This window comes from Streptomyces sp. NPDC037271 (genome assembly GCF_055603605.1).
In genome coordinates, this window is record NZ_JBVJVN010000014.1 from 93892 (window position 1) to 150796 (window position 56905).

Annotated in this window: 48 protein-coding genes, 3 tRNA genes and 2 pseudogenes (1 of these 53 cut by a window edge); 26 read left to right on the forward strand and 27 right to left on the reverse strand. The window is 72.2% G+C overall.

Going from position 1 to position 56905, the window contains the following annotated elements:
* Positions 1-352: 352 nt before the first annotated feature.
* Complete coding sequence (locus ACZ7G3_RS23330) at positions 353-550, reverse strand: hypothetical protein (protein ID WP_470928057.1); 198 nt, start codon at positions 548-550, stop codon at positions 353-355.
* A gap of 272 nt (positions 551-822) precedes the next feature.
* Here ACZ7G3_RS23330 and ACZ7G3_RS23335 point away from each other — a divergent pair, with 272 nt between their 5' ends.
* From ACZ7G3_RS23335 to ACZ7G3_RS23345, 3 genes are all read left to right on the forward strand, one after another.
* Positions 823-1323 carry a MarR family winged helix-turn-helix transcriptional regulator gene (locus tag ACZ7G3_RS23335; protein WP_426602198.1) on the forward strand — a complete coding sequence of 167 codons (501 nt, stop codon included), beginning with the start codon at positions 823-825 and terminating at the stop codon, positions 1321-1323.
* A gap of 85 nt (positions 1324-1408) precedes the next feature.
* The gene (locus ACZ7G3_RS23340; protein WP_470928059.1) at positions 1409-3883 is read left to right on the forward strand and encodes an MFS transporter; all 2475 of its coding nucleotides are present in this window, start codon (positions 1409-1411) and stop codon (positions 3881-3883) included.
* 108 nt (positions 3884-3991) lie between these two features.
* Positions 3992-4813, forward strand: a complete 822-nt coding sequence (locus ACZ7G3_RS23345) for a YceI family protein (RefSeq protein ID WP_470928061.1) — start codon at positions 3992-3994, stop codon at positions 4811-4813.
* A gap of 1 nt (position 4814) precedes the next feature.
* Here ACZ7G3_RS23345 and ACZ7G3_RS23350 read toward each other — a convergent pair whose 3' ends face one another.
* A complete protein-coding gene (locus tag ACZ7G3_RS23350; RefSeq protein WP_470928063.1) occupies positions 4815-5516 on the reverse strand; it encodes a GAF and ANTAR domain-containing protein in 702 nt (233 codons plus the stop codon).
* Between the two features lie 18 nt (positions 5517-5534).
* Positions 5535-6281, reverse strand: coding sequence for an ANTAR domain-containing protein (locus ACZ7G3_RS23355; RefSeq protein ID WP_470928065.1), 747 nt, complete (start codon positions 6279-6281; stop codon positions 5535-5537).
* A gap of 209 nt (positions 6282-6490) precedes the next feature.
* Between ACZ7G3_RS23355 and ACZ7G3_RS23360 the strand changes: the two genes are divergently transcribed.
* Together ACZ7G3_RS23360 and ACZ7G3_RS23365 are read left to right on the forward strand one after the other, a co-directional pair.
* Complete coding sequence (locus ACZ7G3_RS23360) at positions 6491-6907, forward strand: STAS domain-containing protein (RefSeq protein WP_470928067.1); 417 nt, start codon at positions 6491-6493, stop codon at positions 6905-6907.
* Between the two features lie 9 nt (positions 6908-6916).
* On the forward strand, positions 6917-7387 hold the full coding sequence (locus tag ACZ7G3_RS23365) for a PPOX class F420-dependent oxidoreductase (RefSeq protein WP_426602192.1): 471 nt from the start codon (positions 6917-6919) through the stop codon (positions 7385-7387).
* A 255-nt stretch (positions 7388-7642) separates the two neighbouring features.
* Here ACZ7G3_RS23365 and ACZ7G3_RS23370 read toward each other — a convergent pair whose 3' ends face one another.
* The 5 genes from ACZ7G3_RS23370 to ACZ7G3_RS23390 all read right to left on the reverse strand — a co-directional run bounded on the left by ACZ7G3_RS23370 (position 7643) and on the right by ACZ7G3_RS23390 (position 13294).
* Complete coding sequence (locus ACZ7G3_RS23370; protein WP_470928069.1) at positions 7643-8203, reverse strand: TetR/AcrR family transcriptional regulator C-terminal domain-containing protein; 561 nt, start codon at positions 8201-8203, stop codon at positions 7643-7645.
* A 132-nt stretch (positions 8204-8335) separates the two neighbouring features.
* Positions 8336-9730, reverse strand: a complete 1395-nt coding sequence (locus tag ACZ7G3_RS23375; protein ID WP_470928071.1) for a bifunctional glycosyltransferase family 2/GtrA family protein — start codon at positions 9728-9730, stop codon at positions 8336-8338.
* 14 nt (positions 9731-9744) lie between these two features.
* Positions 9745-11292, reverse strand: a complete 1548-nt coding sequence (locus ACZ7G3_RS23380) for a sensor histidine kinase (RefSeq protein ID WP_470928073.1) — start codon at positions 11290-11292, stop codon at positions 9745-9747.
* Complete coding sequence (locus ACZ7G3_RS23385) at positions 11289-12026, reverse strand: response regulator transcription factor (protein WP_030403173.1); 738 nt, start codon at positions 12024-12026, stop codon at positions 11289-11291. Before ACZ7G3_RS23385 ends, ACZ7G3_RS23380 begins: the two co-directional genes overlap by 4 nt.
* A gap of 365 nt (positions 12027-12391) precedes the next feature.
* The gene (locus tag ACZ7G3_RS23390; RefSeq protein WP_470928076.1) at positions 12392-13294 is read right to left on the reverse strand and encodes a DUF2797 domain-containing protein; all 903 of its coding nucleotides are present in this window, start codon (positions 13292-13294) and stop codon (positions 12392-12394) included.
* 214 nt (positions 13295-13508) lie between these two features.
* Between ACZ7G3_RS23390 and ACZ7G3_RS23395 the strand changes: the two genes are divergently transcribed.
* The gene (locus ACZ7G3_RS23395) at positions 13509-13862 is read left to right on the forward strand and encodes a winged helix-turn-helix transcriptional regulator (protein ID WP_426602186.1); all 354 of its coding nucleotides are present in this window, start codon (positions 13509-13511) and stop codon (positions 13860-13862) included.
* A 70-nt stretch (positions 13863-13932) separates the two neighbouring features.
* Here ACZ7G3_RS23395 and ACZ7G3_RS23400 read toward each other — a convergent pair whose 3' ends face one another.
* The gene (locus ACZ7G3_RS23400) at positions 13933-15420 is read right to left on the reverse strand and encodes a peptidoglycan D,D-transpeptidase FtsI family protein (RefSeq protein ID WP_426602185.1); all 1488 of its coding nucleotides are present in this window, start codon (positions 15418-15420) and stop codon (positions 13933-13935) included.
* 358 nt (positions 15421-15778) lie between these two features.
* Here ACZ7G3_RS23400 and ACZ7G3_RS23405 point away from each other — a divergent pair, with 358 nt between their 5' ends.
* A complete protein-coding gene (locus ACZ7G3_RS23405) occupies positions 15779-17095 on the forward strand; it encodes a hypothetical protein (RefSeq protein ID WP_470928079.1) in 1317 nt (438 codons plus the stop codon).
* A gap of 196 nt (positions 17096-17291) precedes the next feature.
* Here the strand turns inward: ACZ7G3_RS23405 and ACZ7G3_RS23410 are convergent.
* Together ACZ7G3_RS23410 and ACZ7G3_RS23415 are read right to left on the reverse strand one after the other, a co-directional pair.
* A tRNA-Arg gene (locus ACZ7G3_RS23410) sits at positions 17292-17364 on the reverse strand.
* A gap of 206 nt (positions 17365-17570) precedes the next feature.
* Positions 17571-17661, reverse strand: a tRNA-Ser gene (locus tag ACZ7G3_RS23415).
* Between the two features lie 168 nt (positions 17662-17829).
* Between ACZ7G3_RS23415 and ACZ7G3_RS23420 the strand changes: the two genes are divergently transcribed.
* A complete protein-coding gene (locus tag ACZ7G3_RS23420) occupies positions 17830-18291 on the forward strand; it encodes an SSI family serine proteinase inhibitor (RefSeq protein ID WP_470928081.1) in 462 nt (153 codons plus the stop codon).
* 202 nt (positions 18292-18493) lie between these two features.
* Positions 18494-22933, forward strand: a complete 4440-nt coding sequence (locus tag ACZ7G3_RS23425) for a hybrid sensor histidine kinase/response regulator (protein ID WP_470928084.1) — start codon at positions 18494-18496, stop codon at positions 22931-22933.
* 325 nt (positions 22934-23258) lie between these two features.
* Here the strand turns inward: ACZ7G3_RS23425 and ACZ7G3_RS23430 are convergent, their stop codons facing one another.
* From ACZ7G3_RS23430 to ACZ7G3_RS23440, 3 genes are all read right to left on the reverse strand, one after another.
* Positions 23259-24935, reverse strand: coding sequence for a long-chain fatty acid--CoA ligase (locus tag ACZ7G3_RS23430; protein ID WP_426599692.1), 1677 nt, complete (start codon positions 24933-24935; stop codon positions 23259-23261).
* Between the two features lie 139 nt (positions 24936-25074).
* On the reverse strand, positions 25075-25704 hold the full coding sequence (locus ACZ7G3_RS23435) for a SigE family RNA polymerase sigma factor (protein WP_470928086.1): 630 nt from the start codon (positions 25702-25704) through the stop codon (positions 25075-25077).
* A 354-nt stretch (positions 25705-26058) separates the two neighbouring features.
* Entirely contained in the window at positions 26059-26385 is a 327-nt protein-coding gene (locus tag ACZ7G3_RS23440) for a hypothetical protein (protein WP_426599690.1), read from the reverse strand.
* A gap of 419 nt (positions 26386-26804) precedes the next feature.
* Here ACZ7G3_RS23440 and ACZ7G3_RS23445 point away from each other — a divergent pair, with 419 nt between their 5' ends.
* Positions 26805-27671 carry a bifunctional DNA primase/polymerase gene (locus ACZ7G3_RS23445; protein ID WP_470928089.1) on the forward strand — a complete coding sequence of 289 codons (867 nt, stop codon included), beginning with the start codon at positions 26805-26807 and terminating at the stop codon, positions 27669-27671.
* Positions 27672-27876: 205 nt separating this feature from the next.
* Here ACZ7G3_RS23445 and ACZ7G3_RS23450 read toward each other — a convergent pair whose 3' ends face one another.
* The 5 genes from ACZ7G3_RS23450 to ACZ7G3_RS23470 all read right to left on the reverse strand — a co-directional run bounded on the left by ACZ7G3_RS23450 (position 27877) and on the right by ACZ7G3_RS23470 (position 32912).
* The gene (locus ACZ7G3_RS23450) at positions 27877-28692 is read right to left on the reverse strand and encodes a DUF4232 domain-containing protein (RefSeq protein WP_470928091.1); all 816 of its coding nucleotides are present in this window, start codon (positions 28690-28692) and stop codon (positions 27877-27879) included.
* A gap of 363 nt (positions 28693-29055) precedes the next feature.
* The gene (locus ACZ7G3_RS23455; protein ID WP_426599687.1) at positions 29056-29463 is read right to left on the reverse strand and encodes a hypothetical protein; all 408 of its coding nucleotides are present in this window, start codon (positions 29461-29463) and stop codon (positions 29056-29058) included.
* Positions 29464-30078: 615 nt separating this feature from the next.
* A tRNA-Ser gene (locus tag ACZ7G3_RS23460) sits at positions 30079-30163 on the reverse strand.
* A 168-nt stretch (positions 30164-30331) separates the two neighbouring features.
* Positions 30332-31213 carry a GNAT family N-acetyltransferase gene (locus ACZ7G3_RS23465; RefSeq protein WP_470928093.1) on the reverse strand — a complete coding sequence of 294 codons (882 nt, stop codon included), beginning with the start codon at positions 31211-31213 and terminating at the stop codon, positions 30332-30334.
* A gap of 145 nt (positions 31214-31358) precedes the next feature.
* Complete coding sequence (locus ACZ7G3_RS23470) at positions 31359-32912, reverse strand: S1C family serine protease (protein WP_470928095.1); 1554 nt, start codon at positions 32910-32912, stop codon at positions 31359-31361.
* 261 nt (positions 32913-33173) lie between these two features.
* Between ACZ7G3_RS23470 and ACZ7G3_RS23475 the strand changes: the two genes are divergently transcribed.
* The 4 genes from ACZ7G3_RS23475 (at position 33174) to ACZ7G3_RS23490 (ending at position 36020) form a co-directional block, all read left to right on the forward strand.
* On the forward strand, positions 33174-34001 hold the full coding sequence (locus tag ACZ7G3_RS23475; protein ID WP_470928097.1) for a glycerophosphodiester phosphodiesterase: 828 nt from the start codon (positions 33174-33176) through the stop codon (positions 33999-34001).
* 127 nt (positions 34002-34128) lie between these two features.
* Positions 34129-34767 carry an ATP-binding protein gene (locus ACZ7G3_RS23480; RefSeq protein WP_470928099.1) on the forward strand — a complete coding sequence of 213 codons (639 nt, stop codon included), beginning with the start codon at positions 34129-34131 and terminating at the stop codon, positions 34765-34767.
* 56 nt (positions 34768-34823) lie between these two features.
* Positions 34824-34979 (forward strand): hypothetical protein, encoded by a 156-nt coding sequence (locus tag ACZ7G3_RS23485; protein ID WP_470928101.1) that lies wholly within the window; start codon positions 34824-34826, stop codon positions 34977-34979.
* A gap of 51 nt (positions 34980-35030) precedes the next feature.
* On the forward strand, positions 35031-36020 hold the full coding sequence (locus tag ACZ7G3_RS23490) for a DUF5926 family protein (RefSeq protein ID WP_470928149.1): 990 nt from the start codon (positions 35031-35033) through the stop codon (positions 36018-36020).
* Positions 36021-36263: 243 nt separating this feature from the next.
* On the opposite strand, the gene ACZ7G3_RS23495 is transcribed toward ACZ7G3_RS23490, so the two are convergent.
* Positions 36264-37040 (reverse strand): hypothetical protein, encoded by a 777-nt coding sequence (locus tag ACZ7G3_RS23495; RefSeq protein ID WP_470928103.1) that lies wholly within the window; start codon positions 37038-37040, stop codon positions 36264-36266.
* 56 nt (positions 37041-37096) lie between these two features.
* Complete coding sequence (locus tag ACZ7G3_RS23500) at positions 37097-37762, reverse strand: bifunctional DNA primase/polymerase (RefSeq protein ID WP_470928105.1); 666 nt, start codon at positions 37760-37762, stop codon at positions 37097-37099.
* Between the two features lie 666 nt (positions 37763-38428).
* Here ACZ7G3_RS23500 and ACZ7G3_RS23505 point away from each other — a divergent pair.
* The 3 genes and pseudogenes from ACZ7G3_RS23505 to ACZ7G3_RS23515 all read left to right on the forward strand — a co-directional run.
* A complete protein-coding gene (locus tag ACZ7G3_RS23505; RefSeq protein WP_470928107.1) occupies positions 38429-39871 on the forward strand; it encodes a PP2C family protein-serine/threonine phosphatase in 1443 nt (480 codons plus the stop codon).
* Between the two features lie 317 nt (positions 39872-40188).
* Entirely contained in the window at positions 40189-41691 is a 1503-nt protein-coding gene (locus ACZ7G3_RS23510) for an aminopeptidase P family protein (protein WP_426599679.1), read from the forward strand.
* A 43-nt stretch (positions 41692-41734) separates the two neighbouring features.
* A pseudogene (locus ACZ7G3_RS23515) lies at positions 41735-42323 on the forward strand (aminotransferase-like domain-containing protein); the annotation flags it as partial.
* An 11-nt stretch (positions 42324-42334) separates the two neighbouring features.
* On the opposite strand, the gene ACZ7G3_RS23520 reads toward ACZ7G3_RS23515, so the two are convergent.
* Positions 42335-42799, reverse strand: a complete 465-nt coding sequence (locus tag ACZ7G3_RS23520; RefSeq protein ID WP_470928109.1) for an ATP-binding protein — start codon at positions 42797-42799, stop codon at positions 42335-42337.
* Between the two features lie 233 nt (positions 42800-43032).
* Here ACZ7G3_RS23520 and ACZ7G3_RS23525 point away from each other — a divergent pair, with 233 nt between their 5' ends.
* From ACZ7G3_RS23525 to ACZ7G3_RS23565, 9 genes are all read left to right on the forward strand, one after another.
* Positions 43033-43881 (forward strand): hypothetical protein, encoded by an 849-nt coding sequence (locus ACZ7G3_RS23525; RefSeq protein ID WP_470928111.1) that lies wholly within the window; start codon positions 43033-43035, stop codon positions 43879-43881.
* A 145-nt stretch (positions 43882-44026) separates the two neighbouring features.
* A complete protein-coding gene (locus ACZ7G3_RS23530; protein WP_426599676.1) occupies positions 44027-44779 on the forward strand; it encodes a YcnI family copper-binding membrane protein in 753 nt (250 codons plus the stop codon).
* Between the two features lie 135 nt (positions 44780-44914).
* Positions 44915-45565, forward strand: a complete 651-nt coding sequence (locus ACZ7G3_RS23535; RefSeq protein WP_426599675.1) for an SCO family protein — start codon at positions 44915-44917, stop codon at positions 45563-45565.
* Entirely contained in the window at positions 45562-46083 is a 522-nt protein-coding gene (locus ACZ7G3_RS23540) for a copper chaperone PCu(A)C (RefSeq protein WP_470928114.1), read from the forward strand. The genes ACZ7G3_RS23535 and ACZ7G3_RS23540 overlap by 4 nt, the downstream gene beginning before the upstream one ends.
* 13 nt (positions 46084-46096) lie before the next feature.
* Positions 46097-48115: a copper resistance protein CopC gene (locus ACZ7G3_RS23545; RefSeq protein WP_470928116.1), complete on the forward strand. Its 2019-nt coding sequence runs from the start codon at positions 46097-46099 to the stop codon at positions 48113-48115.
* An 8-nt stretch (positions 48116-48123) separates the two neighbouring features.
* Positions 48124-49467: an iron uptake transporter deferrochelatase/peroxidase subunit gene (gene efeB, locus ACZ7G3_RS23550; RefSeq protein ID WP_470928118.1), complete on the forward strand. Its 1344-nt coding sequence runs from the start codon at positions 48124-48126 to the stop codon at positions 49465-49467.
* An 81-nt stretch (positions 49468-49548) separates the two neighbouring features.
* Positions 49549-50481 (forward strand): prephenate dehydratase, encoded by a 933-nt coding sequence (gene pheA, locus ACZ7G3_RS23555; protein ID WP_426599671.1) that lies wholly within the window; start codon positions 49549-49551, stop codon positions 50479-50481.
* A gap of 600 nt (positions 50482-51081) precedes the next feature.
* Positions 51082-52359, forward strand: coding sequence for a serine--tRNA ligase (serS, locus tag ACZ7G3_RS23560; protein ID WP_426599670.1), 1278 nt, complete (start codon positions 51082-51084; stop codon positions 52357-52359).
* Positions 52356-53198, forward strand: coding sequence for an HAD family hydrolase (locus ACZ7G3_RS23565; RefSeq protein ID WP_470928120.1), 843 nt, complete (start codon positions 52356-52358; stop codon positions 53196-53198). Before serS ends, ACZ7G3_RS23565 begins: the two co-directional genes overlap by 4 nt.
* A gap of 226 nt (positions 53199-53424) precedes the next feature.
* On the opposite strand, the pseudogene ACZ7G3_RS23570 reads toward ACZ7G3_RS23565, so the two are convergent.
* From ACZ7G3_RS23570 to ACZ7G3_RS23590, 5 genes and pseudogenes are all read right to left on the reverse strand, one after another.
* Positions 53425-53673 (reverse strand): annotated as a pseudogene (locus ACZ7G3_RS23570) (SGM_3592 family protein); the annotation flags it as partial.
* 151 nt (positions 53674-53824) lie between these two features.
* Positions 53825-54544 carry an ABC transporter permease gene (locus ACZ7G3_RS23575; protein WP_426599668.1) on the reverse strand — a complete coding sequence of 240 codons (720 nt, stop codon included), beginning with the start codon at positions 54542-54544 and terminating at the stop codon, positions 53825-53827.
* 11 nt (positions 54545-54555) lie between these two features.
* Positions 54556-55467: an ABC transporter ATP-binding protein gene (locus tag ACZ7G3_RS23580; RefSeq protein WP_426599667.1), complete on the reverse strand. Its 912-nt coding sequence runs from the start codon at positions 55465-55467 to the stop codon at positions 54556-54558.
* Entirely contained in the window at positions 55464-56372 is a 909-nt protein-coding gene (locus tag ACZ7G3_RS23585) for an ABC transporter permease (RefSeq protein ID WP_426599666.1), read from the reverse strand. Before ACZ7G3_RS23585 ends, ACZ7G3_RS23580 begins: the two co-directional genes overlap by 4 nt.
* A protein-coding gene (locus tag ACZ7G3_RS23590; RefSeq protein ID WP_426521580.1) for an ABC transporter ATP-binding protein crosses the window boundary here: on the reverse strand, positions 56362-56905 show its 3' portion. It continues 419 nt past the right edge of the window; only the last 544 of its 963 coding nucleotides appear in the window; its start codon lies off the right edge, out of view — the gene reads right to left on this strand; it ends in the stop codon at positions 56362-56364. The genes ACZ7G3_RS23585 and ACZ7G3_RS23590 overlap by 11 nt, the downstream gene beginning before the upstream one ends.

Below are 56905 nucleotides of genomic sequence, written 5' to 3' on the forward strand. Positions count from 1 at the left end.
CCCGCCCTACCGCACACGACCTACACGCCCGCCCAACCAACGCCCGACCACCCGCCCCAACAGCCCCACCCCCACCCCCTCCGCCCTCCCCTCCCCCCCCCCCCGCCCCATGCCGTATCCGTACGCGTCCGTGCGGGGCGGTGCCGGGCGGGTGCGGGTGCCGCTCTCCGGCGCCGGCTCCCTCCGGGCCCGTCCGCCCCGGTGCCGACCCCTCCGAGCCGGTCCGCTCCGCACCGAGGCCTTCCGGACCGGCCCAGCCCGGCCCGGTCCGTCCGCTCCTGCCCGTAACCCTCGGGGGACCGGTCCGCTCCGCGCCGGTCTGCTTCACCGCCGGCCCACTCCGGCGCCGGTTCTACTTCAGCGCCAGCCAGGCCACGGCCGCGACGATCACCACGACGGCCACGATGCCGACGATCAGGCCGACGCGGGGCCCGGAGGAGGCGGCGGGGGCCGCCTGGCGGGACTGGGGGGCGTCGTCGACGAACGCGCGGAACATCTGGGTGCTGCCTGCGGGGTCGTTATTGCCCTGGGGGCCCTGGTTGTTAGCCATGGGCCGAGACACTAGCGAATCCGCCGATGCGGCCCAAGTGCGGGGCTCCCGAGTCCCCTTGGCCCTGCCCGTCGCGCGCCCACCGCCCGCCCGCCGGACGCCGGACACCCGCCCACCGTCCGCCCGGCCGCCCGCCCACCGCCCGCCACCTGCGCGTTTACTATCGCAATACTTGCCTTTGCCAACTTTTTATGCCGGGATGACCGTTTTTATTTGCCTGTAGCAACCAACCGATCCTATGGTTGCCCTAAGCAACAAAACGGGAGGTGCGCATGGCCGAGAAGGCTCAGTACGAGGAGCTGATCCGCCAGTTCAGCGCCTTCGGCGCCGTGAAACGGGAGATGGGGCGGCTGCTGCCGCCCGACTGCCCGAGCGGGTCCGTCGCCGTGCTGACACTGCTCGGCCGCCACGGGGACATGCGCATGAGCAAGCTCGCGGAGCTGCTCGCCGTGGACATGTCGGTGACCAGCCGCCACGTCGCCCACGTCGCCGACCGGGGCTGGATCGCACGGTCGCCCGACCCCGCGGACAAGCGCTCGCGCATCCTGCGCCTGACGCCCGAGGGCCAGGGACGGCTCGACGACATCGCCGAGCGGACCAGCCAGATGCTCGCCCACCGGCTGAGCGACTGGTCCGACGACGAGGTCGGCCAGCTCTCCCGGCTCATGGCCCGTCTCAGGGCCAGCTTCGACGACTGCCGGGGACCCGCTCCCCGGCCACCCGCACCGTCCGGGGACGAACAGTCCACCCGTACACCCGCGACCACCACGTAAGCAAAGGAAGTCCATGGCAACGACCACACCAGCCGGTGTGCGGGCTCATGCCAAGCACGGGGGAGGCTCCACCGGAGACGCTCCGATGACGCACCGGCAGATCATGGAGGCGCTGTCCGGGCTGCTGCTCGGCATGTTCTGCGCCATCCTGTCCTCGACCATCGTCACCAACGCCCTGCCCGAGATCATCGGCGACCTCGGCGGCGGCCAGAGCGCCTACACCTGGGTCGTCACGGCCTCGCTGCTGACGATGACCGCCTCCACCCCCCTGTGGGGCAAGCTCGCGGACCTGGTCAGCAAGAAGGCCCTGGTCCAGATAGCCCTGATCGTCTTCGTCATCGGCTCCGTCGTGGCCGGCCTGGCGCAGAACCCCGGGATGCTGATCGCCGCGCGCGGCATCCAGGGTCTGGGCGCCGGCGGTCTGGCCGCACTGGCGCAGATCATCATGGCCGCGATGATCTCCCCGCGTGAGCGCGGGCGCTACTCCGGCTACCTGGGCGCGACCTTCGCCGTCGCGACCGTCGGCGGTCCGCTGCTCGGCGGCGTCATCACCGACACCAGCTGGCTCGGCTGGCGCTGGTGCCTCTACGTCGGCGTGCCCTTCGCGATCCTCGCGCTGGTCGTGCTGCAGAAGACGCTGCACCTGCCCGTGGTCAAGCGGAAGGTCAAGGTCGACTGGGCCGGCGCCTTCTTCGTCACCGCGGCCGTGAGCCTGCTGCTCGTCTGGGTCACCTTCGCCGACGACAAGTACTCCTGGATGTCCTGGCAGACCGGCGCGATGGTCGGCGGCGCGATCGTGCTGACGCTGATCTTCCTCTTCGTCGAGTCGAAGGCCAGCGAGCCGATCATCCCGCTGCGCCTGTTCAAGAACCGCACCATCACGCTGGCCTCGCTGGCCTCGCTGTTCGTCGGTATCGCGATGTTCGCGGGCACCGTCTACTTCAGCCAGTACTTCCAGCTGGCCCGGGACAAGTCCCCGACCATGTCGGGCGTCATGACGATCCCGATGATCGGCGGCCTGTTCATCTCGTCCACGGTCTCCGGTCAGATCATCACCAAGACCGGCAAGTGGAAGGGCTGGCTGCTGGCCGGCGGTGTGCTGCTGACGGCGGGCCTGGGCCTGCTCAGCACCATGCGGTACGACACCCCGTACTGGCACATCGCGATCTTCATGGCGCTGATGGGCCTCGGCGTCGGCATGATGATGCAGAACCTGGTCCTGTGCACGCAGAACCAGGTGGCCCCCAGCGACCTGGGCGCGGCCTCCTCCGTCGTGACCTTCTTCCGGTCCCTCGGCGGCGCGGTGGGCGTCTCGGTGCTCGGCTCCGTGATGTCGACCCGGATCAGCCACTACGCCTCGGACACCATCGGCTCGCTCAGCCCGCAGGAGCAGGCGGCGGCCGCCAAGGCCTCCGGCAGCGGCGCGATCCCCGACATGGACCTGCTGCCCCCCGGTATCCGCGAATGGCTGGAGAGCGCCTACGGGCACGGCATCGCCGACATCTTCCTGTACGTCGCGCCGATCGCGCTGCTCGGTTTCCTGGTGACGCTGTTCATCAAGGAGGTCCCGCTGCGCACCTCGGGCGCCCTGGCCCAGGCCGCGGAGGCCACCGCCGGGACCGCCTCCCCGGCCGCCCCGGCCCCGGCCGAGGCCACCCGCGTCGCGCCGGAGCCGGTTCCGGCCGGTGCGACGGCGGCCACCTCGGTCGCCGACCGGGGTCTGCAGCCCGAGACGACGCAGCGGCTCGCAGCCGTCGCCACGGCGACCGGCTCCGGTGCGCCGGGGGCACCCGTCTCCGGTGGCATCGCGGTCCGCGGCTTCGTCCGCGGCGCCGAGTCGGCGCCGGTCCCGCAGGCCGCCGTCACGCTGATCTCGCTGGCGGGCCGGCAGCTCGGCCGGTCGGTCGCCCAGGCCGACGGCTCCTACGCGGTCGACGTGCCGGGCGCGGGATCGTACGTCCTGATCGCCTCCGCCGACGGCTTCCAGCCGCAGGCCTCGACGATCGTCGTGAACGACGAGCCGGTCGCGTACGACATCCTGCTCAGCGGCACCAGCGGGCTGACCGGCCTGGTCCGGGCCGTGGAGAACGGGCTGCCGGTCAAGGACGCGATGGTGATCGTGACCGATGTGCGCGGGGACCTGCTGGCCACCGCCGCCACCGGTGAGGCGGGCGACTTCTCCTTCGCCGAACTGGTGCCGGGCACGGTGACCGTCGCGGTGAACGCCGCCGGCTACCGGCCGCGCGCCCTGCCCATCGAGGTCGGCGGCACCGGGGTCACCCGGGTCGAGGTCGACCTGCAGGCCGGGGCGCAGGTCCAGGGCGTCGTGCGGGCGCCGCACGGTCCGCTGGCCGACGCCCGCGTCACGCTCGTCGACGCGGCGGGCAACGTGGTCGGCACGGCCACCACCGGCGCGGACGGGGCGTACGCCTTCACCGACCTGGACGCCGGTGAGTACACCGTCATCGCGACCGGCTACCCGCCGGTGGCGACGTCCCTGACGGTCGCCGGCCCGGGTGCCGACGGCCACGACATCGAGCTCGCCCACCCCGGCGAGTAGCGAGACCCCGGCCCGTGGTGGCGAGCGCGCTCTGAGCGGAGGTGCGCCCGCCCACCACGGGCCGGTTTGTTTATGACACTTTCTGAGCCTTTGCAGGGAGAAAACGGGATGGGACTGACCGCGAGGATCCGAACGCGGGACGGATGGGCCGTGTCGCACGCGGTCGTCACGGTGACCGACATGACCGGCACGCAGGTGCTGCGCGCCGAGGCGGACACCGAGGGCACCGTGCGGGACACCACCCCGCTGACGCCGGGGGCGTACACCGTCATCGTCACGGCCGTCGGCTACGCGCCGGCCGCGTCCAGCGCGCTCGTCACCGCGAGCGGCCGGGCCGAGGTCGGCACCGTGACGCTGGCCCGCCAGGGCGGCACCGAGCTGCCGCCGCCCGGGCCGTGGACCGTCGACCCGGCGCACTCCAGCGTGGCGGCGGTCGCCCAGCACCTGGGCATCTCCAGCGTGCACGGCCGGTTCACGGAGTTCGCCGGCACGGTCGAGATCGCGCCGGACGACGTCGCCAAGTCCCGGGTGGAGGCGGTGATCAAGGCGGCCTCCGTCGACACCGGCAACGGCATGCGCGACACCCACCTGCGCTCCGCCGACTTCCTGGACGTCGAGCGGTTCCCGGAGATCACCTACCGCTCCACCGGGGTGTCGGAGGCCGGGCCCGACCGCTGGACCGTCCACGGCGAGCTGGGCCTGCACGGTGTCGTCCGCCCGGTCGACCTGGACCTGGCCTACCTCGGCACCGGCGCCGACCCGTGGGGCGGCACCCGGGCGGCGTTCCACGCCACGACGGAGCTGCGCCGCGAGGACTTCGCCATGAACTACAACCAGGTCCTCCAGGCCGGCATCGCCGCCATCGGTACGACGCTCAGGGTCGAGCTGGACATCCAGGCGGTCCAGGGGGAGTCGCTGCCCACCGCCTGAGTCACTGCCGGCCGCGTGAGGCGCCGCCGGACGCCCGGGCCACCAGCTCGCCGCACAGGTCCCGGAGCTTGACGTTCCGGTGCTGCGAGGCCCGGCGCAGCCGGTCCAGGGCCCGGTGGGCGTCGATCCGCTCCCGGGCCATGAGCATGCCGACCGCCTGGTCGATGACGCTGCGGGAGAGCAGGGCGGTGCGCACGTCGGCCGCCGAGGCCTGCTGCCGTTCCAGGCGCAGGGCCTCGTTCACGGCGTGCGCGGCCCGCTCCGCGAAGACGCGGGCCGCGTCGAGGCCCCGGGCCAGCGCGTCGGATCCGGTGCCGTAGAGGTTGAGGGCGGCGCCCGTCTCGCCCTCGACGGCCAGCGGGAGCGCCAGTACACAGCGCACGCCGGTGGCCAGCGCGTACTCCGTGTACGCGGGCCAGCGGGTCTCCGTGGCCAGGTCGGGGGCGTACCGGGCGCTCTGTGTCTCGGCGGCGTCCACGCAGGGGCCGGAGCCGTTCTCGTACTGCCGCAGGTCCAGGCCGCTGGGCAGGCCGGTGCTGCCCGCCAGGGTCATCAGCCGGTCGGCGCGGCGCACCGTGACCGAGCACGCGACGGCGCCGGGCACCTGCACGACCGCCCGGTCGGTCAGGTCGCGCAGGAGGGTGTCGAGGCCCTGGCTGCGCGCTATCGCACGGTCGAGCGTGTCAGGGATCTCCGAGGTCATGGCCGTACGGATATCCCGTCACCGCTCGCTCACGCCTCGTCCCCCGGCTCCGGTGTTCGCGTCGACGATGCGGCGGGCGAGGTCGCGCAGTTTCACGTTCTCCCGCTGCGAGGCCTTCACCAGGGAGTCGAAGGCGCCGGCCGCGTCGATGTCCAGCCGCTCCATGAGGATGCCGGTGGCCTGGCCGATCAGGTCCCGGGTGCGCATGGCCTCGGTGAGCTGCTCGCGCACGGTCGCCGAATCCAGGGCGAGGGAGACGTGCGCGGTGAACAGCCGGCCGATGCGGGTGGCGTCCTCGTCGAAGGCCTGTGGTTTGCGGGCGTACGCCGTCAGCACGGTCAGGCGGCGCCGGTCGGCGCGCAGCCGCAGCGACAGCGCGGAACGGAGACCGAGGCCGCACAGGGCGTTGCCGCCGCCGGACTCGCTGTCGTCTATCCGGACCACGGGGGTGGTCCAGAGGCGTTCCCAGTCCGGGTGCGGCTCGCGTGCCCCGGCCCGGGACTCGCCCGCGAACCGTACGACGTCGTCGGTCCAGGCGAGTGTGCGCAGCCGGCTGCCCCGCTGGACCTCCGAGATGTCCGCGTGCTCCGCGCCGGGCAGCAGGCGCACCGCCAGCGCGACCGCGGTGTTCAGGGTGTCGTCCGGGGTGCCCGTCCCGTGCAGTTGCCGCGCCGCCGCCGTCAGGGCCTCGGCCAGCTCGAAGCCCGCCGGAAAACGCGGCAAATCAGTAAATTCGGACGCAGCCACCACGAACCTCTTCGGCATGCGCGGCCAAACGGCCGTGCGCAGGAGAGCTCCGCAGCACATTCCCGACTGCGAGCACAGGACGAACAGCACTTTAGCTGCTTGGTTGCGTGACGGTGACGCCCGGCCGAAGGACCGGGCGGACGCCTTCCGTACCCCGTCACCGGCGTGATGAAATGGGAGAAGGGTCAGGAAGCGGCCTCGACCGGAAGCCGGCGGACGTCTGTCAGGTGAGTGACGTGACCTTCCTCCCCCCACCGTGCGAGCCGTGCGATCCGCCCGGTTACGCCGTGCTCGCGCTGCCCCCCGAGATCGACTTCTGCAACGCCACGGGGCTGCTGCCTCTGATCATGGCCGCGGTCGACCACCGTTCCGACGGTCTGCGCGTCCTCGTCCTGGACCTGACCGCGACCCGTTTCATGGACTCCCAGGGCGTCCGCCTCCTCGACCGGGTACGCCGCCGCCTGCCCACCCGCACCCGGCTGCGCGTGGTGGCCGCCCCGAAGGGCGTACCGAGCCGCATCCTGGAACTCTCCGGCCTGCGCCGGGACGTACCGGTGTACGACAGCCTCACGGAGGCCCTGCTTCCGGAGAGCGGTACGGCGGACGGGCCCGGCAGCGGGGCGGGGAGCGGGGGCACGGCCTAGGCTGACGGCATGGCACCGAACATCGCGACGAACACCCGCGTCTCCCTGGACGAGTTGCTGGACTTCGTACGCCCCCGGCACCGGGCGATCCTGCTGACCCGGCGGGCCGACGGCAGCCCGCAGGGATCACCGCTGACCTGCGGGGTCGACGATTCCGGCCGCATCGTGGTCTCCACCTACCCGGAGCGGGCCAAGACCCGCAACGCGCAGCGGGACCCGCGGGTCAGCCTCATCGTGCTCAGCGACGAGTGGAACGGCCCCTGGGTCCAGATCGACGGCACGGCGGAGGTCATCGCTACGCCCGACGCCGTGGAGCCGCTCGTGGAGTACTACCGCAACATCGCCGGTGAGCACCCCGACTGGGACGAGTACCGGCGGGCCATGGTGAAGCAGGGTAAGTCGATCATTCGGGTGACGCCGGAGAAGTGGGGTCCGGTGGCGACGGGGGGCTTCCCGGCGCGGCTGGCGTCGGACGACTGACCGCGGGGGGCCAGGGACCGGGCGCGTGGGCCAGGGACCGGGCGCGCAGGCCTGTCACAGGGTCGGACACGGAACCGGGCACGGGGGCCTGTCACAGGGCCGGACACGGGACTGGGCACGGGGGCCCCTGTCACGGGACCCGTCACGGAGCCGGGCACGAGGGCCTGTCACACGGGTACCCGGCACGGGACCGGGACCGGGACCGGGCACGGGACCGGGTGCGGGACCGGGTGCGGCGACCTGTCCCGGAGCCGGTCACCCTCGTTCGACCATCGCCTCGATGCCCGCCACGAGCAGGTCCAGCGCGAACTCGAAGTCCCGGTCCAGCATCTCCCCGACCGTGTCGCCGCCGCGGGCCGACATGAGCTCCCGGGACTCCTCGATGACGTCCGCGATGTCCGGCGACTGGGCCACCGCGCTCATGGAGGCCTGGAAGTACTCGTCCGGACTCAGGCCGCTGCCCGCCGCCCGGGCGAGGAGGTGGCCCTCGACGGTTCCGTAGCCGTAGACGAACTGGAAGACGGCGGAGATGGCACCGGTCAGCCGGTGCGCGGGCAGACCGCTGCGGCGCATGACGACCTGCACGGCCCGGGAGAAGGCCAGCGAGTGCGGCCCGATGTTCAGGTAGGTGCCGGTCAGCTGGGACAGCCAGGGGTGGCGCACCAGCAGCCTGCGGTTCTCCCGGGCCAGCGTGCGCAGCTGCCCGCGCCAGTCCTCGCCGGCCTCCGGGCCGGGGTGGCGCAGCTCGCCGAAGACGGCGTCCAGGGCGAGTTCGAGCAGCTCGTCCTTGGTGTCGACGTACCAGTACACGGACATCGCGGTGACGTCCAGCTCGGCAGGCGCGGCCGCCGGGACGGGCCGGGCTCGTGCGGCGCCACCGGCGGCCCCCAGTCCCCGCCGTCCGGGGGCACGTGTCCCCCGCGGGCACCGTCGGGTCGTGGTGCGTCGTCATCGTCCGTCCCTCGGGTCGGTGTCGGCGGGGCGGGGGCGCACCGGCCGCAGCCGCACGGTCGCGTCGCTCCAGGCGCGGGAGGAATCCGGGTTCAGTGGTTCCCGGACACCGTGTCCCGGCGTTTCCGTGACCGGTGGCGCGTCCACGGTGGGCGGCGCGTCCGGGAACACCCAGGCGCGGAAGAGCAGGAAGCGCAGCACGGTGGCCGCGAGGTTGGCGGCGATCAGCACCGCCAGTTCGGTGGAGTGGTCCGGGTCGGCACTCGCCGCGTTCAGGGCGGCGAGCGAACCGCTGGTCAGGGCGAGACCGATACCGAAGACGACCAGCCCCTGCGCCTGGTGCCGCACCGCGCCGCCGCGGCCGCGCACCCCGAAGGTCAGCCGCCGGTTGGCGGCGGTGTTGGCGACCGCCGAGACCAGCAGGGCGAGCGCGTTGGCGAGCTGCGAGCCGCCGAAGTGGCGGAAGCCGCTGTAGAGCACCAGGTAGAAGAGGGTGGACAGGGCACCGACGGCACAGAAGCCGACGAGCTGCCGGGCCAGCCCCTGCGGTACGTCCTTCAGGTCGCGGTCGCGCGGGTCGTCGCCGAAGGGGCGCGCCAGCCGGTCCAGCGGCAGCGAACCGGTGGCCAGCGCCTTGCCGACCCGCCACACGCCCTTGAGGTCGTCGGTCGCCGTCCGCACGATGTGCACGGTGGAGTCCGGGTCGTCGACCCAGTCGACCGGCACCTCGTGGATCCGCAGCCCCGCGCGCTCGGCGAGCACCAGCATCTCGGTGTCGAAGAACCAGCCGGTGTCCTCCACCAGCGGCAGCAGCACCCGGGCCACGTCCCGGCGGATCGCCTTGAACCCGCACTGGGCGTCGGAGAAGCGGGCCTGGAGGGAGCCGCGCAGGATGAGGTTGTAGGAGCGGGAGATGAACTCCCGCTTGGCGCCGCGCACCACCCGTGAGCTGCGGGCGAGCCGGGAGCCGATCGCGAGTTCCGAGTGCCCGGATATCAGCGGCGCCACCAGCGGCAGCAGCGCGTTCAGGTCGGTGGACAGGTCGACGTCCATGTAGGCGAGGACCGGGGCGTCCGAGGCCGACCAGACGGTTCCGAGGGCCCGGCCCCGCCCCTTCTGCTCCAGCCGGAAGGACGTGACCTCGGCGAGCTCCGCCGCCAGCCGCGCCGCCACGTGCGGGGTGGTGTCGGTGGAGGCGTTGTCCGCGACCGTGATGCGGAAGGCGTACGGGAACGTCCGCGTGAGGTGCTCGTGCAGTCTCAGGACGCACGGCCGGAGGTCCTTCTCCTCGTTGTGGACGGGGATCACTACGTCCAGGACTGGCGTACCGGCTCCTGCGGCCGGGAGGTGCTCCCGTGCCGGCAGGGAGCCGGGAGAAGAGTCGGTTCGCATGGGACCGACTCTTCTCAAGTCCCCTGTCGCACCCGTGTGGTGGGACTGTGCTGTGCCTGTGAGTGCGACGCCGCGCCGCGCCGCGCCGGGAGGGCGGGCAGGTACAGGGTGAACACCGTCCGGCCCGGCACGCTGTCGACCGTCACGCCACCGCCGTGCGCGGTGGCCACGGCCTGCACGATGGCGAGCCCGAGGCCCGTCGAGCCGTTCGTCCGGGACCGCGCGGAGTCGCCGCGCGCGAACCGTTCGAAGACGTGCGGCAGCAACTCGGCCGGGACGCCCTGCCCGTTGTCCTCGACGTCCACGCACAGCCACCCGCCGCTGTGCCGCACCCGCGCGGTGACGGTCGTACCGGGCGGGGTGTGGTTGCGGGCGTTGCCCAGCAGGTTGACCAGCACCTGCTGGAGCCGGGCGGCGTCCGCCGACACCACCATCGGTTCCTCGGGCAGGTCGAGCCGCCAGTTGTGGTCGAGTCCGGCCGCGCGGGCGTCGCTGACGGTGTCCACGACGAGCGGTACGAGGTCGGTCTGCCCGAACTGCAGCGGCCGCCCGGCGTCCAGGCGGGCGAGCAGGAGGAGGTCCTCGACGAGCAGGGTCATGCGCCCGGCCTCGGACTCGATGCGTCCGAGCGCGTGCCGGGTGTCGGGGCCGACCCGTTCCCGTCCCCTGCGGGTGAGTTCGGCGTACCCGCTGATGGAGGCGAGGGGCGTACGCAGCTCATGGCTGGCGTCGGCGACGAACTGCCGTACCCGCGTCTCGCTCTCCTGCCGCGCGTGCAGCGCGCCGTGCACGTGGTTCAGCATCCGGTTGAGCGCGGCACCGACCCGGCCGACCTCGGTGTGCGGGTCGCACTCGGACTCCGGGACGCGTTCGTCGAGGTTCACCTCGCCCGCGTGCAGCGGCAGTTCGGATACCCGGGTGGCGGTGGCGGCGACCTTGCGCAGGGGGCGGGTGGCGACGCCGACGATGACGGTCCCGGCGAGGGAGGCGGCGATGAGACCGGCGGCGGTGACGCTGGCCTCCACGAGGATGAGGGTGTTGATGGTGCCGGTGACGTCCGAGGTCGGGACGGCGGCGTAGTACCCGTTCCGGTACTCCACCCGGTAGTCGCCGAGGCCGGGGATCTCGACGGTGTGTGCGCCTCCGTCCCGGGAGACGGACGCGAGCGCGGCGCGCTGCGTCTCGCTGAGGGAGACCGCCGTGGTGCGGCTGACGTCGGTGCTCTCCTCGTCCTCCCTGCCGTACATGGCGTCGACGACGACACCGTCCCGCACTTCGGCGACGACCGTGCGGCGCGGTTGCGGACCGTGCCTGACGAACTCGCCGAGGTCTACCCGCTGCGGGTCGCCGCCGCCGGCCTGGGGATCACCGGGCGGTCCGAAACCGGACACCCGCATCGCGACCTCGCGCAACTGCCCGTCCAACTGGTCGTACAGGTGCGACCGCAGCGCCACCGTCGTCACCGTGCCGATCACCGCGCACACCACCGCGATCAGCGCCACCGACGCGACGACGAGCCGCGTCCTCAGGGTTCTCGGCCGCGGTCGTCGCCGCACGCTCACGCCGCGGGCTTGATCAGGTAACCGGCACCGCGCCGGGTGTGGATCATCGGCTCGCGTCCGGCGTCGATCTTCCGGCGCAGGTAGGAGATGTACAGCTCGACGACGTTGGCCTGCCCGCCGAAGTCGTACGACCAGACCCGGTCCAGGATCTGCGCCTTGCTGAGCACGCGCCGCGGGTTGCGCATGAGGAAGCGCAGCAGTTCGAACTCGGTGGCGGTGAGGTGGATGCCGTCGCCGCCCCGGGTGACCTCGTGGCTGTCCTCGTCGAGGGTGAGGTCGCCGACGACCAGGACGGAGTCGGAGCGCCGGTCGGCGGCACCGGAGCGCCGGATCAGCCCGCGCAGCCGGGCGACGACCTCCTCCAGGCTGAACGGCTTGGTGACGTAGTCGTCCCCGCCGGCGGTCAGCCCGGCGATCCGGTCCTCGACCGCGTCCTTGGCGGTCAGGAACAGCACCGGCACGTCCGGCAGGTCGCGGCGCAGCCGCCCCAGCACGCTCAGCCCGTCCATGTCGGGCAGCATCATGTCCAGGACGACGGCGTCGGGCCGGAACTCGCGCGCGGCCTGGACGGCACCGTGTCCGTCCCCGGCGCTGCGGATCTGCCAGCCCTCGTAGCGCAGGGCCATGGACAGCAGCTCGGTGATGGACAGCTCGTCGTCCACCACAAGCACCCGGACGGGGCTCCCGTCCGGCCTCAGCAGTTCGGTGCGCCCCTGGGGCGAGGTCGTGGTCATAACGGACACCATGTCGGGGCGCTCTGAGAGCGCCCTTTCCCCAAGCTGTGATTTCTCTGAGAAACCCACAGGGGCCTCTCAGCCAGCTCCCGTCGACCAGGGCCGGTCAGCGTTCCGACGGCCGGGGCCACCGAGACCACCGAGGCCACCGAGACCACCGAGACCACCGAGACCACCGAGACCACCGAGGCCACCGAGGCCACCGAGACCACCGAGACCACCGAGACCACCGAGACCACCGAGACCACCGAGGCCACCGAGGCCACCGAGGCACGATCGTGCCCGGCACTCCGGGGCACTCCCTCCCGGGCACCTCCCAGGAGCCTCCCAGACGCCTCCCCGGCGCAAGGAGCCGCCGGACAAGGTCAGAACAGCCCATCCTGTACTCCAGCCGCTCGCTTGAGCTCCCGCACGGGCACGGCGCACGGCCGCCCCTCTGCGGACACCAGCTCCCACCCGGTCATCAGCCGCGTGTCGAGCACGACGACCCCGCGCTCGGTCGCCAGGTGCAGATCCGGCCCCGCGGCCGCCACCAGCTCACCCCCGATCGCCCCGCCCGCCACCAGCTCGGCCACCTCCCCCACGGCGGCCGGCCCGCGGCCCGCCACCCCGTCGGCTCCGAAGGCACCCGCGTCGAGCCCGAAGACATCCGCGTGGTCCACACCCCGGAACGGCTCCGGCGTCAGCGACTCCGGCCAGCCGCCGAGCGCCACCGCCCGCGCGTGCAGCTCCGCGATCTCGGTCGCCCGCCCCTCCTCGGACGCCGGCAGCCCGGCCCGCACGGCGCGCTTGTGGGCGTACGGAATCCGGTCGGGCACGCCCAGTGCTGCCCGCAGCAGTTCCTCGGTCCGCCGCGCGGCCATCAGCGGCCCGCTGCCCAGCCAGCTGAAACAGACCGCGCCCTGCTCCAGCAGCCGGGCGGCTCCCCGTTCCTGTGCGGTGATCCCCACCTTGACGAGCCCCGGCCCGAACCACGCCAGGTACACGCGGTACGGCCGCGGATCGTCCGCGATCGTGTCGGCGGCCACGGAGTGCGCCCGGTCCAGCCGCGCGCACTCCTCGCACCGCGCCCCCGTACTGCGCCCCGGCACACCGGCCCGCACCGGACACGCGTGCCCCCGTGCCCCCACGCATGTCCGCACACCCCCCTCGGCGACCGCGAACGCCACCCGCTTCCCCCGGGGCAGCGCGCTGCTCCGCCCCCCGGCCCACGTGAGCACGGGACCGTCCGCCCACCGCAGCCCCGCGCATTTCCATGCCTGTGCCATCGCTGTCGAGGGTATGGGGAGCCACTGACAACGCCCTACGCGCCGCCCCGCCGCCCTCATCACGCTCGGCGACGTAGAAGCCGGGGCCGGGCTCGGTGTACGTCGGACCTGGCGGACGTCACCGATGCGACGCGGCCCGGCATGGACCGCGGCCGGCGCCTGGAACGGCTCCACCGGCCGGTCGAGGGTGCCGGCCCCGAAGTAACGTACGGCCATGGCAGCAAGCAACACCATGTGCCCCGAGCGCCTGGTCATGGAGCACATCACCAGCCGCTGGGGCACCCTGGCCCTGATCGCGCTGCTGGACCGCTCGTACCGCTTCAGCGAACTGCGCCGGGAGATCGGCGGGGTCAGCGAGAAGATGCTGGCCCAGACCCTGCAGACGCTGGAGCGCGACGGACTGGTCCACCGGGACGCCAAGCCCGTGATCCCGCCCCGCGTGGACTACTCCCTCACGGACCTCGGCCGGGAGGCCGCCGAACAGGTCCGGGACCTCGCACGGTGGACGGAGCGGCGGATGGCGGCGGTCGAGCAGGCCCGCGCCGCATACGACGCGACGAAGGCCTGACGCACCCGCCACCCGCCCCGCTACTCCGTACTCGCCGTACTCGCCGTACTCACCCCGAACCCCGGTGGCGTCACGACTTCAGCACCGCCTCCATGACACTGCGGGCGATGGGCGCACCGAGGCGGCCACCGGAGATGTCCGAACGGGAGATGTCCATCTCGGTCGGATCGATGAAGACGGCCACGGCGACGGAGGACCCGTCGTCCTTCTTGCCGTAGGAGACGAACCAGCCGTACGGCACCTCGTCGTCCACGTCGACACCACGCTGCGCGGTACCGGTCTTGCCGCCGACCGTGATGCCGTCGATCAGGGCACGCTTGGCGCTGCCCTCCTTGGCGGTGAACTCCATCATCTGCTGGACCTTCTGCGCGGTCTCGGCGGAGACCGCCTCGCTCATCACCGCGGGCTCGGTCTTCTCCAGCGTGCCGAGGTCCGGTCCCTTGACCTCGTCGACGATGTAGGGCTGCATCAGCTTGCCGTCGTTGGCCAGGGCGGCGGTGACCATGGCCATCTGCATCGGCGTACTGGTCAGGCTGCCCTGTCCCATGCCGGTGAGCGCGGTGCCCGGCTTGTCGAGGTTCTCGGGGTACAGGCTCTTGGTGGCGAGCAGGTCACCGAAGTCGTCGGAGTAGACGTCCTCGTTGAAGCCGAACTTCTCGGCCGTCTCGCGCATCTTGTCCTGCCCCAGCTCGGAGGCGGCGTCCAGGAAGACGTTGTTGCACGAGTGCTGCATCGCGACCTTCATCGAGGCCTTGTCGCAGACGGCGTCACCGGCCTCGCTGCCGATCCTGTTGGTCGACTGCGGCAGCTTGTACGGCGATGCGGCGTCCGTGCGGGCGTCGATGTCGCTGACCACCCCGTGCTCCAGCGCGGCGGCCGCCGTGAGGATCTTGAAGGTGGAGCCCGGCGGGTAGGTCTCGCGCAGCGCGCGGTTGGCGAGCGGCTTGCTCTTCTCCTTGGTGAGCGCGACGAAGCGGTCCGACTCGTTGAAGGTGCCGCCCGAGAACGTCGACGGGTCGTAGGAGGGCGCCGAGACCAGAGCCAGCACCTTCCCCGTCGCCGGGTCCAGGGCGACGACGGCGCCCCGGGCGCCCTTCAGGTCGGTCAGCCCCTTCCAGGCCGCCTTCTGCGCCTTCGGGTCGATGGTGGTGACCACCGAGCCGGCGCGCCGGCCCTCGCCGCTGACGATGTCGGCGAACCGCTGGAACGCCAGCCGGTCGTCCTTGCCGGTCAGGATGGAGTCGTAGGTCTTCTCCAGCAGCGTCATGCCCTGGGCCTGCGACGCGTACCCCGTCACCGGCGCGTACATCGGCCCGTCGACGTAGGTGCGCTTGAACTTGAGGTCGGTGCCCTCGGTCTCGGCGGAGCCGGTGACGGCCCGGCCACCGACGACGATGTCTCCGCGCGGGGTGGAGAACTGCTCGATCTGCACCCGCCGGTTCTTCGTGTCCGAGGCGAGCTCCGGGGCCCGGACGTACTGCAGCCAGTTCGCGCGGATCAGCAGGCCGAGCACCAGCAGCCCACAGAAGATCGCCACGGCCCTCAGCGGCTTGTTCACCGGGTGCCCCCACCGAGTCTCGGCCGGATGGATATGGAGATGCGTCGTCGCAGCATGCGCACACCCTAAACACACCAAGCGCCCTCAGCGCCGCCAGGGCTGCCGTCAACTCCCGCGCGAATTCCCGACGATTGAGGGCGAGTGACATGAGTCACACAAAGAACGCGGCTCCGGTGAACAACCATCCCCGCCTGTCCAGTTTATCCGGAAGGGAATCGCCAAGAATAACCGCAGCCCGAACAAAAAGGAGCATCTTTCTTTCACTTCAGTTATAAACTATTCGAATCATTCAGACTGCCCGCACACGCTTTTCCCGCGGCCGTTCTCCTTTTTCTCTCCCACCAGGGAAGGGTTCTCAGTGAAGCTTCACCGTTGCCTCGCTGTGGCCGCCGCCGTCGCGGTGACCACGCCCGTCGCGCTGTTCACCGCCGCTCCGGCCCTCGCCGCCGGGAAGCCCGCGGCGCAGATACAGAACCAGCCGACGTACACGGAGCTGGAAAAGGCCGCCGCCGACGCGAGGAAGGCGTACGAGGACGCCGTCGCCGCCAAGGAGAAAGGACTGAAGGACCTCAAGGCCACCCTGGACTCCCTGGGTTCCGACACGCACCCGCTCAAGGCGGCCACGATCACCGCCGCCAAGGCGGCCAAGGACGCGGCGGCCGCCAGGACCACTGCCGAGCAGGCCGTCGCGGACGCCGAGGCCGCGCTCGAAGCGGCCGGGAACGACACCGACAGGGCCGCGGCGCGAAAGGCCCTCGAAACCGCCGAAGCCGATCTGGTGGCAGCGGTCAAGGCCCAGCAGGAGGCCGACACCACGGCCGAGGAAGCCAACACCGCGCTGAGCGACGCCAGGGTGGCGGCCACCCGTGAGTACGGTCTGCTCACGGCGGCCCTCGACAAGGCGAGCACGGCCAGGGAAACCGCCGAAAAGGCACTCGACGCCGCCAGGAAATGCATCCGGGAGAACGGCCTGACCTCACTCGTGACGGGGCTGCCGTCCGAAGTCGTCGCGGGCACCACCGTCGGTTTCACCCTGCGCGTGACCAATGGCACCGAGCGCACACTGACCGTGGACCCCCTGGTGTTCGTCCACGCGACCGGTGAACACAGCGGTGGGAAGAACCCCTTGGAGGTGAAGTGGTCCACCGGCTCCGACTGGCAGGCCCTCACCGGTGACGGGCCCGAGCACATCGGTCCCGTCGGCACCCTGAAGCCGGGCGGGCGGAGCGACGTGCGGCTGCGGATGCGGATCGACTCCGCCGCCCGGGCCACCGACGCCCTCGCGCTGTTCGCCAGTGACGCCTCCGACGCGTACAAGCCGTGCGTCCACGGCCCGATGAAGCGCTACGAGTTCAAGATCCTGCCCGCGGGCAGCAAGCCCGGTGCGGTCGACGAGGCCAAGCCCGGCCGGCCCGGCGGGAACGACGACAAGCGGCCGGACACCGCGGCCCCCGGCACGGGCACGGGCCCCTCCGCACAGGGCGGCGCGTCCCAGCAGCCGGCGCAGGCACAGGCACAGGCACAGGCCACCGGGGCCGACACCGCCGGCAACCTCGCCAAGACCGGCACGTCCTCCGCGATGGCGCCGCTCGCCGTCACGAGCGCCGTCGCGGTCGCACTCGGCGCCGGTACGGTCTTCGCCATCCGCCGCCGCAGGGCCGCGGCGAACGCCTGACGCGCAGCCGGCCGCCCGGACCCGGGACACCGTCCCGTGCACTCGGTCCGGGCGGCCGGCCCGCGCCGCTGTGCGGCACAGACTGCGGGACACAGGCCGCGTGGGACACAGACGCGAGGCGAATACCGTGCGACAAGGACTGTGAAACAAAAATCAGAGGCCCCGTGGAGTGATCCACGGGGCCTCTGATCCGATGTGCACTCGGCAGGATTCGAACCTGCAACCTTCTGATCCGTAGTCAGATGCTCTATCCGTTAAGCTACGAGTGCTTGTCCTGTTCAGTTTTACCGCCGCTCCCGTTCCTTCCGGCCCGCTCGCGGCGACAGGAAGAACATTACATGACTGCCGCCGTCATGTGAAATCCGTTAGCCGCACCCCTTGTGACCTGCGGAAACGATCCATCGAAGCCACCACACGGACCCGGAAGACGCACCGAAGCCCCGGCCAGCTGGGGCCGGGGCTTCGGTGATCGGTGCGGAGGCGGAGGGATTTGAACCCTCGATGGGCTTTAAGACCCAAACCGCATTAGCAGTGCGGCGCCATAGACCGGACTAGGCGACGCCTCCAGACAACATCACCCTTCGCGTACGAGCGCGAGTGGTGCGTGCCGATGATGACACAGTTGAGCTCGCTGTCACCAATCGACCCCTACGGTACTAGGCGGGCGGGCCGCAGGGCAAAGCCCTTACGGCCCGGTCGCGCAACGTCCGGCGCTCCGGCGCGTTAGTCCGGTCATGTTCCAGGTCACTCGCCTTCCCGCCGCCGCCCGAATCCTCGGTGCCGCCGCCCTGTCCGCCGTCACCCTGGCCACCCTGTCCGCCGCGCACCCGGCCGCCGCCGCCGGCGGGGCACCGGGCTTCGATCACCTGACGGTCACCGTCCGGGACGCCGGCGCGGGCGCGGACGGCACGTACGAGCTGTTCTGCAACCCCCACGGCGGCAGCCACCCCGACCCGGACGGCGCCTGTGCCGTCCTCGAGCGCGACACACGGTGGGGGCAGGACGTCTTCGCCCCCGTCCCGGAGGGCAGCGTCTGCACCATGCAGTACGGCGGTCCCGCCACCGCGCACGTCAAGGGCACCTGGGCCGGGCGCCCCGTCGACGCGACGTACGACCGCCGCGACGGCTGCGGGATCTCCCGCTGGGACCGCATGGTGCCGCTGCTGCCGGACATGGGGTCGGCAGGGCGGTCGTGAAACCGGTCCTGTGCGGCGCCGGGAGGCGACGCACAGGACACTCGGTCACACGTTCTGCTTCACTTTCCCGTGCGACCTCCGTCGCATCCCACGCCGCCCGCCGGGCCCCAACCCTTAGACTCCCTCGCGTGACACGTTGCGGGCCGATTGGCAAGATGGCCCAGGCGGTCGGCAAGTGCGGTAACCAGGAGGGAAGCGTCTCGTGAGCAGCAGGCCATCCCGAGGCGCTGCTCGCCTCGCAGCCATACTGGACGCGCTGCCCGACGCGTTGGTGCTGGTCAACGCGAACGGCACCGTCGTCAACGCCAACACCATCGCGCTGGAGGCCTTCGAGACTCCGGGCACCGCGCTGGTCGGGCGCGGGCTGCTGGACCTGCTGCCGCAGTTCGACTCGCGGCTCATCCCCGGGTCCATGAGGCGGCCGGACCACATCGATCCGCGGGCGCGCACCAAGCCGACGCGGATGGTCGCCCGGCGCACCGACGGGACCGAGTTCCCGGTCGAGGTCACCAGCGCCAACCTGGAGACCGGCCAGCAGGCCTACGACAACTACGGCTACGCCGGCGACGAGCTGCTGATGCTCGTCGTCCGCGACCTCTCCGGCACCGTCGACACCGAGGCCGAGCTGGCGCGCTCGCAGCGGCAGACCGAGATGATCCTGCGGGCCGCGTCCGAGGGCGTCGTGGGCACCGACACCGACGGGCGGATCGTCCTCGTCAACCCGGCCGCCGCCCAGATCCTGGGCTACCGGGCCAGCGACCTCGGCGGCCGTGAGCTGCACACCCTCATCCTGCACTCGCGGGCCGACGGCTCGCCGTTCCCGTACGACGAGTCGCCGCTCGCCGACACCCTGCGTTCGGGCCGCAAGCACCGGGTGCGCGGGCAGGTGGTGTTCGCCAAGAGCGGCGACCAGCTGCCGGTGGACCTGACGACCGCACCCGTCCGCGACGGGGACCAGCTCGTCGGCGCCGTCATGACCTTCACCGACCGGCGCCCCTACGACGCCCTGGTCAAGGAGCACGAGGAAGCGGAGCAGCGGCACGTCGAGGAACGGGAGCGACTCGCCGAGGAGCACGCCTCCGAGCTGACCGCGCTGCGCCGGCAGCACGCGGACGAGCTGGAGGAGCTGCGGGAGAAGCACGCGGAGGAGATCGCCGCGGACGCCGACCGCTACGCCGCGCTCGGTGAGCGGGAGAAGGACCGTTACGAGGCGATCGCCGCCCGGCACGAGCAGCTGCTCACCCTCCTCGGGGACTCCCTGCGCGGGCCCCTGGACGAGCTGCGCCGGGAACTGGCCGCGCTGGCGTCGGACGACGCCGGTCAGCTGTGGCCCGAGGCCAACCAGGTGCTGCACCACCTCTCGGCCGGCTACTCACGCATCACCACGCTCATCGACAACGTCCTCGGCTACCAGCGTCTCGACGTCGGCAACGAGAACCTCTCCCGTACGAAGGTGATGCTCGACGCCGTCGTCGCCTCCGGTGTCGACGGGGCCGTGGAACTGATCGGGCCGGGGCGGGTGCAGTTCGCCGTGCACGCGCCGCCCATCGAGGCCGAGGTCGATCCCCGGCTGCTGGCCACCGCGCTCGCGCATCTCGTCGCGGACGTGGCGGGCGTCGACGCCACCGGCAACTCGCCCGTGTCGGCGACGGGCGGCTACCTGGACAACACCGTCGTGGTGGCGGCGGCGCAGCGCGGCGAGGTCGTACGCATCGAGGTGCGCGGGCCGTACGCCGGGGGAGACCCGGTGCACGAGCCGATCGTGCGCGGGATCGTGCGGGCGCACGGTGGCGTGCTGCAGACGCACGAGGTGCCGGGAATGAGCGGCAGCGCGTACGTGCTGGAGGTGCCGATCGGGGGTGGGGCGGGGGCCGTCGCCGCCCAGGGCCAGCCCCAGGCCCAGATCCTCGCCCTTGATCCGGGGCAGGCACCGGCGCAGGCCGCCGAGGTCGAGGGGGCGACGGGTGGCGCGGGTGCCGCGGGTGCCGCGGGTGCCGCGGGTGCGGGCAACGCCCTGGCCGTTCAGGAGCCGGCTCCCGGTGGCGGACGGCGGCGCGCTCGGCGGGCGTCCGTCGACGCCTTCCTGGAGAGCGAGGTCACGGGCGCTGCGGGTGAGGGCGCAGGCGGGGGCCTCACCGGTGCCGAGGGCGGGAGTGCCGCACCGACCGGGCGACGCAGGCGGCGTGCTGCCCAGGCTCAGGAGCAGACCGTCCCGGAGCAGATCGCCCAGGAGCAGAACTCTCAGGGGCAGATCTCTCAGGGCCAGGCTCAGGCCGCGCAGGCTCAGGCCGTGCGGGAGGAGGCCCAGGCGTCGGCCCCGCTTCCGGTTCCCGCACAGGCGGCGCCGGGCGAGGGGCCCGGCGGTACCGGGCGTCGGCGCGGGCGGCCCGCGGAGGCCGCCGGTGCCCCCGCCGGGGGCACGCCCCAGGAGGCGGCCGCCGGGGTGTCCGAGGGCGCCGTCGTCATGGCCGGCGAGCACGGCGGAGGGGCCGCGGCCTCCAACACCGGTCTCGGCGGGACCGTACCGCCGCAGGGCATGCCCGGGCCCGACGGCCGGCGTGCGCGGCGGGACGGTGGGGAGCAGCAGGCGCTGCCCCCGGCGCTGCCCGCGCAGGCCGGTGAGGCGGACCCGCCCGACGCGTCCCAGCCGACCGGGCGCCGGCGCCGCGCCCTGGCCTCCGCGAACGAGCGTGCCGCCGCGCAGGAAGCTGCACCGCGCCAGGTGTTCGCCCTGCCGCCCGCCGACGCGGACCGGCCCTCCGACGAGGCGGAGCCGCACGGGACGGCCGAGGCCGTGGCGTCCGCGGCGACGCCCCCGGGTCAGGTCCAGGTGCCCGGCCCGGCCGCCGGCGGTGACGCCCTGCCCGGCAGCGGCGCCCTGCCCGACGAGGGCCGGCACGACGCCGTACCGCACGACCAGGCCGACGACCACACCCCGCCGCAACCGCACCCGGCCGAGGCGCCCACGGGCCGGCGTCGCCGGGCCGGGGCCGGTCCGTGGGCCGAGGAAGCGGCGCCGCCGGCGATGCAGGGTGGTCCGGTGCAGAGTGCTCCCGCGCAGGCACCACCCGCGCACGGAGCCCCCGTCCCTCCGCAGCACGCCGCCGGCCCGGGCGTGCCCGTCCAGGCCGCACCGGCGCCCGCACCCCGCGCGGCCGCGCCCCAGCCCGCCGAGGCCACCGCCGGCCCCGCGCAGCCCGCCGCCGGTCAGCCGGCCCCGCAGCCGTGGCCCGCCGCGGCAGCGGACGCTCCGGGCGCCGGCACCCCCGCACCGCCGGGCGGCGCAACCGGCCCCTCGCCCACCGCCGCCCCCGGCGCCACGCCCGCCGCGCCTCAGGTTCCGGCGCCCCGGCAGGGCGTCCCCGCCACCACACCGAGCCGGGGCACCCCGCTGCCGCCCGAGAACGCTCCCGCCCCCCGCGCGGCACAGCCCCTGCCCGCCGAAGCGTCCGCTCCCGTCGACCCGAACTCGACCCAGGGACGGGCGATCAGCGTGCGGACGCTGGGCCAGGGCGTGCCGTTCAACCGGCAGGCGGTCCAGGTGCAGCAGCCGTCGGCCACACCCGCCCCCCAGCAGCCGGGCGGCTCGGGCCGGCGCCGCAAGCTGGGCACGCCGCCCGACCCGGCCGCCACGCGCCCGGAGCAGTCGGCCCGCCCGCATCCGCAGGCCGACCAGCCGCCCACCGCCGCACAGCCGCAGCCCCATGCGCAGGGGCAGACGCAAGGGCAGGAGCAGCCGTCCCCGGCCGGCAACCAGCCCCGGCGCGCACCCGTCACCGAGGGCGTCGGCCGGTCGTACGCCATAGGGGCGCCGGACAAGAACGCCGCCGAGGGACCCGAGCCGCTCGACGGGCCCGGCGGGGCCGTCGAGGTGGCGGACCCGCCGCGCCCGCAGCCGATGGACGACGAACTGCCGCCGGAGCCGCTGGACAATCCGCGCCGGCTGCTGGTGTGGCCCGCACCGGACGTCTCCACGCAGCAGGCGCTCAGCGACCGCGGCTACCGGCCGGTGATCGTGCACTCGCGCGAGGAGGTCGACGCGCAGATCGCGGCGTTCCCCGCCGCGCTGTTCGTGGACCCGCTGACCGGGCCGATCACCCGTACGGCGCTCCAGTCGCTGCGGCAGGCGGCGGTGGCGGCCGAGGTGCCGGTACTGGTCACGGCCGGGCTCGGACAGGCCTCGCGCGATGCCGCGTACGGCGCCGATCCCGCCGTACTGCTGAAGGCGCTCGCGCCCCGGGACAGCGAGCAGCACCCGCCGCGCGTGCTGCTGATCGAGGAGCACGCCGAGATCGCGCTGGCGCTGACCGCGACGCTGGAGCGGCGCGGAATGCAGGTGGCGCGGGCGGCGAGCGACGCCGACGCGGTGACGCTGGCGGGGCAGTTCCGGCCGAACCTGGTGGTGATGGACCTGATGCAGGTCGAGCGGCGCCAGGGGGGACACGCCGGGATCATCGACTGGCTGCGTGCGAACGGGCAGCTCAACCGCACCCCGCTCGTCGTCTACACCGCCGCCGTCGACCAGGCCGACCTGCCGCGGCTGGCCTCGGGCGAGACGGTGCTGTTCCTGGCGGAGCGCTCCACCAGCGGCGAGGTGCAGTCCCGCATCGTCGAACTGCTCTCGCGGATCGGGACCAACTGACGCTCCGGGCGCGGGCCTGCCGTGCGCGTGCCTGCGCGCCGTGAGCACGCCTGCGCGCCATGAGCACGCCTGTGCGCCATGAGCACGCCTGCGCGCCGGGTGGGAACCCCGAGTCTCGGGTTCCCCACCCGGCGCGCAAGGCGCGTCCCGGCGCAGGCGCCTCCCGACGGCCGCGCGCCCCGGCCGTCGGCGTGTTCCGGCGTCCCCGCGCTCCGGTCGGCGTCCTCGCGCTCCGGTCGGCGTCCTCGCGCTCCGGTCGGCGTCCTCGCGCTCCGGTCGGCGTCCTCGCGCTCCGGTCGGCGTCCTCGCCGCTCCGGGCCGGCGGTCAGAGCCGGGTGACGTCAAGTCCGCCGTCGGCGTACCGCTTGCGCAGCACCTTCTTGTCGAACTTGCCGACGCTCGTCTTCGGCACCGCCTCGATGACCGTCCAGCGTTCGGGGAGCTGCCACTTGGCGATCTTGCCGTCCTCGGCGAGGAAGGCGCGCAGTTCCTCGAAGCCGACGCTCGTGCCCTCCTTGAGGACGACGGTGGCCAGCGGGCGCTCGCCCCACCTGTCGTCCGGGACGGCGACCACGGCGGCCTCGGTGACGTCCGGGTGGGACATCAGCGCGTTCTCCAGCTCGACGGACGAGATCCACTCGCCGCCGGACTTGATGACGTCCTTGGCCCGGTCCGTGAGGGTGAGGAAGCCGTCGGGGGAGACGGTGCCGACGTCGCCCGTCTTCAGCCAGCCGTCCTCGCTGAACTTGTCGTCGGGGCGCAGCGGCTCCGCGTCCGGGCCGTTGTAGTAGGCGCCGGCGATCCAGTTGCCGCGGACCTCGAGCTCGCCGGCCGACTCGCCGTCCCAGGGGAGGCGCTCGCCACCGGGTCCGGTGAGGCGGGCCTCCACACCGGCCGGGAACCGGCCCTGGGTGAGGCGGTACGCGAACTCCTCCGGCGTACCGACCGCGTGGGCCGGCGGGCGGGCGATGGTGCCGAGCGGGGAGGTCTCCGTCATGCCCCAGGCGTGGCAGACCCGCATGCCGAGCGCGTCGAAGGCCTCCATCAGGGAGGGCGGGCAGGCGGAGCCGCCGATGGTGACCTGGGTGAGGGACGAGACGTCCCTCGGCTTGGCGGTCAGCTCGGCGAGCAGGCCCTGCCAGATGGTCGGGACGGCGGCGGCGTGCGTCGGCTTCTCGCTCTCGATCATCTCGGCGAGCGGCGCGGGCTGCAGGAAGCGGTCCGGCATCAGCATGTTGACGCCGGTCATGAAGGTGGCGTGCGGCAGTCCCCAGGCGTTGACGTGGAACTGCGGGACCACGACCAGCGAGGTGTCCTCGTCGGTCAGGCCCATCGACTGGGCCATGTTGACCTGCATGGAGTGCAGGTAGATGGAGCGGTGGCTGTAGACCACGCCCTTGGGGTCGCCGGTGGTGCCGGAGGTGTAGCACATGGCGGCGGCGGCGCGCTCGTCCAGCTCCGGCCAGTCGTACGCGGTCGGCTTCCCGGCGATCAGGTCCTCGTACTCGTGTACCTGGACGGACGCCCCGTCCAGCAGGGAGCGGTCGCCCGGGCCGGTGACGACGACGTGCTCGACCGTCTTCAGGTGCGGCAGCAGCGGGGCGAGCAGCGGCAGCAGCGAACCGTTGGCGATCACGACGCGGTCGGCCGCGTGGTTCACGATCCAGGCCAGCTGCTCCGGCGGGAGACGGAGATTGAGGGTGTGGAGGACCGCGCCCATGGAGGGGATCGCGAAGTAGGCCTCGACGTGCTCGGCGTTGTTCCAGGCGAGCGTCGCCACCCGTTCGTCGCCCCGGACCGCGAGGTCCTCGCGCAGGGCGTGCGCCAGCTGGGCGGCACGGGCGCCGATCTCGGCGAAGGAGCGGCGGTGCGGCTCGTCCTCACCGGTCCAGGTGGTCACCTGGGAGCTGCCGTGGATCGTCGACCCGTGGGCCAGGATCCTCGATATCAGCAGCGGTACGTCCTGCATCGTGCTCAGCACGGTGTCCTCCCGGGGCGACATTGCCTACGCGGCGGCAAGGGTTGCGCTGATTCTGCGCACATACCGCGTGGTATGTCACTACTCCCGGGTGATCGATCAGTGCACGGTGCCCGTCGATACGGAGGCAGGGCACCCGCCGACGACCGAACAGACCGGTTCGCTACCGAACAAACCCCAGCTCAGGGTCCTCGCGGAGCTTGCCGAGCGCCCGGGACACCGCCGACTTGACCGTGCCCACGGAAACTCCGAGCACTTCGGCCGTCCGGGCCTCGCTGAGGTCCTCGTAGTACCGGAGGACGACCATCGCCCGCTGCCGGGCGGGCAGCTTCATGATCGCCCGCCACATCGCGTCCCGCAGCGCCTGCCGCTCCGCCGGGTCGTCGCCGGCGGGCACGGGCTCCGGCTCCGGCAGCTCGTCGCAGGCGAACTCGTCGACCTTGCGCTTGCGCCACTGCGACGTCCGCGTGTTCAGCAGCGCCCGGCGCACGTAACCGTCCAGCGCGCGGTGGTCCTCGATGCGCTCCCAGGCCACGTACGTCTTCGCGAGCGCGGTCTGCAGCAGGTCCTCCGCGTCGCTCGGGTTCGCCGTCAGCGACCGGGCGGTACGCAGCAGCACCGGCTGGCGGGCCCTCACGTACGACGAGAACGACGGGTACGGGAAGGTCTGCGTCCTCGCTGTGACCATGGCTGGAGCCTCGGCCGTGGCCACGGTCATGGCCGGAGCCTTGGCCATGGCCGGAGCCTTGGCCGTGGCGGCGTTCGAAGCACTGGTACAGACGGGTGCGGTCATGACTCAACGCTATGAGCGAGGAGGCGTGCGGCGGATCGGCCGCAGGTCCCGAAGCCGAGTCCGCCTCAGGTTGTAGGGGTGGTGCCGGCTGCACCTCCTGTAGGTGGACGAGGGGAGGAGAGGTGCTGCGGGTTCCCCCCTGGGGGCTCCCCCTGGGGGGAACCCGGGGCAACGCCTGGGGAGCGGGGGACCTGCCGATCGGCGCGCAGACACGCACCATGGGGTCCCGCACGCGAAAACGCCTGGGCGGCGATACCGAAGTACCGCCGCCCAGACGCCTTGCGACCCCATGAAGCACACCCACACACAGGCTCAGGAACCGGCGCGGGAGCGCACCCGCGCCGGCCCCTCAGCTCACCACCACAGCGGGGCGAAGCTGACGGCCACGTTCTCGTTGCCCTGATTGATCGTCGTGAACGCGGAACCGTCGACCTGCGCGGTGTTGCTCTGGTTCGAGGCCCCCGAGCCGACCGCCTGCTGCTGCGTGGTGGACGAGTTGCCGTTGTTGTCGTCACCCACGCCGCTGCCGACAATGCCCGCGTACGCCTCGGAGGCGGTCGCGTTCGATCCGTCGTCCGCGAAGGCGCCGTTGTCCGCCGTCGCCACGCCACTGAAGAGGGCGGCGGCGAGCGGAAGGGCGGCGACAGCGGCGACGACGCGGGCGGTACGGATGCTTGCCATGTTTTTCCTCCAGAACCAGGGCGCACCGGCTTCCAGCCGACAACGCGAGAAGTACGTGAAGTGGAGCGGAGCTGCGCAGAGCTGAGCAGGACTGAGTAGAGCTGAGCAGAGCTGAAATCGAGCTGTTGCCAAGGCAGTTGGCCGACCGCCTCGACGCTGTGACGACGTCGCGTGATCAGAATTGCCCACCGGATCCCCGGCGAACCACCCCGGAAGCCCTGATTCGCCCTCAAGCGTGATGACAAGTCGATAAACCCCTTTGCTTCACTTCCCCCTCACCTTGGGGCAGTAGGGACAGCCGCACCTCAAGCACCCCAAGAGGTGAAGCGTTCCGGCAGCTTTTCCGCACACCTCCCCTCCCCGGCGCGTCGCACGCAGGCACCCTTCCCATTCTCGAACACACGTACGAAAATGGATCCATGGCCACCCCCGACCGGCAGGCCACGACGCTGGCCCTCGCACACGCCCTGTCAGCCGCCGAACGCGGGCTGGCCGTCATCCCCCTGTCCCGGACGAAGCTCCCGGCCCTGCGCTCCCCCCACCGCGACGACCCCGCACCGGCCCCCTGCCACGGCGAGTGCGGCCGTTTCGGCCACGGGGTCTACGACGCCTCCACCGACCCCGCCCGCATCCGTGCACTCTTCGCCGCCGCGCCCTGGGCGACGGGCTACGGCATCGCCTGCGGCCTGCCTCCGCACCACCTGATCGGAGTCGACCTGGACACGAAGGCGGAGACGGACTCGTCGACCGCCCTGCGCGAGCTGGCCCTGCGCCATCTGTTCACGATCCCGCCCACGGTCGTCGTCCTGACCCCCAGCGGAGGCCGCCACCTCTGGCTGAGCGGTCCACCCGACGCCGTCGTCCCCAACTCGGCCGGCCGCCTCGCCCCCGGCATCGACATCCGGGGGGCCGGCGGCTACCTGGTCGGCCCCGGCTCCCGCACCCGGCACGGCGAGTACGCCGCCGCGCCCGGCACGGCCCACCTGGCGCCCGCGGCCTGCCCGCCCGCGCTCCTGCGCCTCCTGCTCCCGCCGCCCCGCGCCCACCAGCCGGCCCCGGCCCCGCACGAGGCGCACGGCCGGGGCCTCGTCCAGTTCGTCCTCGCCGCCCACGAGGGCCAGCGCAACACCCGTCTGTTCTGGGCCGCCTGCCGCGCCTACGAAGACGGCATCGGCCCCGTCCTCGTGGAACCCCTGGTCCAGGCGGCCCGCGCCACCGGCCTGACCGAACGCGAGGCCCGCGCGACGATCGCGTCCGCTGCCCGCATGACGAGCCACCAGCCCTGACCACCAGCCCAGACCGCCACCCCGTCCCGTCCCCGGCCCGGCCCCCGTCCCCGTCTCCCCTCCCCGCCTCCCCTCCCCGTCTCCCGTCCCGCGAACCGGCGACGTGCCGAGGCGCCAAGGTGCCGAAGCCCCGAGCTCGCCTGCGGCACGGAGCCCGCGCTCCCGGACGCCGACCGGGCGGACCCCGCCCGGGGAACGACGAGTTCTAGGACGCAGGCCGCGCGCCCCGGCTCCCCGTCCCGTCCTTCTCCCACGCCCGGACGCCCAGCTTCCCCGTGGTACCGAGGTCGAGGTGGGGCGCGACCACCACGGGGGCGGAGCCGTCCTCGGCCCGCACCCTGACGTACGGCACGGTCACCGCCTCACCGAACTGCGTGGTGTTGCGCCACGCCAGACCCGATACCGCGGACTCACCCGGCTGCAGCGTCACCGGCCGAGGCGGCTCGTCGCCCTCTCCCGCCATGGGGATGTCATCGGTTCCGCGCAGGATCTCGATCCCCTCGACCGGCTCCAGGCCCTCGTCGAGCAACTGCAGCACCGGGTAACCCTCCAGGGAGTACGGACGACTGCCGCAGTTCTCCAGATGCAGGCCCACGACACGCAGCCCCATGGCCGCGTCCCCCTTGTCGGCGGTCAGACGCAGCCCGGACGGCGGGCAGGAACCGGCGGGCGCGGGCGCCTCGTCGGCGGGCACCCGCTTCACGTCGAGGATCCTCACGTCCTCCGCGTCGAGGCTCCGGTCCACCGGGTACCCGGCGTGCTCGAGAGTGCGCCGCACCGTCCGCCCCGCCCCCACGGACGCCACCGTCTCCTCGACGCTCGACATCGCCCTTCCCTGGTCGTCCACCAGGGAGAAGGTGATGGTGTACGTGAAGGGCTCGGTCTCCTGGTTGGTCACCGAGTACGCGACCACGCACGGCGCCCCGCCGCCCTCGCCCGCGGACTCGCCCGCGGACGCGCCCGCCCCCGGCACCCACGGAAGACTGTCCGCCGTGACGGACACGCCAGGTCGCTCGCTCACCCGGACTCCGGGCGAGGCACTCGCCCCGGCGCCACCGTCCCGCTCGACCATCCCGACGATCCGCACCGCGTCCTGCGCCTGCCCGGCCCCCGCGCCACCGCCACCGCCACCGTCGGCGCCGGCACCGGCACCGGCGCTGTAACTGTCGCCGACACCTGACGACGCCCCCGTCCCGCACCGTTCCCCCGGCTGCTCCTCACCTCCCTCTCCGGACGCTGCGGTCTGGGTGCCACAGGAGCTGAGCAGGAGACTGGCAACGAGAGCACCGGAGACCGCGAGCGGCGTGCGGAGCTGGGGGATGCGCATCGCCCCACCCCACCAGTCCGACCCCTCCGCCGGCCGTGGCGGAAGCCACACTTCCGGTCACAGCCCTGTCACAGCCCCGCCTCCGCGTTGCAGAGCGGCGATCACGGCGGCGAGCGCGGCGGTCACCGCGAAACTCCCCACCATGACCATCCCCACGCCGATCACGAAGAGGCCACTGGCGTCGTCCGACCAGTCGTAGAAGGCGGAGACGGTCGCCCCGACGGTGACACCGGGCACAGCACCGACGAAGTAGCGCCGACTCGCCGCCCAGCACACCGGTGCCAGCAGAGTCAGCACGAACCCGATCACCTGCCACGCCTCGTACGGTCCCGTCGTCGTACCGTCGGGATGCACATCACGCCGCTGGTCCCACCCGAGCCAGGCGGCCCACAGCGCCGATGTCACCCCGGCCAGTACGAGGCCCGACACCAACTGGGGTACGGGCTTCAGTCGTCGTTGTTCCATGCCCCGAGCGTTCCGGCCCGCCCCCCGGCCGGCCAGAGCGCAGGTACTCAACTCCGTCCGAGTACGCGAGCCGGAGCAGCACTCCGCGGGCACCGCCCGCCCGGTCAGCCCCTCAGGACGCGGCGCACGCCGGTGACGTTGCAGGCGGGCAGACGTCCCGCCCCGGACGTGCTCTGCGCCTGCTCCGCCGGTCGGTGCACTGCGTGATCGTTCAAGAGAACACGGCGCCCACCAGGACCGCGCCGTAGTGCACGCACTGGTGCCATCGCTTGCAGTAGCGCTTCGGTCGCCACATCGAACGCCGCGTGAATTGCCTTTCGCACCAAACGCACTTACGAGTTTCCGCATCCCCCATGGCCACGACCCTATCGGCCGCTCTCAATGCCCCAACGGGACCCGACAGGCCGTGGCCCAGGAGGGCGAGGCGTGGCCGCATTGCCCCATCGTGGGCAAGGCGAGCCGCAGTGGCCAGTGGGATCGGGCTCCCTGCCCTTGGCGCCGTTCCCGACCGGCCGGGAAACTGCGGGGAACGGCGGCGATCGGCGGCGATCGGCGGGTAGCCCGCATGGCAACGGCCCCCGACCGTAACGCCTGGTCAGGGGCCGTCAATCACTGCGGTGGGTGTGGGATTTGAACCCACGGTGACTTGCGCCACGACGGTTTTCAAGACCGTTCCCTTAGGCCGCTCGGGCAACCCACCCGCGCGCCGCCCACCGGGGGCGGAGCGGGTACAGCGTACCGGCCCCGGACGGTCGGCGGGGGCTCAGGCCCGCGCCGGGCCCACCGTTCGCGCGTCCGGCCCTCCGGTGGCGCCGTTCCGGTCGGTGTTCCGTCCGTGGGCCCAGGGTGCCCCCTGCGCGCTTCGTCCTCAACCGGCTTGTGGAGCGGCGTCCGTGAAGTCGTACACCGCCCAATCGGTGAGCGTGCGGTAGCCGAGACGCCGGTAGAGGGCGTTGCTCGTGGGGTTGGACAGGTCCGCGAACAGTACGACGTCCCTTGCGCCCGCAGCCAGCGCGGCACGGCTCACCTCCGCCGTGACGGCGCCCGCGTAGCCGCGACCGCGCAGGTGCGCCGGGGTATAGACGATGTCCACCTGGATCTGGCCCCCGATCAGCGGGTTCATGCCCGCGATGGATACGGGAGTGCCGTCCGGGGTCTCCCAGAGCGTGTAGCGCTTGTCGGCGAAGCGGGTGCCGGCCCACGTGTCGGCGTCGATGGAGACCTCTTCCCCGACGGCCCTGGCGAACTCGCCGCACCAGAACATGACCTGCCCGAGGTCCTGGTCGCCCAGGACGCGAGCTCGTCCCGCCGGCGGGGGCTCTGGCGGGACGAGCTCGCCGAGGCGGTACAGGCGGAGCCGTGTGTCCCGGAGTTTCGGGGTCGCCCCGGTGTGCCGCTGCCATGCCTCGGCGAAAGCCCTGGCGGTGCTGTGGTCCGCGCTGACGGAGGGAAGGGAGTGCCCGAGGGTGGCCAGGCGTGCGGCGAGGGAGTCGGCCTGCTCGGACGAGAGCGGGGAGAGACCGAACCCACGGAGCGGGAGGCGGTAGAAGGAGGCGTGGGCCGCGCCCGCCCGCTCCAGTACGCCGAAGGCGGGAGCTTCGGTGCCGAACGCCCCTGCCCCGCGCGCTCGCACTCTCTCGGCCCACGTCAGCTGCATGACGTGCGGGCCGGGCCGTGAGCGCAGGAAGTCTCCGGCCCGGGCGAGGAAGTCGTGGACGTCTTCGGTGAGGTGCCAGTCATCCGGTCGCATGCCTCATGCATTCCCACGCCGCAGGCGTGCGACCGTGCTGCTTCGGAACGGCCTCGCGGCTGCCGCTCCCCCTCCCTGTCCCGCACCGTACGTGATCGGCGGCGCGGGGCAGAGGGGAGCGGTCGGGCGCGGAGGACGGTGTGGGTCAGTCGTCGCCGGTCTTGGAGCCGAGGGTGAGTTCGGTGGTGCGCTCCTTGCCGTCGCGCTCGTAGGTGACCGTGACCTTGTCGCCGGGCTTGTGGGTCCAGATCTCGCCGATGAGGGTCGGGCCGCTGTCGATCACCCGGTCGTCGAGCTTGGTGATGACGTCGCCGGGCTCGAGGCCCGCGTCGGCGGCGGGGCCGCCCGGCTCGACCGGCTCGGAGCCGTTGACACCCTGCTCGGTGAGCTTGGCGCCGTTCGTCGTCTCCTCCAGGGAGACGGAGGCGCCGATCTTCGCGTAGACCGGCTTGCCGGTCTTGATCAGCTGCTTGGCGACGAACTCGGCCTGGTTGATGGGGATGGCGAAGCCCAGGCCGATCGAGCCGGCCTGGCCGGCGCCGAAGCCGCCGTTGCTCGTGGACTGGATCGCGGAGTTGATCCCGATGACGTTGCCCTGCGCGTCCAGCAGCGGGCCGCCCGAGTTGCCCGGGTTGATCGACGCGTCGGTCTGCAGGGCACTCATGTAGGACGCCTTGCTGGCGGCGCTTCCGTCACTGGAGGCCACGGGGCGGTTCTTGGCGCTGATGATGCCCGTGGTCACCGTGTTGGACAGGCCGAAGGGGGCGCCGATGGCGATCGTCGAGTCGCCCACGGCCACCTTGTCCGAGTCACCGAGGGGCAGCGGCTTCAGGTCCGACGGGGCGTTCTCCAGCTTGATGACCGCCACGTCGTAGCCCTGGGCGTGGCCGACCACCTCGGCTTCGTACTTCTTGCCGTTGGGGAAGGTCGCGCTGAGCTTGCCGCCGTCGACCGCCTCCGCCACCACGTGGTTGTTGGTGACGATGTGGCCCTGTTTGTCGAAGACGAACCCGGTGCCGGTGCCGCCCTCCCCGTTGCTGCCCTCGGCCTGGATGGTGACCGTGCTGGGCAGCGCCTCGGCTGCCACGCCGGCGACCGTGCCCGCGTCGCGCTTGACGGAGCCGCCGGTGTCGGAGGCGGAGACAGTCGTGGAACCGGTCCCGTCGTTGTTCTTGGCGAGGGTGTAGCCGAGGCCGCCGCCCAGACCGCCCGCCACCAGCGCGGCGATCAGGAGCGCGGCCACCACACCGCCACGGCCACGGCCCGCCTTCGGCGCGGGCGGCTGGTACGAGGAGCCCCAGCCTCCGCCGAAGCCGTCACCGCCGCCCCCGCCGTACGACGGAGTGCCCGGCGGCGGGGGCGGCGGCCAGGAGGCGTCGGGGGCGTTGTGTACCTGAGGCGCGGCCGAACCGTGGGAGGCGGCCGGAGCGTGGGAGGCGGCCGGGTCCTGGGGAGCGGCCGGGTCCTGGGGAGCGGCCGGATCCTGGGGAGCGGCCTGGTGCGGTGCGTGGGCGGAAGCGGCCGCCTGTCCGGAACCGTCGTGCGGTTGCGGTTGCGGTTGCGGAGGCGCGGGAGCGGGGGACGGTGGCTGGTCCGGGCCCGGCGCGGCCGGGTGGGCGGAGGCTGCGGGAGATTCCACCGGCACGGGAGGTGCGGACGGGGCCGGGGGTACCGCGGCGCCCTCGTTCTCGGTGCTCACAGCTTCTCTCCTCGTTCCACGGCTGTTTCTCGGTCACACTGCTCGCGCTCAGCCACGCTCACGCGCTGCTCCGCGGTTCGGCGCGACGCAGATGCACAGTGCTTTCGTATGCCATCAGCTTTTCCCACGGGCCGTCAGAGCACCATAAGCGGTTGCTGTGGGTTCACGATCGTCCTTTACATGGGTCATCCAAGACTAAACGGACGTGCCGCCGATGACACCGAGGGCACGTCTACCCGCACGCGGTGGCACCATGACGCGGTGACCCACGCACGACAGCACCGGATCCAGGTCGTCGCCCACCGGGGAGCCTCCGAGGAGGCCCCCGAGCACACCCTGGCCGCATACCGGAAGGCGATCGAGGACGGGGCGGACGCCCTCGAGTGCGATGTACGCCTGACCGCCGACGGCCATCTCGTCTGCGTCCACGACTGGCGCGTCAACCGTACGTCCAACGGCCGCGGCGCGGTGTCGGCGCTCGAGCTCGCCGATCTGGCCGCGCTGGACTTCGGCGCCCGCAGGACCCGGGAGTTCTGGCGGACACGCGACGAGCAGCCGGACTGGGAGCACCGGCCCGAGGACCGGGAGGAAACTTCCGTCCTGACCCTGGAGCGGCTGCTCCAACTGGTGTCCGACGCGGGGCGGCGGGTGGAGCTGGCCATCGAGACCAAGCACCCCACACGCTGGGCGGGGCAGGTGGAGGAGCGGTTGCTGGTGCTCCTGAAGCGGTTCGGACTCGACGCCCCGGCCTCGGCCGCCGACTCTCCGGTACGTGTGATGAGTTTCTCGGCCCGCTCCCTGCACCGGGTGCGGGCCGCGTCGCCGACCCTGCCGACGGTCTACCTGATGCAGTTCGTCTCACCGCGGCTGCGCGACGGGCGGCTGCCCGCGGGTGTCCGGATCGCGGGCCCCTCGATCCGGATCGTACGCAACCACCCCGCCTACATCGAGCGCCTGAAGCGCGCCGGCCACCAGGTGCACGTGTGGACCGTGAACGAGACCGCGGACGTGGATCTCTGCGCCGGCCTGGGCGTCGACGCCATCATCACCAACCGGCCGCGCGCGGTTCTGGACCACCTGGGTCGCTGATTCGTCCGGAAACCTTGACCCGGCGGGTTCTCTGCCGCATTCTCCGGTCTCAGCCACACCGACCAAATCCAGCCACACCCTTACGGGGAGTGCTCCGGCGCGTTCGGTACGTGTTCGACCGTGTCGAATGCGTCACTGGGCGGGGACCGGCCGGTTTCCGGTTCAGGCCGATGGGGCATCCACACCGTGGCGTGGGGCAAAGGAGGTCTCGGGGGTGGCGTTGGTGGTGGCACAGGAGGTGCCCACGTCGTCGAGCATGGCCGTGCCCCATGGCCCTGCGGGCGTGGGGAAAGCAAGGCGCCGCATGCGTGATCAGCTGCGCAGCGGCGGCGTGGCGGAAGCGGTCATCGACGACGCCGTACTGGTCCTTTCGGAACTTCTGAGCAACGCGTGCAAGCACGGCCGTCCGCTCGGCGACGCCCTGGCGGGGGACGGCGACGTCCGCGCCGCGTGGCGGGTGGACGCGGGCGGCAGGCTGGTCGTGGAGGTCACGGACGGCGGCGGCCCGACCCGCCCGGCTCCGGCGACTCCTTCGGTCACCGCGCACGGCGGACGCGGACTGAACATCATCTCCGCGCTCGCCGACGACTGGGGCGTACGGGACAACATCCGCGGTGAGGTCACCGTCTGGGTCGTCGTCCACGACGACGTGCACGACCCGGACGCCGGGCACCGGCGGGACGACTTCGCCACCCGGATCATGGCACCGACGGTGTCGGAGATCCCCGGCCTGGACTTCGCGGACGCCTTCGACGACCTGAGCTGACCCGGCCACTCGCGCGCAGGGGAGCCAGGGCTGCCCGGGGCTGCCCCGGTGCTCCGGTGCGGCCGGTGCGGCCGGTGCGGCCGGTGCGGCCGGTGCGGCCGGTGCGGCCGGTGCGGCCGGTGCGGCCGGTGCGGCCGGTGCGGCCGGTGCGGCCGAGCGAGTTTTCCACAGGTGGTTCGTTGTGCACAGGGTCCCGTCGACCGGGACGGTAGCGGCTAGGCTCGCGCCCGTACGAGATGAGCCACAACCGGGAGACACCCACGATGGCCAAGAAGCGCCCCCAGACGAAGGCCAAGCGCCCGAAGCTCACCGACGGTGCCAGCGCCGCAGGCGCTGACGGGAACTTCCCGGTCGTCGGTGCCCGCGAGCCCTGCCCCTGCGGCAGCGGCCGCCGGTACAAGGCCTGCCACGGCCGGGCCGCCGCACAGGCCACGACCGCGCTGGTGCAGCGCCCGTTCGAGGGGCTGCCCGGCGAGTGTGACTGGGTGGCCCTGCGCGAGCTGGTGCCGGCGGCCACGGTCGAGCTGTCCCTCAAGGACGGCCTGCCCGAGGGCGTCCCGTCCGTCACACTGGCCACGGTGCTGCCGATGGCCTGGCCGGCTCTGCGCCGCGACGACGGCTCGGTTCTGCTCGGTCTGCAGAACGACACGGCCTCGGGCGACATCAGCCGCGACCTCGCCGACACCCTCCAGCGGGCGCTGACCGCCGCGCCGGGCACCCCGGTGCAGGGCCGCCGCGCGCCGGCCGACGGTCCGCGCCTGCAGGACCTGCTCGCTCCCGAGGCGGCGTTCGAGCCGACCGTGCACGCGGGGTTCGAGTTCTGGGTTCCGGACCAGGAGAACGCCACGCCGGAGGTGACCGCCTCCCTGGAGCGGGCCAACGCCGCGGCCATCCCGACCGTCCGGCTCGAGGACGTGGACGCCGCCTACTGGTGCGAGACGCCGGAGAAGAACCACCTGCGCTGGGTCATGCCGCACGAGGAGGAGCGGCTTCTGGACGCTCTTGCCCGGCTGCACGCCGCGGGCCGGTCGTCCCTCGGCGAGGGAACCCGACTCGTCGGCTCCTTCCGCGCACACGGGCTCACCGTCCCGGTGTGGGACCTGCCGAGCGCGGTCACCGCGCAGGACATCGAGAAGCCGGCGGCCGAGTTCGCCGAGCGTCTCGCCGAGGCCCTGGCCACGGACGCTCCGCTCACCCCCGACGAGCGCCGCGCACGCGGAGGCTTGACCAACCGGCAGGTCACCCTCAGCTGACGCACGGCCGCGAGGGCCGCTCCGGCTGACCGACCGGTCAGCCGGGGCTTCGATTCGGAGTACGTGACTCCGGTCACAACTCCCGGCGAAGACAGGCCAGTCGGTGACCGGAAAACAGGAGATCGAATTTGCTTAGCGCCGATCTCTTGTTACCGTTCGAGTAGCCCGGTTGCTGGTGCATCCCCCGTCGCCAGCAACCGGGTCTTTCCATGCGCCCGGCCGCACACGCACCGCAGTCGCCCGTCAACTCCCCGCTTCCGCAGCCGAGTTGCCCACGACGCGTTCGCCGCTCCCCGCGTCCCCGTCACTTCTGTCACTACGGTCCCTACCGTCACGCCCGTCGTCGCGGTTGCTCCCGCCGGCGCGGCCGCTCCCGTCGTCGCGGTTGCTCCCCGCACGCAACAGCAGCGGCCCGTGTCCGGCCCGGTCTGCGAACTCCGCGACGGCGGTGTACGCCGCAGGCCCGCCTCGGGAGGGCCACCTGGGCGTCTCGCAGGTGCCCGGCGTGCCGTCGGCGCCCACCGAGCAGCGCAGCCGCACACTGTGCCCGTCGGCCCCCATGAGGATCAGTACGGTTTCGAGCGGGCGACCGGTCGCGTTGCGGTAGTAGGTCCGCGCCCAGGTCTCCGTTCCCTGGGTGACGACGCAGGTCTGCGCCTCGACCCCCTCGGACGAGGTGAGTTCCGGGCCGCATCGCACGGCGGTGGCCGAGCCGTTCGGCAGCGGGGAACGGGCGGGCGCGGCCGTGGCCGGGGCGCGACCGATCCCGTCGGGCGCCTGGCGGTCCCCGCCCCGCGAGAGGAGATGGACGGCCGTTGCCTGCTCCTCCCTGTCGCCCACGGGCCCCGCGGACGCCACGGTGAACGGCAGCACGACCCCGCACACCACGACACAGGCGAGCCCGTACAGACGGACTCGCCGATGGCGGTCCGGCCGCCTGCGGCGGCGCGAACCCGCGCGGTGCGGCCCTCCCGTGCGGTCCCGTCCGGCGGCGTGATGCTCCCCAGCGTGAAGCGGCATGGGGCGGACGATAACGACCACGGGCGGGCGCGGACCGCCGCGCGCGCCGGGCATCCCTACAACTCGGGCGCGTTCACACCCGTACGAGTGAGGGCGTCGACCACCGCGTCCACCACGGCCTCCACGTCGGGCACCCAGGGCGAGGCGGAGCCGGGCAGGGGTGCCCGCTCCCAGTGGACGGTGCCCTCGCCGGTCTCGGACGCGGGCAGCGCGAGATAGCCGCCGTCGCCGTGGAAGCGCAGGGTGCCGGGGACGAAGTCCTTGGCGTGGAGCAGCTCGCCCAGTTGCTCCATGGAGTACGGCTTGACCAGCAGCGACCAGCGGGTGGGCGCCGCGACGACCGGGCCGAGCCGCAGACCGGCGCGGTCGAGCGCGGCCAGGGCGTGGGCGGCCGGCAGGGCGGGCAGGGAGACGGCGCACGGGGCGCTGCCTCCGGTGGCCAGAATGATCGGTGCGGTGGGCCGGTTGGTCCACCACCAGCGCACCATGCGCGCGTCGGTGGTGGCCGCGAGGAGCTCCGGGTCGAAGGGATGCGCGCCGGGCACCGTGCACTCGGGTTCGGGGCAGCCGCAGCGCGACCGCGCCTGTGGGTCCGCCGCCACGCCCGGGAGTACGGGCCACTGCCATTGCGTCGCGTAGGTCAGGGCCGCGCCGATCAGCTCAGGCCGCCCGTCGTCGTGCTGGGACAAGAGCCTGCGTCGCCTTCCGAGGATCTCGCGCATGAGCGCTCGTTCCTTTCCGTTGCACGCCTGGCAACACCGTGGTCACATCACACCATGTGTCTATCTCTTCGCTGTGCGTAGCTGGTGGTGCATCACACCCCTGCCGAAGGCATCTCTCCGCCGAGGGCATCACACTGCCGAGGGCACCACTGCCAGGGGCTGGGGAAACCCCTGTGGCCGAGCACTGACTGCGTCCGCGGCGGTTCGATCCACTCTGCGTCCATCGCAAGCATGGGCGTGGCGCGGGGGTGGCGAAGTCTGGCGTTTCGCCGTCCCGCGTTTTTCTCTCCGCCTCCGCCACGGGAGGATGGGGCACGGTCGTCGGTGGATAGGACGCCCGGGTCCGCCACCAGGTTCCGGATGCCCGCGGGCACCCCTGGCCTTCTCCGAGTACGTACCCCTCACGACCGCTGTGACGCTCCGTAAAGCACCCCCAGTCGACCGCAACAAGGCTTCCTGTAGGGCAGTTTCAAGTCAATTTCGCTTTTCCGCAAGAGTCGCGAAGGAGGTCACTCGCACCTCACGGACACCAGTAATCCCCGCAGGACAATGCTGGACATCTCCTTACGAGTGCGTGTACATGTGGAGACACTGCTAGCGGCGCAGAATGACATGGGGGTTCGCGATGCTTTTGAGCAGTAGCTGCCGGTCGGAAGGCCGGACGCCATGAACACCCCGCACTCCGCGAAAGTGGCCGGAATCGATTCAACGGTTCCGTCTCCCGCACACACTGTCGCGTCCGTCGCCCCGGGTACCTCACCGGCCGGCGCCCCAAACGCCACGGAGGCCACGGAGGTCGCACAGGTCACGGGCGCCTCGGGCGCACCGTGCGCCCCCGGTGGCCTGCTCCAGGACAGGCTGGCCGGCTGGGTCTCGGACCTCACGACCCTGCACGAGCTGACCGAGCGCCTGGTCCGCACCGACTCCCTCTCCGCAGGCATCCAGGAAGTACTGCGCGCCGGAGCCGCCCTGGTGGGCGCCCGGCGCGGTCTCGTCGCGCTGGAACCGGCCGACGGACTCGGCCCGGGCGCCACCGTCGGCCTCGGACTGGCCCGCACCGACCTCGGCCACCTCGAGACCGTTCCGCGAAGTTCCCTGCCCCACGGGCGAATTCTGGACGGTCTGCCGGTCGGTGAGGGCGGGATCGCCGAGCCCGACCTGTTCGCCGAGAAGGGTCTCGATCCGCGCCACCGCGAGGTCGCCGCCCGACTCGGCTACGCCGCCAGCTTTGCGCTCCCCCTCTCCGCCGAAGGCACCGGGCGCATGGGAGCCGCCGTATGGCTCTACGACGAGCCCGCCGAGCCGGGCGAGCGGCAACGCCACCTCGTCGGCCTCTACACCCGGTACGCCGGCCAGCACCTGGCCCGCCTCCTGGAGGTCGAGCACACGCGCGCGTGCATGGCGACGATGGCCGAGGAACTGCTCCCCTCCCGCCTGCCACGAGTGCCCGGCGTCCAGCTCGCCGCCCGGCACCGCACCGGCCCGCTCGGCGGCGGCGACTGGTACGACGCACTGCCGCTGCCGGACGCCGCGCTAGGACTCGCCGTCGGGTCCGTCACCGGGTCCGGGCCCAGCGTCGTCGCCGCGATGGGGCGGCTGCGCGCCTCGCTCCGTGCGTACTCCGTGATGGAGGGCGAGGACCCGGTCGCGGTCCTGTCCGACCTGGAATTGCTGCTGCGCCTCACCGAGCCCGCCCGCTCGGCCACCGCACTGTTCGGCTACTGCGAGCCGGCACTGCGCAGGATCACCCTGGCCGGCGCCGGGCACAGTCCGCCGCTGCTGATCGGAGAGCGGCGCACGGAGTTCGTCGAGACCTCCCTCTCCGCTCCGCTCGGCATGCTCGCCTGCTGGGAGGCACCGAGCGTGGAGGTCCAGGCGGAAGCCGGGGAGACGGTGCTGCTGTACACCGACGGGCTGCTGCACCGCACCGGCGACCCGGCCGACCGCGCCTTCGCCCGGCTGCACGCGGCGGCGGCCGGCGTACCCAGGGCCAAGCGCCACGACCCGGGCGCCGTCGCCGAGCACGTCCTGCGCACGGTACTGCCGGACGGACGGGCCGACGCGGACTCCGAGGAGGACGTCGTCCTGCTGGCCGTCCGGTTCGAATAGCGGCACGGTCGGCAAGCCCCGTCGGCCGGCGTTGTAGGTCGGTGCCGTCGGCCGCCACCGTCGAGCAAACACTGTTGCCCGGCACGCGTCGACCGGCGCCATTGCCCGGCACACGTTGACCGGCGCTGTTGACGCCCGCCCCCTGTTGACGCCCGCCCCTGTTGACCACCCCTGTCCGGACAGCGGAGCACTGACCCCCCGCATGCCCCGGATAACGGACGGTAGCGCCTCCATGTAACAGGCCCTTCGGCCCAGGGCCCCCTTCCGTACGACCGTACGATGGGGGGTGGTCCAGTGCCGTATCAAGGAGGATGACCGTGGCGGAGGAGCTCACCCCGGAGAACCCGGAGATCTCGAAGAAGCCGGAAGCCGTGCTTGAGGACGCCGCCGACGCGGCGGGCGAGGAACCGATCAAGCAGCGCAAGAACGGCCTGTACCCCGGCGTGTCCGACGAGCTGGCCGAGAACATGAAGTCCGGCTGGGCCGACACGGAGCTGCGCGACCTGGAGCCGATCGCCCAGGCCGCCGAGACCGCCACCCGCCGCGCCGCCCTGTCCGCCCGCTTCCCGGGCGAGCGCCTGGTGATCCCCGCGGGCAACCTGAAGACCCGCTCGAACGACACGGAGTACTCCTTCCGCGCCTCGGTCGAGTACGCCTACCTGACCGGCAACCAGACCGAGGACGGCGTCCTGGTCATGGAACCCGAGGGCGACGGCCACACCGCGACGATCTACCTCCTGCCCCGCTCCGACCGCGAGAACGGCGAGTTCTGGCTCGACGGCCAGGGCGAGCTGTGGGTCGGCCGCCGCCACTCCCTCACCGAGGCCGAGAAGCGGTACGGCATCCCCGCCTCCGACGTCCGCGAGCTGGCCGGAAGCCTGCGCGAGGCCACCGGCCCGGTCCGCGTCGTGCGGGGTCACGACGCCGGCATCGAGGCCGCCCTGACCGACAAGGTCACCGCCGAGCGCGACGAGGAACTGCGCGTCTTCCTCTCCGAGGCCCGACTGGTCAAGGACGAGTTCGAGATCGGCGAGCTGCAGAAGGCCGTCGACTCCACGGTGCGCGGCTTCGAGGACGTCGTGAAGGTCCTCGACAAGGCCGAGGCGACGAGTGAGCGGTACATCGAGGGCACCTTCTTCCTCCGCGCGCGCGTGGAGGGCAACGACGTCGGCTACGGCTCCATCTGCGCCGCCGGCCCGCACGCCTGCACCCTGCACTGGGTGCGCAACGACGGCCCGGTCCGCTCCGGCGACCTGCTGCTGCTCGACGCGGGCGTGGAGACGCACACGTACTACACCGCCGACGTCACCCGCACGCTGCCGGTCAACGGCCGTTACAGCGAGCTGCAGAAGAAGATCTACGACGCCGTGTACGACGCCCAGGAGGCCGGCATCGCGGCCGTGCAGCCGGGCGGCAAGTTCCGCGACTTCCACGACGCGTCCCAGCGCGTGCTGGCCGAGCGGCTCGTCGAGTGGGGCCTGGTCGAGGGCCCCGTCGAGCGGGTGCTGGAGCTCGGCCTGCAGCGCCGCTGGACGCTGCACGGCACCGGCCACATGCTCGGCATGGACGTCCACGACTGCGCCGCCGCGCGCGTGGAGGCCTACGTCGACGGCACGCTGGAGCCCGGCATGGTGCTCACGGTCGAGCCCGGCCTGTACTTCCAGGCCGACGACCTGACCGTGCCCGAGGAGTACCGGGGCATCGGCGTCCGCATCGAGGACGACATCCTCGTCACCGCGGACGGCAACCGGAACCTGTCCGCCGGACTGCCGCGCCGGTCGGACGAGGTCGAGGAGTGGATGGCCGCGCTGAAGGGCTGATCCACGGTTCGACGGCCGGGTACCGCACACGGGGTGCCCGGCCAGGCAGCCCGTCGGCGCCCTCCAGGGCATGGCGCCGGGACAGGTCGCCTACCTGGGAACCGTGTCCAGGACGCTCGGGCCCGCGCTGCGCCTGGGCTGGATGGTGCTGCCGCCCCACCTGGTCGACGCGGTCGCCGACGCCAAGCTGCACAGCGACCACCACACCGAGCCCCTGGGCCGGCCGGCGCTCGCCGAACTGATCGGCACGCACGCCTACGGCCGGCACGTACGCGCCTGCCGGCTCCGGTACCGGCGCCGCCGCGACCAGCTCGTGGCCCGGCTCGGCGGACGCCCGCGGGTACGCGGGATCGCGGGATCGCGGCCGGACTGCACGCGCTGGTGGAGGTCGACGACGAGGCCGGATTCCTGGCGCGGGCGGAGGAGGAGGGCCTCGCGGTGGGCCGGCTCGGGGACCACTGGCAGTCCACGCCCTCGTCGCCCTCCCCGTCCTCCCCCCCCCATCCCCGTCACCGTCACCGGGCGAATCCGGTCGTCCGCAAGGGCTGGTCGTGGGGTACGGGACACCCCGGGAACGGGTGTATCCCGAGGCACTGGAGGTGTTGGGAAGAATGCTGGACGCGGCGCCCTGATGCCGACGCCGTCAGACCGCCACCAGCGGAGTCCCCTCGCGCCACTTGAGGACCTTGTCGAAGCTCACCACGGCACCGGCCCGGCCCGGCCCGCTGCCGATGTGGACGTGGTCGGCGAGCTCCCGGATGAGACCCAGGCCGCGGCCGTCCTCGGCGTCGTCGGACACCGGGCGGACCGCTTTCCCCGGACGGCCCGGAGTGGCCGCGGGGAACCCCGGGCCCGTGTCGGCGACCTCGATCCGGCACAGCTCACCGTCGAGGTAGGCCGTGACGCGGTACGCCTGCGAGGAGTCACCGGGTTCGTCGCCCCCGCCGTGCTCGACGGCGTTCGCGCAGGCCTCGCTCAGCGCGACGGAGAGGTCGAAGGAGACGTCGGGGTCGACACCCGCGGTCTCCATGGTGCCGATCAGCAGGCGGCGGGCCAGGGGCACGCTCGCAGCCTCGCGCCGCAAATGGAGTGACCACCAGATGCTCATGCTCCAGCCTCCCGGCCGCGGCTCGACATACCGTTACGTATTGCCCCCGGCGCCCGGGCGTAAGCGCGGTCTTCGCGTGGGACCGTCCATATGGCGGATGCGTCCCTGCCGCCGATCGGTGTATGTGGGACGGCTCGCACCAGAAGGTGACCTTCCGGTCCGCTTCCGGCCGTACGGCATCTTGTGGACCTGCCGTACGGCGCGGGGGGTGCCAGTGGGATGATGAGCCCGCCATGACTGCCCCCCACCCGCCTACGGTGCGCTCCGGGAACGACCTCCGGATCCTGCGGGCCGCGGTGTTCGCCGCGGTCTGCGTCGTGCTGGCCGCGGCAGGGCACACCCTCGCCTCCTGCGCCACCGTTCCGCTGTGGTCGCTGGGCGCCGGATTCCTCGGGGCGGTCGTGGTCGCCGCGCCCCTCGCCGGACGCGAGCGCTCGCTGCCCGGCATCGCGGTACTGCTCACCGTCGGCCAGACCGCGCTGCACGCCCTGTTCGGACTGGGCCAGCACGGTGCCTCGACGGTCCCGGCGTCCGGTACGGCCGTCACGTCCGCCGGCGGATCCGGCCCGCTGTCCGACGCCTCACTGATCCAGCAGGCCGCACGGCTGGTCTGCGGAACCACCGCGGCGGTGATCAGCCCGGCCGAGGCCCAGCGGATCCTCACCGACGCCCGGATCGCTCCGGACGTCCAGGCCGGCACGGCCCACCACCCCGCCGACGCCCTGACCGCGGCCGGCTCCTCGGCCTCGCTGCTGCCGTCCCTGCCGATGCTCCTCGGCCACGTCCTCGCGGCCCTGGCCGCCGGCTGGCTGCTGCGAAGCGGGGACCTGGCCCTGGCGCGGCTCGTCGAACTGTCGGCGCACTCGGCCCACTCGGTGGCCGAGGCCGCGTTCGTACGCGCCCTGCGCGCGGCGCTCTCCCTGCTCCGCGCCCTCCACGCCGGGCTCCAGGGTGCTCCCCGGACGGGCCCGCGCCTGCCGCACACCGCTCGGCAGGTGCCGCCGCGGCCCCGCACCACCGCACTCCAGCACACGGTGATCAGACGCGGCCCGCCGAACGACGCGTTCTCCCTCGCCGCCTGACACGACGCGACCACCACCCCGCTCCGGCCCATCGGCCGCCGCACGGAGGGGCCGCCGTCGTGCGGCACGCGCGCGTGCGCGCACCCTCCCGTCACCCACCACCGGTTCAGCACCGGTGACCCACTCGAAGCGGAGTGCTCCGTCCATGAAGCCTTCTCGTATCGCCGCCGCCGGCGCCGTCTCCGGCATCGCCGTCCTCGCCCTGTCCGCCCCCGCCTTCGCGCACGTCAGCGTGCAGCCGGAGGGCACGGCCGCCAAGGGCGGTTACGCCGTCGTCGACTTCAAGGTCCCCAACGAACGCGACAACGCCTCCACCACCAAGCTGGAGGTCAGCTTCCCCACCGACCACCCGCTGGCGTCCGTGATGCCGCAGCCGGTCCCCGGCTGGAAGGCGGAGATCACCAAGTCCAAGCTGGACAAGCCGCTGGAGTCGCACGGCAAGCAGCTCACCGAGGCCGTCACCAAGGTCACCTGGACCGCCGACGGCAAGGGCATCGAGCCCGGCTACTTCCAGAAGTTCCCGGTCTCCGTCGGCGCGCTGCCCGAGGACGCCGACGAGCTGGTGTTCAAGGCGATCCAGACGTACGACAACAAGGAGGTCGTGCGCTGGATCGAGGTGCCGCAGGAGGGCCAGGAGGAGCCCGCGAACCCGGCGCCCGTGCTGGAGCTGGCCGCCGCCGAGGGCGACGCCCACGGCTCGTCGGGCGCGAAGGCCGAGGACGGCACCGAGGCGGCCGCGCAGAACACCGCCGCCGACACCACCGCCTCCTCCGACTCCGGTTCCGGGGACGGCACCGACACCACCGCCCGCATCCTCGGCGTCGTCGGCATCGTCGTCGGTGCCGCGGGCGTCGCCTACGGCGTGCTGGCCGGACGCCGGCGCGCCTCCGACGCGTAGGCGTAACAACGCGCGCGCCGGTGCGTCGGCGTGACCACGCCCACGCATCCTCTCGTCCGGTGCGCGCCGGGCACCCCCGTCGGTCCGACGGACCCCGGCGCGCACCGGAGCACCTCACATCTGGGACATTTTTCTATGCGCAAGAAGACGTTCGCCGCGGCCGCACTGCTCGCCGCCGCCTCCCTGACCCTGTCCGCCTGCGGCAGCGGCGCCGACAACGACAAGCCCGTCGCGGTGGTCTCCGAGGACACCAGCCAGCAGGCCGCCACCGTGCTCGACAAGCCGTTCGAGAAGCCCGACCTGGTCCTCACCGACACCCAGGGCAAGGAGTACGACCTCCGCGAGCAGACCGCCGGCAAACCCACCCTGGTCTACTTCGGCTACACCCACTGCCCCGACGTCTGCCCCCTGACCATGAACAACATCGCCGTGGCCAAGAAGCAGCTGTCCCAGGCCGAGCAGGACACGCTCCGCGTCGTGTTCGTCAGCACCGACCCGGAACGCGACACCCCGGCCGCGCTCGGCAAGTGGCTCAAGGGCATCGACCCGCAGATCGTCGGCCTGACCGGCGACTTCGACACCGTCCAGGCCGGCGCCCGCACCCTCGGCATCTCCATCGACCCGCCGACCAAGGACAAGAACGGCAAGGTCGTTTCGGCGCACGGCACCCAGGTCGTCGCCTTCTCCCCGAAGTCCGACGCGGGCTACGTCCTCTACGGCGAGGACGCCACCGTCGAGGACTACACCAAGGACCTCCCCAAGCTCGTCAAGGGAGAGAACCCGTGAGGGGCCGTCCCACTCTCGCCGCCGTGACGGTGATCGGCGCCCTGGCCCTCGCGGGCTGCGGCGGCTCGGACTCGGGCTCCGGAGCTGGTTCCGGTTCCGGTTCGTCGGCCTCCGGCGCCGAGCTCTCGGTCGGCGCCGCCTACATACCGCAGCCTGTCTCCGACTCGATGGCGGCGGGCTTCCTCACCATCACCAACGAGGGCGACACCGAGGACGAACTGACCTCGGTGACGAGCGGAGCCGGTGACGTCACCGTGCACCAAACCGTCGACGGGACGATGAAAGAGGTCGACAGCCTCCCGATCCCCGCCCACGGCCGACTCGTGCTCGAAAGCGGCGGCAACCACCTGATGTTCGAGAAGCTGAAGCAGCAGCCCAAGGAGGGACAGACGGTCTCCGTCGAACTTCACTTCGCCCACGCCGACCCCGTCACGGTCAAACTGCCCGTGAAGGCGGCCACGTACCGGCCCACCGGGCAGTCCGGGCAGTCCGGGCACTCCGAACACACCGGACACTGAGGGAAGGAACACCTTGTCGCAGACCATCGCCCCGCGCGTCCGGACTGTGGTGCTGCTGCTCCTGGCCGCGGCCTGCGCGCTGCTCGCCTGCGCCGGACCGGCCTCCGCGCACGCCGCACTGACCGGCAGTGACCCCCGACAGGGGGCGGTGGTCGACAAGGCTCCGGCCCAGGTGTCGCTCACCTTCTCCGAATCGGTCTCCATGGACGCCGACTCGCTGCGCGTCTTCGACCCCAAGGGCGAACGCGTCGACGACGGCGAGCCGTCCGGCACGAACGGCACGACATACTCCGTGAGACTGCACGCCGGGCTGCCCGACGGCACGTACACGGTGACCTACCAGGTCGTGTCCGCCGACAGCCACCCCGTCGCCGGCGCCTACACCTTCTCCATCGGAGCCCCGTCCGAGACCTCCGTCTCCGTATACGGCCCGGCAGCGGGCGACGGAATCGTCGGCTGGCTGTACGGCCTCGGACGGTACGTGTCGTACGCCGGGTTCACCGTGCTGGTGGGCGGTGCTGCCTTCGTCCTCACCTGCTGGCCACGCGGCTCGGGGATCCGGGCGCTGCAGCGGCTCGTCGTCTCGGGATGGCTCGCGCTCACCGCCGCCACGCTGCTGCTGCTCCTGCTGCGCGGCTCCTACACCGGCTCCGGGAAGCTCGGCGACGTCTTCGACCTGAACCTGCTCGGCGAGGTGCTGCAGACCAAGACCGGCGCCTCGCTGGTCTCCCGGCTGCTGCTGCTCGCGGCGGCCGCCCTGTTCGTCGCCGTCCTCTTCGGCGCCTATGACAAGCGGGAGGACGAGGAGAAGCGGGACCTCACCCTCGGACTCGGGATCGGCGGAACCGTCGTGGCCGCCGGGCTCGCGGCGACCTGGGCGATGTCCGAGCACGCCTCCGTCGGCCTCCAGGCCGGACTCGCCATGCCGGTCGACGTCGTCCACCTCCTCGCGATGGCCACCTGGCTCGGCGGACTCACCGCCCTGCTCGTGACCCTGTACCGGGCACCCGCGGACACACTGCTCCCCACCGTCGCCGTACGCCGGTTCTCGCGCGTCGCCTTCGGCAGCGTGGTCGCGCTCGTGGTGACCGGCACCTATCAGTCCTGGCGCCAGCTCGGCTCCTGGACAGCCTTCACCGACACCCGGTACGGCCGACTGCTCCTCGTCAAGATCGGGCTCGTGGCGGTGCTGGTCGGCATCGCCTACCTCTCTCGACGGTGGACGGCACAGTTGGCGGAGGCGGCGCCCGCGATCGCCCGCCAGCGGGAGAAGGACCAGGCCGACGCGTTCACCGGCCGCAAGACCGAGAAGGCGGAGGCCGCCGGGAAGACGACCGAGGAATCGAAAGCCGCCCCGAAGGCTTCCAGGGCAGCGAAGGCCGACGAGGGGGCGACCAGGACGGCGAAGGACTCCGCGCGGTCATCCGGTGCGACGAAGGGCTCCGGCACCTCCCAGCGCGCCGCCCAGCTCGCCCGGCAGCGCGCGGCCGTGGACGCCGCCCGGCAGAAACGGCAACGGGATGCCGACCCCCACCGCTTCGGACTGCGCCGCTCCGTCCTCGCCGAAGCCGGCGTCGCCGTCGTCCTGCTCGCCGTCACCACCGTCCTGACCCAGACCGAGCCGGGCCGGACCGAGGAGGAGGCCAAGGCCGCCAACCCGTCCACCGCTTCCCCGTCCGCGCCCTCCACCGGAACGGTCACCCTGGACATGCCCTTCGACACCGGCAGCCAGAACGGCAAGGGCGTCGTACGGGTCGAGCTCGACCCCGCACGTGTGGGCGCCAACGACATGCACCTCTACGTCGAGCGCCCGAACGGAAACGCCTTCGACATCCCCGAGGTGAAAGTCGCCTTCACCCTGGAGGCCAAGAACATCGGGCCACTGCCCGTCGTCCCCGACCACATCACCACCGGACACTGGTCGGCGAGCGGGGTGCAGATCCCGATGGCCGGCGACTGGGAGGTCGCCGTGACCGTGCGGACCTCCGACATCGACCAGGTGACCGTCTCCAAGAACGCGCAGATCGGCTGAACCGCACCATGGCTGACCAGTCCACCCCCGAGGCCCGCACCCCCGAGACGGCCCACGGGTCGCCCGGCGGGCCCGGGCCCCTCGACTCCGCGAGCACCACCCCCCGCGAGGGCATCTCGCGGCGGCGGCTGCTCGGCACCGCCGGTGCCACCGGGCTCGTACTCGGCGCGGCCGGCGGCGCCGCGGGCTACGCCGCCGCGCCGTCCTCCCCGGCCGCCACACCGCTCACCTCGCTGGGCAGCGAGCAGGTGATGTTTCACGGGAAACATCAGCCCGGCATCACCACCCCCATGCAGTCCCGCGGCCACCTCATCGCCTTCGACCTGGCGGCGGGCGCCGGCCGCAAGGAGGCCGCCGCGCTGCTGCGCCGCTGGTCCGACACCGCCCTGCGGCTGATGGCGGGCGAACCGACCGGTTCCCGTGACACGGACGTGGCCCGGGACGCGGGGCCCTCCTCGCTGACCGTCACCTTCGGGTTCGGGCACAGCTTCTTCGGCCGGACCGGCCTGGCCGAGCAGCGACCGGCCGCCCTCGACCCGCTGCCCGACTTCTCCTCCGACCACCTCGACAAGAACCGCAGCAACGGCGACCTGTGGGTGCAGATCGGCGCCGACGACGCCCTGGTCGCCTTCCACGCCCTGCGGGCTGTCCAGCAGGACGCCGGATCGGCCGCCCGCGTCCGCTGGCAGATGAACGGCTTCAACCGCTCGCCGGGCGCCACCGCCCACCCCATGACCGCCCGCAACCTCATGGGCCAGGTCGACGGCACGCGCAACCCGAAGCCGTCCGACGCCGACTTCGATCAGCGGATCTTCGTCCCCGAGCAGCCCGAGAACCCCGGAGAGAACGAGAACGCGGACCACGCATGGATGGCGAACGGCTCCTACGCCGTCGTACGCCGCATCCGCATGCTCCTCGACGACTGGGAGAAGCTCTCCGTCAAGGCACAGGAGGAGGTCATCGGCCGCCGGAAGTCCGACGGGGCTCCGCTGACCGGGGGCACCGAGACGACCGAGATGGACCTGGAGAAGACGGACAAGGCCGGGAACCTGATCGTCCCCATCAACGCCCACGCCCGCATCACCCGCCCCGACCAGAACGGCGGCGCGGCCATGGTCCGGCGGCCCTTCTCGTACCACGACGGCTTCGACGCGGACGGCGTGCCCGACGCGGGCCTGCTCTTCATCTGCTGGCAGGCCGACCCACTGCGCGGCTTCGTACCGGTGCAGCGCAAGCTGGACCGGGGGGACGCGCTCTCGCAGTTCATCCGGCACGAGGCGAGCGGTCTGTTCGCGGTACCCGGCGGGGCGGCCGACGGAGAATACGTGGGCCAGCGGCTGCTGGAGGGGTGAAACCGGCCCGGGGGTCACCCCGGGGAGCGGGTCGCGCCAGACACGTGAGCCAGGCCTGACCGGGCCCATTAGGGTGAGGTCATGCCAGCCAGTTACGCGTATCTCGGCCCCGAAGGCACCTTCACCGAAGTCGCCCTGCGCACCCTCCCGGAGACGGCGACCCGGGAACTGGTCCCGTACGTGTCAGTCCAGTCCGCGCTCGACGCGGTGCGCACCGGCGAGGCCGAGGCCGCGTTCGTGCCGATCGAGAACTCCGTCGAGGGCGGCATCACCACCACCCTCGACGAGCTGGTCGCCGGCCAGCCGCTGATGATCTACCGCGAGGTGCTGCTGTCCATCACCTTCGCGCTGCTGGTCCGCCCCGGCACCAAACTGTCGGACATCAAAACGGTCACCGCCCACCCGGCCGCCCAGCCCCAGGTACGCAACTGGATCAGGAAGCACCTCCCGGACACCGCCTGGGAGTCGGCCGCCTCCAACGCGGACGGCGCCCGTCTGGTGCAGGAGGGCCGGTACGACGCGGCGTTCGCCGGCGAGTTCGCCGCGGGCCGCTACGGCCTGGAGGTCCTCGAGGCCGACATCCACGACGCGGAGAACGCCCAGACACGCTTCGTACTGGTGGGCCGTCCCGCCCGGCCCGCGGCACCGACCGGCGCGGACAAGACGTCCATCGTGCTCTGGCAGCGCGACGACCACCCCGGCGGCCTGCGCGACCTGCTGGGCGAGTTCGCCACACGAGGCGTCAACCTGATGCTGCTGCAGTCCCGGCCCACCGGTGCCGGCATCGGCAACTACTGCTTCTGCATCGACGCCGAGGGGCACATCTCCGACCGCCGGGTGGCCGATGCCCTGATGGGCCTGAAGCGGACCTGCCTCCAGGTGCGCTACCTGGGTTCGTATCCACGTGCGGAGGTCGAGCCGACCGACGTGGGAGCACCACGGCCGGGCACCTCGGACGAGGCGTTCGTCGCGGCGGCGGACTGGGTCGCACGCTGCCAGGACGGTCGGTTCTGACGGCCGGAACCGGCCGGCTCCACCAGTCGTACCTGCACATTTTCGTTATCCACAGGTGTTATCCACAGGTCTGCTTCTCGACCTGGGGACAAGTCGACAACGAAAGGGCATTCAGTCGACATGTCCTACTTGGCGCCCCACTCCGCCGCAGGCACCTCCGCCACCTTTCGTCCACCTGTTTCTCGCCTCCCATCCTCCGGAGTGACACCGAGCGCTCCGTTTCCACCCGAAAGTGGGGACGTGAAGGGTTTGAACGGCTCACCACAGCCATGGCGGGCCATGGTGAATGACCACTTCCGTGAGTCCACAGATCTTTCGCACAGCCTGTGGATAACTTCCCGGGGTCGGGGATTCCTGTGGACAGACGGGTGCGGGACAGCTCCACAAGTCCCGTTCTCCGCAAGGAAATCCAGTCAACCGCCAGTCAACCGCCGCCCACCCGTTGGCTCGTTCCAGGTATGGAGACACCCCTGATTGACCGCGGGAACAGGTTGCGAACAAGATGCGCACAAGGCACATCTTCCGCATAACGGAACTCAGGACCCGCGATCGGCAATAGTGAGTCGAGACCCGTCGCCGCACACCGGTAGCCTTGACCGCGTGATTGACCTTCGCCTGCTCCGTGAGGACCCCGACCGTGTGCGCGCGTCGCAGCGTGCCCGTGGAGAGGACGTCGCGCTCGTCGACTCCCTCCTGTCTGCCGACGAGCGGCGCCGGTCGTCCGGCATCCGCTTCGACGAGCTGCGCGCCGAGCAGAAAGGCCTCGGCAAGCTCATCGGCAAGGCCTCCGGAGACGAGAAGGCCGAGCTGCTGCAGCGGGCGAGCCAGCTCGCCGCCGACGTCAAGGCGGCCGACGCCGAGCGCGACGCGGCCGACGCCGCGACCCAGGAACTCCTCCAGCGGCTCGGCAACCTCGTCCACCCCGACGTCCCCGTCGGCGGCGAGGAGGACTTCGTCACGCTGGAGACGCACGGCACGCACCGCGACTTCGCGGCCGAGGGCTTCGAGCCCAGGGACCACCTCGAGCTGGGCCAGCTGCTCGGTGCCATCGACGTCGAACGCGGCGCCAAGGTCTCCGGTTCGCGTTTCTACTTCCTGACCGGCGTCGGCGCGCTCCTGGAACTCGCCCTGGTCAACGCGGCGATCGCCCAGGCCACGGCGGCCGGCTTCACCCCGATGCTGACCCCGGCGCTGGTCCGACCGCAGTCGATGGCCGGCACCGGCTTCCTCGGCCAGGCCGCCCAGGACGTCTACCACCTCGACAAGGACGACCTGTACCTGGTCGGCACGTCCGAGGTACCGCTCGCCGCCTACCACATGGACGAGATCCTCGACGCGGACCGCCTGCCGCTGCGCTACGCCGGCTTCTCGCCCTGCTTCCGCCGCGAGGCGGGTTCGCACGGCAAGGACACCAAGGGCATCTTCCGCGTGCACCAGTTCGACAAGGTCGAGATGTTCTCCTACGTGCTCCCCGAGGACTCGCAGGCCGAGCACCAGCGCCTGCTGGAGTGGGAGAAGCAGTGGCTGACGTCGCTGGAGCTGCCGTTCCGGGTCATCGACGTCGCCTCGGCCGACCTGGGTTCCTCGGCCGCGCGCAAGTACGACTGCGAGGCGTGGATCCCGACCCAGGGCAAGTACCGCGAGCTGACCTCGACGTCGGACTGCACCGAGTTCCAGTCGCGCCGGCTGTCGATCCGCGTCCGCGAGGACAAGAAGGTACGCCCGCTGGCCACGCTCAACGGCACACTGTGCGCCGTACCGCGCACGATCGTGGCGATCCTGGAGAACCACCAGCAGGCCGACGGTTCGGTGCGAGTGCCAGAGGTGCTGCGCCCGTACCTGGGCGGCCGGGAGGTCCTGGAGCCGGTGTCCAAGTGACTGCCACAGGCTCCGCCGCAGGGACCCCCGCCGGGCCCGCCGGGGGTTTCCCCTACCGGCTGATCGCGACCGATCTCGACGGCACACTGCTGCGCAGTGACGACTCGGTCTCGCAGCGCACCCGTGAGGCGCTCGCCGCGGCCACCGCGGCGGGCGCGGCCCACATCGTGGTCACCGGCCGCGCGGTCCCGTGGACCCGGCACATCCTCGACGACCTCGGCTACAACGGGCTGGCCGTCTGCGGTCAGGGCGCGCAGGTCTACCACGCCGGGGAGCACCGGCTGCTGACCTCGGTCACGCTGGACCGTCAGCTGGCCGGGGTGGCACTGGCCAAGATCGAGGCGGAGACCGGCCCTCTGTACCTGGCGGCGAGCCGCGACGGCCTGGACGGTGACGTCCTGGTCGGACCGGGCTACGCGGTCACCGGCGACCTTCCGGCCGTGCCGTTCACCGATGCCTCCGATGTGTGGTCGGCGCCGCTGAACAAGATCTACATCCAGCATCCGACCCTGTCGGACGACGAGCTGGCCGAGGCCGCCCGGCGCACCGCGGGCGGTTTCGTCACGGTGACCATGGCCGGCGCGGGCATCGTCGAGCTGCTCCCCCTCGGCCTGTCCAAGGCCACCGGCCTGTCCCTGGCCGCGCGCCGGCTCGGTCTCAAGGCCGCGGACACGATCGCGTTCGGCGACATGCCCAACGACGTCCCGATGTTCGGCTGGGCCGCCCGGGGCGTGGCGATGGCCAACGCCCACGATGAGCTGAAGGCGGTGGCCGACGAGGTGACGTCCTCGAACGACGAGGACGGCATCGCGGTGGTGCTGGAGCGTTTGGCGCCCTGACCACGCCCCCTCCGGGGCGCGGTCACCGCGGCCCCGGGACGCTGGAACGGCGGCCCTGACGCCACGGCCCGGAGGGCGTCGGCGTCCCCGTCGGCCGGCCCACGCGAGATGTCTCGCGTGCTCGAAGCGGCCGCCCGATTCGCCGACGCCCTCCGGCCTCGTGCATCCACCACAGTGCCGCTACGGAAAGCCGGGCGCCACCGATTAAGAGCGGACGTATGCGGCGTCAGCGCCGACGCCACCTGCGGCGTCGGCCCTTGCTGAAGAACCATCCCGCGGGCGGCTCGTCGGAGCGCCACGGTTGCGGCTCCGGCTTCTCGCGGCGCCAGCGGGCGGCGAGCATCCGGGCGCGGGCCGAGGGCTCGAAGGTCCCGGCGTCGCGTATGAACCTCTCGTCCAGGACGAGGCCGTCCCAGGCATCGTCGGCGGCTTCGGTGGCAGGTTCGGCACCGGCTTCGTCCCTGGTGCTCTCGGTGGCACCTTCGGTTCCGCCTTCCGGCTGTCCGCGGCCATCGTGCCGAGGTGTCTGGTCCGCCATTCCGGTCCCTCCCACCCTGTGCCCTCGTGTCTTCCCCGGCCCAGTGTGCCCGGGCCGGGGTGAAAGCCCCGTCAGGACCCGGGTCCGGTCACTCCTCCCCGGCAAGCGTCAGCGACCGCAGCTTCTGACCTGCGTACCAGGTCGCGAGCACGGTCACCCCGGCCAGCAGCACCGTCGCGGTCGTCAGACCGACGTCGGAGGTCACCAGGTTCCCGTCGGCGACCTTCTGGGCCACCGCCAGCGACCACTGCTGCACGCTCAGCGTGCGGGCACCGGGCACCAGCGAGCCGAACAGCGCCTCCCAAACGAGGGCGTAGACGAGGCCGAAGACCACCGCGTGCCGGGACACCGTGCCCAGCAGCAGGAACAGCGCGGCGTAGGCGATGGAGGCGACGAGCGCGGCGATCGTGTACGCGACGGCGATCTGCTGGCCGTTGCCGTTGAGGATCAGACCGGCCAGCAGGGTAGGTATGGCGGAGAAGACCATCGTCACGGCGACGGCGACGATCAGCTTGGTGAAGATGATCGTCGGCCGCTTGATCGGCTTGGACAACAGGTAGACCACCGAGCCGTCGTCGATCTCGGGGCCGATGGCTCCGGTGCCGGCGATGACACCGATGATCGGCACCATGGTGGCGAGGGCGAATCCGCCCAGTACGTCCGCCGCCGTCTGGTCGTCGGCTCCGGCGAGTGCGCGCACCGCCACGGCGATGACGAGCAGCAGCAGGGGCAGCGCACCCAGGATGAAGGCCCGGCGACGGCCGAGCAGGGCTCGGTAGGTGAGCCTGGCGACTGTGGGGTCGTACATTCTTCGGCCTCCTACGCCGCGACGAGATACGAGAAGACGGACTCGAGGGACTCGTCGGACGGCGAGACCGTGAGCAGCCGGATGCCGTGGTCACGGGCGACCTTCGGCAGCAGGGCCGTGAACCGGCCGAAATCGACGGCCTGGATGCGCAGCGCACCCTCGGCGAGGTCGACCTCGATGCCGGACGTCGACGGGTCGGCGATCAGCGCTGCCGCGAGGGCCCGGTCGTCGCTGGAACGCACCAGGTAGCGGTGCGGCCGGTCGGTCATCAGACGGCGGATCTTGCGGAAGTCGCCGCTGGCCGCGTGCCGTCCGGCGACGATGACCTCGATGTGCCAGGCGAGCTGTTCCACCTCCTCGAGGATGTGCGAGGAGAACAGCACCGTGCGGCCTTCGTCGCCCATGCGCCGCAGCAGGTCCATCAGCTGCATGCGCTGGCGCGGGTCCATGCCGTTGAAAGGCTCGTCGAGCAGGAGCAGCGTCGGCTGGTGGACGAGGGCGGAGGCCATCTTCACCCGCTGCCGCATGCCCTTGGAGTACGTGGCGATCTTCCGGTCCTGCGCGTACTCCATCTCCACGGTGGCGAGCGCTTCGTGGGCCGCCTTGGCGCCGAGGCCGTGCAGTTCGGCGTTGGCGAGGACGAACTCCCGGCCGGTGAGGAAGTCGTACATCGCCTCCCGCTCGGGGACGATGCCGATGTGCTTGTAGATGGCCTCGTTGCGCCAGACCGGCTGGCCGTCGAGGGTGACGCTGCCGGTGGAGGGGGCGAGGAAGCCGCCCATCATGTTGATGAGGGTGGACTTTCCCGCGCCGTTGGGGCCGAGGAGGCCGGTGACGCCGGGGCCGATCGTCATGGTGATGTCGTTGACGGCGACCACGTTGCCGAACCAGCGGGATACATGGTCGATGTTCAGCGTGGTCACAGTCCCACCTTCGTGTAGCGGCGCATCAGCAGGCCGTAGGCGCCGGCGATGAGTCCCAGGGTGACGAGGACGTAGACCGCGCCCTCGCCGGTGCTCGGTCCGATCCCGCCGGGGAAGGCCGAGGTGGCGCCCAGGAAGGCGGACTGCACGCCGTCGATGAGGGTGATCGGCGAGAACAGGCCGATCCAGGCGACGGCCCCGGAGCTGCCCTGGACGTCCGCGATGGCCTGGAGCGTGGAGACCGCGCCGTAGGTGATGGTCAGGACGGCGATGACGGCCGCGATGCCGAAGCCACGGCGCGGGGTGACGGATGCGACGACCAGGCCGAGGCCGGCGAAGAGCAGCGAGAGCAGTGCCACGGAGACGAGTCCCTGTGCGAACCCCTTGGTCTGGTCCGCGAAGTCGAGTTTGGCAAGCAGCGCGCCCACGTAGAGCACCAGCAGGGGCGCGGCGGTGAGGATGAACAGGGCCGAGGCCAGCGACGCGTACTTGGCGCGGACGTAGTCGGCGGTCTCGATCGGCCGCGAGAAGTACAGCGGCACGGTCTTGAAGCGCAGGTCGCGCGAGACGGACTGGGGGGCCTGAGAGGCGACGTAGAGGCTGATGACTGCCTGCAGGACGATCGCGTAGCGCGTGTAGTCCAGGGGCAGTTCGTCGGCCTTGGTCGCGACGGCGACGGCGACCATGATGGCCGCGGGCAGACACATCACCACGAACAGCAGCATCGGCAGCACCTTGGACTTGGCCGAGCGGCCGAGGCCGTAGGCGCCGCGCAGGGACTGCGAGTACAGCGAGCGGCGGGCGTAGGCGCGGCCGAGGCGGGGACCGTCGTAGCTGCGGTAGCCGATGTTGTGGATGCGGGTCTGGTCACCCGTCGCACGGGCTACGGGCTGCTCAGTTGCCATGGCCGGCTGCCTCCTTCCGTTCTGCGTCGCTGTCCGTGAAGACCTCCGAGATGTGGTGCCGGCGCTGTTCCATGCGCACCAGGCCGAGGCCGAGGTCGGCGATGACGTCCCGCACCAGGTCGTAGGTCTCTTCGCCCGCCGCGGTGAGCAGCAGGACGTGGCCGGCGCCGGGCAGACCGCTGCCGTCCTGGACGGTCACCCCACGCGCGTCGAGGGCGTCGCGTACCGCGCGGGTGCCGTCGGGGTGCTCGTCGGTGTCGGTGACCTCGATCGCGAGGGTCGTCGTGCTCTGGGTGAAGTCCGTGGTGGAGCTGGAGCGCAGCAGCTTGCCGCCGTCGACGACGACGACGTGGTCGCAGGTGCGTTCCAGTTCGCCCAGCAGGTGTGACGTGACCAGGACGGATATGCCGAAGTCGGTGTGGATGCGGCGGATGAGGCCGAGCATCTCGTCGCGGCCGACCGGGTCGAGACCGTTGGTCGGTTCGTCGAGGAAGACCAGCTGCGGGTCGTGGACGAGCGCCTGCGCGAGCTTC

Excerpts from the sequence above, each read along its gene's own strand:
- ACZ7G3_RS23430 (WP_426599692.1), bottom strand. The coding sequence starts at position 24,935 with ATGTCGCCCCGGGAGGACACCGTGCTGAGCACGATGCAGGACGTACCG.
- ACZ7G3_RS23350 (WP_470928063.1), bottom strand. The coding sequence starts at position 5,516 with ATGACCTCGGAGATCCCTGACACGCTCGACCGTGCGATAGCGCGCAGC.
- ACZ7G3_RS23330 (WP_470928057.1), bottom strand. The coding sequence starts at position 550 with ATGGCTAACAACCAGGGCCCCCAGGGCAATAACGACCCCGCAGGCAGC.
- ACZ7G3_RS23525 (WP_470928111.1), top strand. The coding sequence starts at position 43,033 with ATGACTGCCCCCCACCCGCCTACGGTGCGCTCCGGGAACGACCTCCGG.
- ACZ7G3_RS23530 (WP_426599676.1), top strand. The coding sequence starts at position 44,027 with ATGAAGCCTTCTCGTATCGCCGCCGCCGGCGCCGTCTCCGGCATCGCC.
- ACZ7G3_RS23585 (WP_426599666.1), bottom strand. The coding sequence starts at position 56,372 with ATGGCAACTGAGCAGCCCGTAGCCCGTGCGACGGGTGACCAGACCCGC.
- ACZ7G3_RS23575 (WP_426599668.1), bottom strand. The coding sequence starts at position 54,544 with ATGTACGACCCCACAGTCGCCAGGCTCACCTACCGAGCCCTGCTCGGC.
- ACZ7G3_RS23335 (WP_426602198.1), top strand. The coding sequence starts at position 823 with ATGGCCGAGAAGGCTCAGTACGAGGAGCTGATCCGCCAGTTCAGCGCC.
- ACZ7G3_RS23535 (WP_426599675.1), top strand. The coding sequence starts at position 44,915 with ATGCGCAAGAAGACGTTCGCCGCGGCCGCACTGCTCGCCGCCGCCTCC.
- ACZ7G3_RS23520 (WP_470928109.1), bottom strand. The coding sequence starts at position 42,799 with ATGAGCATCTGGTGGTCACTCCATTTGCGGCGCGAGGCTGCGAGCGTG.
- ACZ7G3_RS23505 (WP_470928107.1), top strand. The coding sequence starts at position 38,429 with ATGAACACCCCGCACTCCGCGAAAGTGGCCGGAATCGATTCAACGGTT.
- ACZ7G3_RS23490 (WP_470928149.1), top strand. The coding sequence starts at position 35,031 with ATGGCCAAGAAGCGCCCCCAGACGAAGGCCAAGCGCCCGAAGCTCACC.
- ACZ7G3_RS23385 (WP_030403173.1), bottom strand. The coding sequence starts at position 12,026 with ATGACCACGACCTCGCCCCAGGGGCGCACCGAACTGCTGAGGCCGGAC.
- ACZ7G3_RS23480 (WP_470928099.1), top strand. The coding sequence starts at position 34,129 with ATGCGTCACTGGGCGGGGACCGGCCGGTTTCCGGTTCAGGCCGATGGG.
- ACZ7G3_RS23345 (WP_470928061.1), top strand. The coding sequence starts at position 3,992 with ATGGGACTGACCGCGAGGATCCGAACGCGGGACGGATGGGCCGTGTCG.
- ACZ7G3_RS23495 (WP_470928103.1), bottom strand. The coding sequence starts at position 37,040 with ATGCCGCTTCACGCTGGGGAGCATCACGCCGCCGGACGGGACCGCACG.
- ACZ7G3_RS23370 (WP_470928069.1), bottom strand. The coding sequence starts at position 8,203 with ATGTCCGTGTACTGGTACGTCGACACCAAGGACGAGCTGCTCGAACTC.
- ACZ7G3_RS23435 (WP_470928086.1), bottom strand. The coding sequence starts at position 25,704 with ATGACCGCACCCGTCTGTACCAGTGCTTCGAACGCCGCCACGGCCAAG.
- ACZ7G3_RS23390 (WP_470928076.1), bottom strand. The coding sequence starts at position 13,294 with ATGGCACAGGCATGGAAATGCGCGGGGCTGCGGTGGGCGGACGGTCCC.
- ACZ7G3_RS23355 (WP_470928065.1), bottom strand. The coding sequence starts at position 6,281 with ATGCCGAAGAGGTTCGTGGTGGCTGCGTCCGAATTTACTGATTTGCCG.
- ACZ7G3_RS23500 (WP_470928105.1), bottom strand. The coding sequence starts at position 37,762 with ATGCGCGAGATCCTCGGAAGGCGACGCAGGCTCTTGTCCCAGCACGAC.
- ACZ7G3_RS23465 (WP_470928093.1), bottom strand. The coding sequence starts at position 31,213 with ATGCGACCGGATGACTGGCACCTCACCGAAGACGTCCACGACTTCCTC.
- ACZ7G3_RS23445 (WP_470928089.1), top strand. The coding sequence starts at position 26,805 with ATGGCCACCCCCGACCGGCAGGCCACGACGCTGGCCCTCGCACACGCC.
- ACZ7G3_RS23440 (WP_426599690.1), bottom strand. The coding sequence starts at position 26,385 with ATGGCAAGCATCCGTACCGCCCGCGTCGTCGCCGCTGTCGCCGCCCTT.
- ACZ7G3_RS23455 (WP_426599687.1), bottom strand. The coding sequence starts at position 29,463 with ATGGAACAACGACGACTGAAGCCCGTACCCCAGTTGGTGTCGGGCCTC.
- ACZ7G3_RS23365 (WP_426602192.1), top strand. The coding sequence starts at position 6,917 with ATGGCACCGAACATCGCGACGAACACCCGCGTCTCCCTGGACGAGTTG.
- ACZ7G3_RS23375 (WP_470928071.1), bottom strand. The coding sequence starts at position 9,730 with ATGCGAACCGACTCTTCTCCCGGCTCCCTGCCGGCACGGGAGCACCTC.
- ACZ7G3_RS23340 (WP_470928059.1), top strand. The coding sequence starts at position 1,409 with ATGACGCACCGGCAGATCATGGAGGCGCTGTCCGGGCTGCTGCTCGGC.
- ACZ7G3_RS23395 (WP_426602186.1), top strand. The coding sequence starts at position 13,509 with ATGGCAGCAAGCAACACCATGTGCCCCGAGCGCCTGGTCATGGAGCAC.
- efeB (WP_470928118.1), top strand. The coding sequence starts at position 48,124 with ATGGCTGACCAGTCCACCCCCGAGGCCCGCACCCCCGAGACGGCCCAC.
- pheA (WP_426599671.1), top strand. The coding sequence starts at position 49,549 with ATGCCAGCCAGTTACGCGTATCTCGGCCCCGAAGGCACCTTCACCGAA.
- ACZ7G3_RS23420 (WP_470928081.1), top strand. The coding sequence starts at position 17,830 with ATGTTCCAGGTCACTCGCCTTCCCGCCGCCGCCCGAATCCTCGGTGCC.